Origin of the sequence: Paracandidimonas lactea, from assembly GCF_021653995.1 — a bacterium.
Taxonomy (GTDB): Bacteria; Pseudomonadota; Gammaproteobacteria; order Burkholderiales; family Burkholderiaceae_B; genus Allopusillimonas; species Allopusillimonas lactea.
In genome coordinates this window covers 1-57,000 of sequence record NZ_JAJJOZ010000011.1, presented here as the reverse complement: position 1 = coordinate 57,000, position 57,000 = coordinate 1, and the positions used below count along the sequence as shown (strand labels likewise).

Sequence of the window (57,000 nt, the reverse complement as noted above, 5' to 3'; positions counted from 1 at the left end):
GAAAACATCGCCAATGCCCCGCGCGAACGCGGGCTGGCCGTAAATAAAAACCGGCACATCCGCCCCCAGCGGGCGCGCCAGGCGCATCAGCGCCTGGCGGTCCAGCCCTGTGTTCCAGAGGCGGTTCAGCGCGATCAGTGTGGTGGCAGCATCGCTGGAACCGCCACCTAGGCCGCCGCCGGTAGGGATGCGCTTCTCGTAACTGATCTGCGCACCCTGGCGCGTGCCGGTGGCCTGCTGCAAAACACGAGCCGCCTTGACCACCAGGTCGTCGTCGGCAGCCAAGCCTTCAACACCCGCCCCCTCACGCTCGATTCGCCCGTCGGTGCGCGTATCGAAACTGAAGGTATCGTAAAGACCAATGAATCGAAAGGCGGTTTCCAGCAGGTGATAGCCGTCGGGACGCCGGCCCGTAACGTGCAGGAACAGATTGATCTTGGCCGGCGCCGGCACATCATGCAATGCCATGCGCGGCGCTCAACTGTCGATGACCAGCCGCGCGCTGATGCGGCGGTTGGCGTCGTCTCTATCTAGCTGAACCAGGCCGGGCCCCTTGCCATCGTAACGCGACAAGCGCACCCGCCAGCCATCCTCGGTAAACGAGCCTGGCTGGCCGCCGGCGTCTCGCTTGAGGCTGTTGACTACGCCGTCGCCCGTACGGCCGCGCAGCCAATCGCGCAGGCCTGAAACCGGCAGCGGGCTGCCCAGCACCTGCTCGACCAGCGCGTCGGCATTGGCGGCTTCTTCGACACTGCCATCGCTGCGCGTGACCCGCGCCAACCCGGCGGTCACCTCGACCCGCGCCAAGGTGCTACCGACCGGATTAGCCAGGTCCAGCACCAGGCGGCGGCCGTTATCCAGCCATGCAAACCCGCCCTGGAGCGCATCGCGTTGCCCATTGGCATAGCTGACGTTGATGGCGAAGCGGCCCGTGCGCTCAAAAACGGCCTGCTGGGTAGCAGCACCGGACTCGCTGATGGGCGGCGGCGTGGCACAACCCGCCAGCGCAAGCGCGGCCAAACCCGCCGCAGACCAGGCGCGCAGCTTGGCCAGCGATATGTGAGTCATTTCAGCTCGACCCCCAGACGCTGCAGCGTCTTGACCAGAATTTCATTGTCGGGATCCTGCTTGCTGCCCTCGCGCCAAACCTTGAAGGCCTCGTCGCGGCGGCCGCTGACCCACAGCACTTCGCCCAGATGCGCAGCCACTTCGGCCGAGGGCATTTGGTCGTAAGAACGCTGGAGGTATTCGATGGCTGCCTCGTAGTCGCTGGTGCGGTAGAGATACCAGCCCACGCTGTCCAGGATGTATGGGTTGTTGGGATCGAGATCGAGCGCGCGCTCGAGCAGATCTTGTGCCTCGGAGAGGTTGCGATTCTGATCGGCGTAGGTATAGCCCAGAGAGTTGTAGGCATTAGCGTTGTTCGGGTCCAGCTCAATGACACGCCGCATCAGCCGCTCAAAATCCTGCATACGGCCCTGCCGCTCATACTGCATGGCAAGATCGTATTTGATCTGCGTGGAGTCAGGGATATCCTTATCGGCCTTCTCGAGGATCTGCAAGGCGCGGTCGGACCGCCCCGAGTCGCGATAAATCGATGCCAGCGTCAGCGCGATCACCGACCGCTCATGCGTATCGGCCGGGCGCAGGCGGTTGATCGTGGCCTGCGCGCGCTTCAAGTCGCCCTGCCGCGCCTGCAGCACCGCCTTGTGCACCTGCGCCTGGAACTTGAGCGACGGGTCGTCGATGCGATCGAGTTCGCGGATCGCTTCATCGATCCTGCCCTGCTTTTCGGCGATCTGCACCAGCAGCAGGCGGGCATCCGACGCATCGGCGGCCGCACTGGTGGATTCGTCGTTCACCGTCTGCAAACGCTGCCGCTGCACAGAAATATATTGGTTCAACAGCACCTTGGCTTGATCGTAGCGCTCGGCGCGCATATTCACTTCAGCCTCGGTGTAAAGCAGGTCGAAGTCTTCCGGCGCGGCGCGGCGCATCTCGCCCACCTGTTTCAGCGCCTGGTCAAACTGGCGCTGCTCAACCAAACGGTTCACATACATCAGCTGAAGCTTGCGACTGTCAGGGTGTTGCTGAAGAAACGCATGCGTCTCTTTGAGCGCTTGGTCGGCATCGACCTTGGTGCCATATTCGAGCACGCGCTGCGCTGCCGCTTCCAGATCGGGGGCCAAAGCCAGCGCAGCTTGCGCCTCTTCGAGTGCGCGGTAGGGGTCGGAAGCCGCCCAAGCCGCATCAGAAAGAGCCAGATGCGCAATAGGCAGCTGCCGCACTTCGGGGTGCAATGCCTTGTCGAGCACTTCGAGCGCCAGGCCTTTGTCGGGCATCTTACCCACAATGGCGGCAGCCTGCGCGATCGCTTGTTCCTTGTCGTCGGCCTTTTCGATACGCGTCCAGAGCGCGCCAGCCAGGCCCTGGGTTTCACCGCTGCTCGCGGCCAGTGCCAAGGATGACGCCACCGCTTCGGGGTCTTTGGGCGCCAGCAGGGCCCAGGTTCGCGCAGCCTCGAGCGAGCGGGCCATATTGCGGTCTGCCATGGCAAACTGGAAGGCGCGCTTAGCCAGGCGCGGATCAGATGTTTCCTGCGCCAGGCGGAGCATGGTTTCACTGGCTTGGTCGTAGAAGCCGCGCTGGGCCGCAATCTCGGCACTGAGCAACTGATACAGCAGTTCGGGCGTCAGCGAAACGTCGGGCAGCTCACCCGCGCGCAGGCGGATCTTCTCGGTAGGCTCCCCCTGCTTGATTTCCGGCGCCGACTGCGCAAATACCGGCCAGCCGGAAAACATGGATACGCATAGCGCGAATACCAGACGGGTTGAACATTTCATGCGGGAGAACCGTGATTACCGTGCCCATAACAGGCCCCAGGTGGCAAAATTAGCAGTAAAACAATTCGCAGCAAAACAAGCTGAGATTTAATGATCTTATCACCCCCACATGCCTGAACTGCCAGAAGTCGAAACCACGCGTCGCGGATTAGCGACGATTATGCCAGGCCGCATCCTGCGGCAATTCATCGTATACGAGCCGCGCCTGCGCTGGCCCGTTCCGCCTGATCTGCCCACCCGCATAAATGGCCGGCAAGTGCTGGATTGCGCCCGCCGCGGCAAGTACCTGCTCATCAACTTCCCCAATGGCACGCAGATTGTGCACCTGGGCATGTCGGGTTCGCTGCGCGCCACGCCGCCCGATGCCCCGCTGCTCAAGCATGACCATGCCGTCTGGGTGTTTGACGACGCCAGCTTCCGTCTGCACGATCCGCGCCGTTTTGGCGCCATATTATGGCACGATGCGGCCGACGGCCCGATAGAGGTGCATCCTCTACTTGCCCGGCTGGGGCTGGAGCCTTTCGACCCCACGTTTACTGCGGAGTATTTGCACGCCCGCCTGCGCGGCCGGCGCCAACCCATCAAGCAAGCGCTGCTGGCGGGCGATGTGGTGGTGGGTGCGGGCAACATCTACGCATCAGAGGCATTGTTTCGCGCACGCATCAACCCCAAGACGGCCGCAGGCCGCCTATCGCTGGCACGGTGCTCGGCACTGGCCACCGCCATCCGCACCACGCTCCTGCAGGCCCTGGAAGCGGGTGGAAGCACGCTGCGCGATTATGTAAACGCCACGGGCGAGCCGGGCGCCTACTTTGCGCTGCATGCCGCCGTCTACGAGAAGGCGGGCCAACCCTGTCCACTCTGTGCCACGCCGATACGGCGCATCGTCCAGGGGCAGCGGGCTACCTACTACTGCCCGCAGTGCCAGCGGCGGTGAGCAGCAATACCAAGCTGCCACAGTCACCTCAGTTACCGCACGGCTGTGCACCTTGCCTGCGGCACGGCGCGCCGAAAATGCAGAAAGCCACCCAGAAGGGTGGCTTTCTTTTGTTCTGTACAGCCCGGCGAACCGGGCCGTCGGATGCATAGGCGAGCTATGCGTACCGATTAGAACTGGTGACGCAGACCGACGCCGACAACCGTCGACTTCAGGTCGTCTTCGAACAGAACGTGCTTGGCATACGAACCGATCGCGTACACGTTGGTGCGCTTGGACAGGTTGTAGGTGTAGCCCAGGCTGTAAACGTGCTGCTTGTCAAGGTCAGCGTCGTTAGGCGCATCCTTGGGATCAGCCATCTGCCAGGAAGCCAGGACCTTGCCGTTGCCGACAGGAGCCGACAGACCGACCAGGTAGGAATTGACCTTCAGGCCTTCAGCACCAACGAACGTGCCGGTGGAGAAGTCAGGACCGAAGTCGCTGCCCTGCATCCAGCCGTCTTTGGTTTGACCGAAAGCAGCCGAAACCTTGACCACTTCGAAGTCATAGGCGCCGCCCAGAGCCCATGCCTTGATCTTGGTGTCGTCAGCGCTGTTCTTGATCTGATCATACGTCAGCGCAACGCCGATCGGGCCGTTTGCGTAGCGCAGACCGGTGGTCACGCCCTTGCCGTTGTTGTCGGGATCGGAAACGCCGTCAACCTTGGTCTTCCAATCTTGGTCGCCATTGACGTTGAACGAGTAGCCGACGCCAAACTGGAAGCCAGAGAAGTTGGGGGTCTGGTACATGACCATGTTGTCCCAACGCATCGTGTTCGTCGAGCTGAACGACGTACCGACGTTGGCTTGGCCGAAGCCGCCGCTGAACGGATCAACGATGCCAGGCAGGTACTTGGAACCGATGTTGGTTTGACGGCCCAGGTCCAGACGGCCCCAGGAGTCGCCCTGCAGACCGAGGGTAGCTTGACGGCCGAACAGACGACCACCTTGTGCGCTACGGCCAGTGCCGAGGCTGAAACCGCTTTCCAGTTGGAACACGGCTTGCAGGCCTTCACCCAGATCTTCGGTGCCCTTCAGGCCCCAGCGGTTGCCGGACTGAACGCCGTTGATCATGCCGGTCTTCTTGGCTTCGTAGTCAACGCCATCAACGGTGCCGTCAACTTTCTGGTAGCCGATACCACCGTCCAGGATACCGTACAGGGTAACCGACGTTTCTGCTTGAGCAACACCAGCAAAGCCGGCGATAAGAGCAGCAGCGAGCAGAGTCTTTTTCATGTAAGAAATCTCCGTAGATTTGAGTAACCAGAGCAGCGACTACCTATCCGTGCTGCTGCCCTTTCTAACTCCGCGATGGGAAGTTGGTGCTATTGCATCAAAATTCGGGCCCCATGGCTATTGCTCAGCAGGTAAAAAGCTCCTTTTTGATGCTGTCCGTTGGTAAAAAACGACAAAACGGGCTGATTCGCAACAGTTTATAAGGGATTACCCGGGTTTCAATTGTCGTGAGAACACGACAATTTCCTCGCCGCCTCATTCTCAAGCTTCGTTTTAAGTAACGACGACAATCCCTTGTTTTTATTGAAGGTTTATAGGTGCGCGAGAATCGCCTCAAAACCCAAATAATCAATAATTTAGCGCGTCTCGCCCGCGTCTGGAGACGCGCCGGGCCGGTAGCCAGCGGATGCCAGGTGGGCCCGCCGGCCACAATTGGCAGCGCCCTTCAGCTCGTCGACGCGGGCACCTGCCGCAGATGGTTATCCCAGGCGGTATCGTCCCAGGCACGCACCGGATGTATAGGCGCGGCCACCTCTTGCCATTGGGCTAACCGCCCCTGACCACTGCTAAGCAGAAACCCCTGCGGCCCCGCGGGAGCCACGCCACAGCCGTCGAACAGCGACTGTGCGCCGATGCATCGGCCCGTATCAATGTCCCAGACAGCCACAATACCGCCCACCGGACTGGACGTTGCAATATGCCTACCGGAAGCATCGCTGGCCACGGACCCTACATAATTGCTCAGACGGTGCTGCACGTCGCCAGGCCCCTCAAACAGTACTGGCGCAGTACCTGGTCGATGACGCCCCACGAGCGGAGGCCGCTCGTGCGCCGGGCCGGTATGCTGGCAGCCGAACCAGACGGCGCCCGAACCATCCAACGCCAGATGCCGAATCGAAAGGCGGTTCAAGGCAGGATCCAGTTCATGCAACTCAAGCAACTTGCCGGTATGCAGATCGACATAGGCCAGGGACGGCCGCATATTGCCCGCATTCAGGGGAAGTTTGCCGTAATCGGGGTGCGTGAGAATGCCGCCGTTGGCTACACACAGCGTATGCCCGTCGGGCATCAGGATAACTTCGTGCGGACCCACGCCGCCAGAAGCATACTCGCCCACGCGGCGGTAGCCTCCGTTAGTGCTGGCATCGTATATCCCCAGCACGCCACGGCCGGCCTCATAATCATTCTCGGTCGAGACCATCCGCGTGCCATCCGGAGAGAATACGCCGTGACCAAAGAAATGGCGGCCTGGCGCGGGGCGCAGCGTTACCGGGGCGGCCTCCCTCCGATATGAAAACGCCACAGCATAAAAGCCGGGCTGGCGGCCAAAGGCCACGGCGCGGCCACGCGGCGCGTCAATGGCAAAGCTGTGACCCCGCGCAGGCAGCGGCAAGGCCATCCGCTCACAACCTTGCGCATCGAACACAGCAACTTGATATCTGCCTGCCTGCTTGCGTGCCGCCATATATATAGATGTGTTGGCCAGCGGCAATTCATCTATGGCGAAAGAATGCGCTCCTTCCTCACCGGAGGTGCCGCCCGCCACCCACGTCGACGTGCGCGACGCCGGGCCGCAGCTCATGCTCGCCGTCTTTGCTGTCGAGGCGTCGGCCCCCGCGGCGAGCAGTATCGCTGCCGGCGCGCCATACACGCGCCCTGCAAAGGCAGCGCAGGCGCTCGACGCGGCCGAAGCTGCAAACAGGCCCAGAAAGCGCCTGCGGTCAGTCGCCATCGAGCGCATTAAAGCCTACCGTTGCGCCAAATACGGACGCCATATCTTGGTCAATAATGGATTTTGCGTTCTTCAGCTGCAGCGCCGCGATCCGCAACAACTGCGGCGCATCGTCGCCATCACGCGCAGAATTACCCAGCGCATCCGCCGCACGGCCCAGTTCGTTGGCGATCAGGCTGCCGATCCAGGCCTCGCGAGGCGCATAGTCAAAGCGCCCTGCGGCGTGAAACGCGGCAAGCCCCCGCGCGGAGGCGGCCATGGCCTGCGTGGAATGGCCGCTGCGCCAGAACGGCAGCCTGCGCGCATTGATCGCATCACCCGCCTTGCCCAAGGCGGGCGCCAGCTCGACATCGTGCACGAACTGGATGCCCGTAGACAATGCCTTGATGGCTTCGGCAGCCACTTCCGCCGTTGTGCGGTACAGGGGGTTGCCACGGGACGGCCGCGCAAAACGCACGGCGTATGGCCCTCCCACACGCCATGCCGCCGCCAGTTCGCTGCCCAGGCGAACCAGATTGGCGGCAATAGCCTCTGCGTAATGGCAATCGCGACCGAATGCGGCCCACGCCTGCGCATCCGCCGCCAAGAGGCCATGTTCGCGATACAACAGATACTCCAATGCGGGCAGGCCCTGTATAGCCACGCTCTGGCTTGCTATCCCCTCACCCTCTTGCACTGGCGGCTCCTGCGCAAGCAGGCGCTGCAGCTGCCGCGTCATCATGCCACGCGGATCCGGCCAGAAGAAAATGCGCTCGAAGCGGTTGTCCTCCACCAGCGGGCCAAAGCGCAAAAACTGAATACGCGACCACGCCTGCGCCAGCAACAGAAACTGCGCGTCGACGACGGTTTCGGAGCCTGGCATCCGCGCAGGCGCACCGGTCGGCATCTTAATGCCAGCGTGCGCCGCCGAGGAAATTTCCACGCGGGCTGAATGAGCGACCGATGCCAAGGCCGCCATATCGGCACGCGCTTCCGAGGGGCCGCCAAGCAAGGTCGATGCTGGCGCGCGGGCGGTTCCGTCGCAGTAGGCACCGAGCACGGATTGCAGACCGACGGCGGCCTCGCTGAAACGCTGCATAGAGGGTGCGATATACCCGGCAACCAGATTTTCGCCCAGCGCATCGGGCAGCGTACCGGCCGCTGCAGCGCACGGGATAGCTGCGGCGAATACCGCTGCAGCAAATACACGTGCCGCAGGCCGCCATCGCCCGCGCCTCAACCCCATCGCATGCTTGACTGTATGCACGCCGACTGTATGCATGTCGGCTGTATGCGTGCCTACTGCTTGTATGTCGCCTAGCTGCGCGCTGGCCTCATTGCAGATCGTAACGCCCACATATTTCATCACAATGACTCCAGAAACCGGATCAGATCCTGCCGCTGCGCGGGCGTCATCTCGACGACACGCTCGCGCGCGGCCGAGGCTTCGCCGCCATGCCAGAGTATGGCTTCCAGCAGGGTGCGCGCACGCCCATCGTGCAGCCAGGTGGCATTTGGGTTGACGGTGCGCGTAAGGCCTATGCCCCATAGCGGCGGCGTGCGCCATTCCGAGCCGGACGCACTGCCTTCAGTCACATGATCGGCCAAGCCTGGGCCCATATCGTGCAGCAGCATATCGGTATACGGCCAGATCAACTGGAAGCGATGCTCGGGTCGTTCCGCGTCGCGCCGGGTAACGTACTTGGGCACATGGCAGGCGATGCAGTTGGCCTGGTAGAACAACTGTTTGCCAGCCAACACCCGCGCATCATCGACATCGCGGCGCTGTGGCAGCGCCAGGTTCAGCGAATACGTTGTGACGAAATCCATCAACCGCCGGGGCACTTCGTGCTCGCCCAGATACGGCTGGACGCCATGCGGCATACCGGCACAGGCGATTTGCGCGGGCGTGCAATCGCCCTTGTGATCCGGGTGCAGCGGTGTCGAGAGCCCCATGTCGCCCGAAAACGCTTTGGCCGACTGGTGCTCGACCGTGGCCTGGCCCGCTTTCCAATTGAAGCGCCCCAGCACCCGCGTGCCGCCGGCCTTGTCTTCGAGCCAGTTGGGCCTGCCAGAGACCCCGTCGCCCGGATCTCGGGTGGCATTGGCCAGGATGTCGCCTTCGTGGATGGCTTCAAGCAGGCCGAGGCCGAGCATAGGTGGCGCCAACCGCGGAGAAAACCGGGTATCGGGATGCAATGGGCCATATCCCAGATTTGCCACCGTATAGGTAGGCGCCATCAGAGTGGCCGTTTCCCCGCCATTGAGCTCGACTCGCATCGCCTGGTAGCTGATCTCCACCTGGCCTTCAGCCTGTATGCCGGGCACCGCAAAAGGCTGCAACTGATGCCCATAGACGGGATCCGCCCTTGCGTCGCCCACGCCCAGGCCTTGTGCGATGCGCTGGCGCGCTTGCGCTGAATCGGCCGGCAGTGCGAGCCGCAGCAGCAGCGCCACAGCGTCGGCGCGCTCATTGGGATCAAAGCCCGGCACGGTGCCGCGCCCGTCTTTGACATGACAGGCCTGGCAAGAGCGAGCATTGAACAACGGGCCCAAGCCGTCGGACGCCTGTGTAGATGAGGGCGACGATACCCAGTCTTTGCGAAATAGCCCGTTGCCCACCATGAAATCCTGTCGGCCCTGAAACGACAGATTGGCGGCGGGATGCGAGTAAATATCGCGGTTGACAAGCTTGCTGACCGTGCCAGCACCGCCCTGCATGACCTCGAAGGGTTCCGCGCTGGAAAAATCAGTGCTTGCACGTGTGACGGCCTGCACGCGGGCACGTTCGGCGGCGGAAAGATCACTGCGCCAGGCCAGCGTTTGCGCGGGCCTTGACACCTCTGGCCCAGCGCCCGCCACTGCCGGCAACCCGCCTATGGCGAAGATGCCCAGCATCGCTTGCAGCCCCAAGCTCAATGCCCTGCCAGCCCGTATGGGCTGCCCTATTGCCGCCTTACTTGAATACAGCATTGGGCGCGTCCAGGCTGTCAGAGCCTTCGAGCTGAATGGCGCCCAGTTCGAGCGCCGCAATCACGCGCTCAATGCTGCGCGTTTGCACGATAAGGGCATCGCTGGCCGCCTGCACAATGGCGTTACCTTCTTTATTGCCCTGCGCAATCATTTGATCATAGGTTTCTATCTGCTCGGCCCGTGACTTGATGGCTTGCATGGCCTTGAGTGTGTCGGCCAGGCGGGCGCGCATTTCGCGGTCCAGCTCGGGGCTGACGGCGCTGACCAACTGCGACAGGCTGGCGCCCTTTACCGTCGAACCATCCAGGCGCTTGTACTCGCCCAGGTAGACATTCATCATGCCCACTTGGTTGTAGTAATGGGAATTGTGCGTGTTGTCTGAAAAGCAGTCATGCTCTTCTTCGGGGTCGTGCAGCATCAGGCCCAGCTTGATGCGCTCGCCCGCCAGTTCGCCGTACGACAAGCTGCCCAGGCCGGTCAGCATTGCAATCAGGCCTTGCCGCGCATCTTGCGTCACCGCCTGGCTGGCCGCCCCACCCTCTTTCCAGTGGTCCGCCATCTCACGCAGATCATCGACCAGCAACTGGGTAGCCACCTTAAGGTATTGCACGCGCCGATCACAATTGCCGCCGGTGCACTGGCGCAGATCGAAATCGGTATGCGGGCGATTGCCCGCGTGCCGTTCTTGGGGTGTGCCGATGCGGCCTTCGGGTGCCGGGCCGGTGCCGTTCAGGTCCTGCCCCCAGAGCAGAAACTCAATGGCGTGATAGCCCGTGGCGACATTAGCCTCGTTGCCATCGGCCTCGTGCAGCGCCTCGCGCAGCAGCGCTGGCGTGATGTCGCGGGCGTCGACTGGCTTGCCGCCGATGCTGAGCCGCGGGTTGGCAATGACATTGACGACGTAATAAGCATTGGCATCGGATTCGGTGCCATAAGAAGCGTCGACATAATCGATCATGCCTTCATCCAACGGCCAGGCGTTGACGCGGCCTTCCCAATCATCAACGATAGGGTTGCCGAAACGGAATGCCTCGGTTTGCTGATACACCTGGCGGGCCGCGAACCAGGCCTGCCGGGCGGCAGCCAACGTGGCCGCGGATGGCTGTGCAATAAGCGCGTCGATGGACTTTTGCATCGCGCGCGCCGACGTGAGCGAGTCTTCATATTTGGCGGCGGCGAGGTTGGCATAGCCAGCGACGACTGCGTCAGGCGTGACAACGGGCGACGCAGCCGCCACCCCTGTCAAAGCGGCCACAATGGTTGCGCATAGGCCACGTGCAAAATATTTACGCATAAGGAAGCCCCTTTTTTGGAGACAATATTCAGTCAATATTCAGGAATCGAAGTGTAAACGATTTTTATTTGCATGATAATCACCAAGCGCCGGGCATGACGTTTGCTTATCCGCCTGCATCGACAGGAGGCAGCGGCAATGGCATCTATCAGCAAGCGCGCGCTGTGGAAAGGGGCGATTTCATTCGGCCTCGTCCATATTCCGATCGCTCTGCATCCAGCCACCGAAAACCAGCGGATTGACTTCGATTGGCTGGATCGCCGGACGATGGAGCCGGTGGGCTACAAGCGCATCAATAAAGCAAGCGGCAAAGAAATCAGCCGCGACGATATCGTCAAAGGCATCGAATACGAAAATGGCGAATATGTGATTCTGTCGCAGGACGAAATCGCAGCGGCCTACCCGAAAACCACCCAAACCGTGGAAATCGAGACCTTCGTGCCGATCGGCGAAATACCATTCGTCTATTTGGATCGCCCTTACTATGTTTCACCCACCGGCAGGGGCGCAAAGGTATATGCCTTGCTGCGAGAAGTACTCCGGAGTACAGGCAAAGTCGGCATCGCGAAAGTCGTCATCCAGACAAAACAACATCTGGCGCTGCTGATGCCCTGCGGCCCCGCCCTGATACTGAACTTGCTGCGCTGGGGCGATGAAGTGCGCACATGGGAAGGCCTGGGGCTGCCTGCCGAAGGCAGTAAATCGACGGGCCTGACCGCCAAGGAAATGGCCATGGGCGAACAACTCATTAAAGACATGAGCGGCAAATGGGATCCGAATGCTTTCACCGACTCGTTCAAGGAGCAGGTGCTGCAACTCGTAAAACATAAGGTCGAAGCCGGCGAGACCCACTTAGTCGCGGAGCCTGAAACCCCCGAGCCCGCAAAAGGCGCGAAAATCCTTGATCTGACAGAAATGCTGCAGCGCAGCCTGGGCAAACGCGCGTCATCCGGCGATGACGCAGGCGGAGCGAAACGCCGTACGGCGCCAGAAAAGAATACAAAAGCCTACGCTCAGAAATCAGCAAGCTCCTCGACGCGGGGGCAAAAAAAAGCAAGCAAGACGGCCGCCTCGACAGCCGCCACGAAGACCAAAGCCAAGGTGAAAGAAGGTGCAGCACGCCGCAAAGCGGCGACCCGCAGCAGCCGAGCTGCCTGATAGATCACCAACGCGGCATGACTGCATGACATAGGGTGCAAGCGATGGCGAAAACAGATCTGCTCAAGGGATACCTATCCAAGCGTAATTTTGATGTGACGCCGGAACCGCGCTCAGGCGGACGCCAGAATGCGCGGGCACCCGTATTCGTGATTCAGAAGCATTGGGCCACGCGGCTGCATTACGACTTTCGCCTGGAGTTGGACGGCGTCCTGAAGAGCTGGGCCGTTCCCAAAGGCCCCAGTCTGGATCCCGCCGACAAACGGATGGCCGTGCATGTCGAGGACCATCCGCTGGCTTATGCTGATTTTGAAGGCGATATCCCGAAAGGCCAGTACGGTGCGGGCAACATCATCATCTGGGATCGCGGCACATGGAAATGCGAAGACGATCCAAGCGATGGCTATCGCAAAGGCAAACTCGTTTTTACGTTGCATGGACACAAGCTGCACGGAAAATGGATGCTCGTGCGCATTCAGGCCACCAATAACAACGACAATAAGGATACGTGGCTGCTGATCAAAGACTGCGACGATTTCGCCCGGCCAGCGCTCGCGTTCAGCGTTGTCGACGAAATGCCCGGCAGCGTTGCCGGGCTGTCTTTGCCTTCAGGCAGCAATATACGTTCGGCAATGCGGGATGATCCATTTCAGGATGGCCGCCTCCCTGGCATTGAGGCGGCCCCGCGCGCGCGCCTGCCCGATTCGCTGTCCCCCCAACTCGCCACACTGGCCAAGTCACCGCCCCGCGCAGCCGACGCATGGATCTATGAGCTGAAGTTTGACGGTTACCGCATGCTCACCCGCATCGAACATCATGCGCCTCGCCTCTGGACCCGCAATGGCCACGATTGGACGAAAAGACTGCCGCAGTTAGCCCACACACTGACCGATATGAAATTACCCGATGGATGGTACGACGGTGAAATCGTCGTGCCTGACCAGCAGGGTTTGCCAGATTTTCAGGCGCTGCAGAACGCCTTTGAGCGCGGCCGCACCAGCAGCGTGGTGTATTACCTTTTTGATCTGCCGTACGCGGCGGGGCGCGACCTTCGCACCCTGCCCTTGCTTGCACGCCGGGCGTTTCTGGCAGCCATACTGGATAACACCGGCGCGTCCCATGACACCGTCAGGCTCAGTGCCGCATTCGATCTGGATGCCCACGACGTGTATAGCTCGGCATGCAAAATGGGGCTGGAAGGAATTATCGGAAAAAAGAAACACAGCCCTTACGCCACGCGCCGCAGCACCGATTGGGTCAAGTTAAAATGCGGGTTGCGACAAGAATTCGTTATTGGCGGCTATACCGACCCAAAAGGTGCGCGCACAGGCATAGGCGCTTTACTACTGGGCATTCACGACGACACCGGCCAATTGCGCTACGCTGGCAATGTAGGCACCGGCTTCGACACCAAAACCCTGGACGACTTGCAGCGCCGCTTTCAGGGCCTGCGCAGTGACCAGCGCCCATTTGCCGGCCCAACCGGCCTGGACCGCAGCGCGCATTGGGTGCAACCTTCGCTGCTCGCCGAGGTTTCCTTTGCGCAATGGACCCGGGATAACCACGTACGACAGGCTGTTTTTCATGGCCTTCGCTGGGATAAGCCAGCGCAGGCCATTACAAAGGAGACAGCGATGGTTTTGCCGTCAAAAACATCGAACGCAGGCCATCAATCCGCGCATTCGTCGCACCGCCTACCCGACAACCTCACGATTACCCATCCGGAACGGATCGTCGACAAGCTAAGCCAAACCACAAAGATCGCGGTTATCCGCTATTACGCGCTGGTAGCACCCTTGATGTTGGAGCATCTGCGAGGGCGGCCGGTTTCTATGGTGCGAGCCCCCGAGGGCGTGGATGGAGAGATTTTTTTTCAGAAGCACATGGATGCAGAGACGATACCCGGCGTTCGGGCATTGCCAGAACGGCTTGATCCGGGCCATGAACCCCTGCTCGAAGTGTCGACGGCGCAAGGCCTGCTGTCCGCCGCACAAATGAATGTGTTGGAATTTCATACCTGGAACGCCGTAAAAACCGCGATACAACGCCCCGACCGTATGACCTTTGATCTGGACCCCGGCAAAGGCGTGGAATGGACGGCGATGCAGGAGGCCGCATTGGTATTGCGCGCATTCCTGCTCGAGCTGGAACTCACCTCCTTTATCAAGACCAGCGGCGGCAAGGGTGTGCATGTGGTCGTGCCCTTGCAACGACGGCATGACTGGGACAGCGTGAAGGATTTTTCGCAGGCGATTGTCAAGCACTTGGCCAGTACGCTGCCTGCCCGATTCTCGGCGAAAAGCGGCCCACGTAATCGGATAGGCAAGATATTTATCGATTACCTACGCAATGGCTTTGGCGCCACAACGGTAGCAGCATGGTCGCTGCGCGCCCGCCCTGGGTTAGGCATATCCGTGCCTATCGCGTGGTCCGAGGTAGAACAGCTGCACAGCGCCGCGCAGTGGCATATCGGCAATATCCAGGAGCGGCTGTCGCACGGAAATACACCATGGGAAGGCTACGCCAGCGCCGCACAAACTCTGACACGGGCGATGAGGATACTAGGCCGGGCGCCAACGGCGAGATAAACCGCGCCGCCTATTGCGCCCCGTTAGCGCTATAGCGATAAAAAGCGTTTTTCGCCACTTGCGCCACCGAAAGGTACACCATTACCAATACCCAGGGCGCAATAACTCAGAGATCGCACGGCCCCTACTCTTAAGCGTCAAGACGGCCAGCAGCGTACTCACGCGCTTGCAAGAGGCCCAAACCCTGTGGCGCAAATCCAAGCAGATTGTCGAAAGGTTCGACACCAAGGAGATGAATGCAAAAAACCCGCAGAACGTTAATGTTCATGCGGGCTTCAGGTACTTTATCAGTCGTTATGAAACGCCCTGATTTTATGTCTTGGTGCCGACGACGAGACTCGAACTCGTACAGCTTTCGCCACTACCCCCTCAAGATAGCGTGTCTACCAATTCCACCACGTCGGCAAGAAAGACGGCTATTCTAGCACAAAAATTGTGCAAGATGCGAGCCTATTTTGCTGGCGCGGACTGGGACGTGGACGCTTCGGGCTTGGCGGCGTCGGCCTTGTCAGTGGTGGTTGCCGGCGCGGGTTGCTGCGCGGGGCTTGCGGATTGCGGCACGGAGGGTACGGCAGGCACAGCGGCGCCCTGGCCGGCACCCGGCGCGGCAGGAACAGCGCCGCCTGAAGCAGGAACTGCACCCTGATAGTTTTGCATTACGCCTTCCTGGACCTGGCTACGCTCAACCGGACGATGCCCCACCCAAGCCAAGCCGGCCGTGGATGCAAAGAACACGATGGCAGCCCACTTGGTGGTACGCGACAGGAAGTTGGCCGCCCCGCTTGCGCCGAACAGGCTGCCCGCGGAGCCACCACCGAAGGACGACCCCATATCGGCGCCTTTACCCTGCTGCAGCAAGACGAGCACGATGATGCTCAGCGACGAAATGACCTGGACCGCCAAAAGAACGGATGACAACCATTGCATGAAAGAACTCCGAGGCCTACGCGGCCGCTATACGTAAAAAGTCTTGAGCCTTGAGGGCGGCGCCCCCAACCAGCGCGCCATCGATGTCGGGCATGGCGAACAGGCGGGCGGCGTTGTCGGGCTTGACACTGCCGCCATAAAGGATGCGAACCTGCCCGGCGCCGATGCCATCGAGCCGTTTGCGGATGAACGCATGCACTTCCTGAGCCTGCTCGGGTGTGGCGCTCAGGCCAGTGCCGATGGCCCATACGGGCTCGTAGGCAAACACCATGCGATTGACCTGTTGGGCGCCCAGTGCGAGCACGGGCGCCAACTGGCGGGCGATGATGTCGCGCGTTTGGCCGGCTTGTTGCTCGGCCTGGGTTTCGCCAATGCAGACCACCGGGGTGATACCTGCCGCGAGCGCCGCTGCAGCCTTGTCGGCGACGAGCTTGTCGGTTTCGCCGTGCATGGTGCGACGTTCGGAATGACCGGCGAGCGCCCAGCCGCAGGCAAAATCGGCAAGCATGCCGGGCGCGACTTCGCCCGTGTAAGCGCCCTGCGCATGGGCACTGACATCTTGCGCGCCCCATGAAACAGCACTGCCCTGCAGCGCGGCCTGAGCCTGCGCAAGGTAGGGAAACGGCACGCAGACGGCAAGTTCGCAACTGGCGGCCGATGCGGCGCCAGCCAACAGGCCTTCGAGCAATATTGCATTGGCCGCCAGGGAGCCATGCATTTTCCAGTTGCCCATGACCAAGCGTTTACGACTGTGCGGGTTGTCCATCAGGTATCCATCAAAGCCGGAATCAAAAATCGGGTTAACCCGGCATTGTAGCGTGTTCGCGGCCCGTCCGCACAAAAACGGGCCGCTCCCGACGGGATCAGAGCGTGAGGATGATTTTTCCGATCTGCTCGCCAGCGTCCATCATGGCGTGGGCATCGCTCGCCTGCGCCAGCGGAAAGGTGGCATGCACAATGGGCTTGATGCGCCCCGCTTCGAGCAGAGGCCACACCTTGGTCTGAAGCGCCTGTGCAATCAGGCCCTTGAAGGCCACCGGACGCGGACGCAGCGTGGAGCCGGTTACCGTCAGCCGACGCCGCATCACGTGGTTCAAGTCGATAGTGGCTTTGGCACCGCCCAGCAGGGCGATGATGACAATACGGCCGTCATCGGCCAGGCAGGTGAGGTCGCGGTTGATATAGTCGCCCGCCACCATATCGAGAATCACATCGACCCCGCGGCCGTCCGTGGCATTCTTGATTTCCGTGACGAAATCCTGCGTGCGGTAATTGATCCCCTTGGCCGCACCCAAGCGTTGTATGGCCTCGACGCGCTCATCGCTGCCCGCAGTTGCATAGACTGTATTGCCCATTGCAACAGCAAGCTGGATGGCGGTGGTGCCAATACCGCTGGCGCCACCATGCACCAACAGCGATTCGCCTTTAGCCAATTGGCCGCGATCGAACACATTGCTCCATACGGTAAAGTAGGTTTCAGGCAAGCCCGCCGCTTCAACCATCGACAAGCCTTTGGGCACGCGCAGGCATTGAGGCGCGGGCGCCACGCAGTATTCGGCGTACCCACCGCCGGCCAGCAGCGCGCAAACCTGGTCGCCCACTGCCAACCCCGTATCGCCTACGTCGCCGCCAACGATCTCGCCCGACACTTCAAGGCCAGGCAAATCCGACGCCCCCGGCGGCGGCGGGTAGTTCCCCTTGCGCTGAAAGACGTCGGGGCGGTTGATGCCTGCCGCCGCAACCTTGATCAGCACCTCGCCCGCCTTGGGTTCGGGCATTGGCCGCTCGGTCAGCTTCAATACCTCGGGGCCTCCGGGGGTCGAAATTTCAATGGCTTTCATATGTCATCCTCTTGTCTGGATCAGGGCCGTTGCAAAAAAGCTTATTATCGCCCGCCCACGCTGCGCCCGCATGCGCTACACTCACGTCCTTCTGTGAGCTGCGGAATTCGGGCTAAAATCCCCATTCTCGGCCAGCGGCGCCCAGTCGCCGGCCAGGCTCAACAGCGGAAGCGTGCCAGAGTGGTTGAATGGACTGGTCTTGAAAACCAGCGACGGGGCAACCCGTCCGTGAGTTCGAATCTCACCGCTTCCGCCATCGCCTTTTCCCCTGGCCGGCACCCCGGCAATCGCAGTGCCATCGCGCCACTGCCCGGATGATGAAATTGGTAGACATACCGGACTTAAAATCCGGAGCCGCAAGGCGTGCGGGTTCGATTCCCGCTCCGGGCACCACCTCCTTCACGCAGACGCAGTCGATTTGGGCGCACGGGCGCCAGCGGCCGTGACGATGACCAAGCCAGCCATGATGAAGGCCACCCCCGCCAATTCGGCCACGGACGCGCGTTCGCCCAGGATCAGCCAGGCAAAAACCACGGTCAGCACGGGTACGCCCAGGCTGGACATGCCGGCCACTGTGGCGCTGACGCGCTGGACCACCGATAACCACAGCCACCAGCCCAGGGCCGAGGCCAGAACGCCCATGTAGAGCAGGCCCACGACAAGGTCGCCGTTCCAAACGATGGCCTGCTGCGGAAAAAGCTGAGTAAGAGGCCAGGTGAGCACGACGCCAAGCAGCATCTGCCACACCGCAACGTTCATGACTTCGGCTTTATGCCGGGCAAACAGGATTTTGGACAGGACTGCGCCCAGGCCCCACGACGCCCCGCCCGCCAGGGCTATCAGTGACCCTGCTATCGAGCCAAGGCCTTTCCAGGGTGCGATAATGGCGACCAGCCCGATTGCCGCGCTGGCGAAACCAACCATGTGTCGGCGCGAAGGGCGTTCGCCCAGCAGCCACCAGGCAAAAATCACGACCCAGAATGGCATGGTGTAGGCCAGCATCACGACATGGCCAGCGCCGCCGGTGATCAGTGCCAACTGGCACAGACACTGAAAGGCCGTAGTCTGAAAAACAGCGATCCCCAGCGTGAGGCCCAATGGCGGCAGCGCAAGCCGGCGGCGGGTGGCCAGCATGACTGCCAGCAACACCACAAAGGCAATGACATAGCGCGCCATGACCAAATCGAAGGGGCCGATCAGTGTCGCCAGGGATTTCATGGCGATCCAGCTGAACGCCCACAAGACGACCGTCAATACCATGAGCGACAAAGCGCCGCGTTCAGCCTGGCCCGCGTTCAACATGATCTCCGAAAACATATAAAAGCCAGGCGAAGAGCGGCACTCTTGCCTGGCTTGCATGGCGGCCGGATCGAGTCACCCCTGCCTCGGCCACGTTGCCGCAAAGATGCATGATACTCTGGACCTGCGCCCGGAGGCACAGGCCCGGCCATCTCAGCGCGCTTGCGACAACTGATCGAGAATAGCGGGGTTCTCGAGCGTGGATACGTCCTGGGTGACTACCTCGCCCTTAGCTACCACGCGCAGCAAACGACGCATGATTTTTCCAGAACGGGTCTTGGGCAGGTTATCCCCGAAACGAATCTCGCGCGGTTTGGCAATGGGCCCGATTTCCTTTGCCACCCAGTTACGCAATTCGGCCGCGATCCGCGCTGCCTCATCGCCCTCGGGTAGTGTGCAGGTAAGCACCACAAAGGCTACCACCGCCTCGCCCGTCGTGTCGTCAGGCCGGCCAACCACGGCGGCCTCGGCTACCAACTGGTGTGCTACCAGCGCCGACTCGACTTCCATTGTGCCCAGACGGTGGCCCGAGACATTCAACACGTCGTCGATCCGGCCCATGATCCAGAAGTAGCCATCGCTGTCGCGCTGAGCCCCATCGCCTGCGAGATAGTAGCCCTTGAGCTCGGGCGGAAAATAGCTTTTCTTGAAGCGCTCGGGGTCTCCCCAAATAGTGCGGATCATGCCCGGCCAGGGCTGCTTCATGACCAGAAAGCCCCCTTTACCCTGCTCGACGTCTTCGCCGGCCTCATCCACAACGGCCGCCTCGATGCCGGGCAATGGCAAGGTGCAGGACCCCGGCTTGAGCGGGGTAACACCCGGCAGCGGGGTAATCATGTGGGCGCCTGTTTCGGTCTGCCACCACGTGTCCAGCACCGGGCAGCGCTCTTTGCCGACATTGGTGTAATACCACATCCATGCCTCGGGATTGATGGGTTCGCCCACCGATCCGATGATGCGCAGCGAAGTGAGGTTGTACTCGCGCGGGTGGTACGCTGGCGAGGCCTCGGCGGCCTTGGTAAGAGAGCGTATAGCAGTGGGCGCAGTGTAGAACACCGTGACCTTGTGGCGCTCGATCATTTCCCAGAACCGCCCCACATCGGGATAGGTGGGCACGCCCTCAAACACGACTTGCGTGAGCCCTGCCGCCAGCGGGCCGTAGGTAACATAGGTGTGGCCGGTAACCCAGCCCACGTCGGCCGTGCACCAGAACACATCGCTATCTTTGGCGTCGAACGTCCATTGCATGGTGAGCAGCGCCCACAACAAAAAGCCACCCGACGCATGCTGCACGCCTTTTGGCTTACCCGTGGAGCCCGAGGTATACAGAATGAACAGCGGGTGCTCGGCATTGAGCGGCACCGCGGGGCACTCCGGCGGCTGGCCGGCGCTTACCTCATGCATCCAACGGTCGCGCCCTTCATGCCAGGCGACATTGCCGCCGGTGCGTCGATAGACGATGACGTTGCGCACCGCCTCACAACCGCCCATTGCGAGCGCTTCGTCCACCGCGCTCTTAAGCGGAATTTCCTTGCCGCCGCGGCGCTGCGCGTCGGCCGTAATAACCAGCGAAGCGCCAACGTCCACCGCGCGCTCGTGCAGGCTTTTGGACGAAAACCCGCCGAACACCACAGAATGGATGATGCCCAGCCGCGCGCAGGCCTGCATGGCCACAACGACCTCGATCGACATCGGCATGTAGATAATGGCGCGATCGCCTGTTTTATACCCCAAGGCCTTGATGCCGTTGGCGAACTCGCACACACGCGCGTACAAGTCTTTGTATGTGATGGTGGTAACCTGGCCGTCGTCAGCCTCGAAGATGAGCGCGGTTTTATTGGCCACCGGCGTGCCCAGATGACGGTCCAGGCAATTCGCGGAAACATTCAGCTCGCCATCACCGAACCAGCGATAGAAAGGAGCATTGCTACTGTCAATCACCTGCCTGAAGGGCTTGGTCCAGACCAGATTTTCGCGCGCAAGCTTTCCCCAGAAAGCTTCGGGATCCGCTTGAGCAGACGCGCACATGGCCAGATAATTGTCCATGCCGGAAATGGCCGCGTCTTTGACCAGGTTTGGGAACGGCGGAAACACGCGGTTTTCGGTGAGGACGGATTCAATTTCCGTAGACATTTGATTGGCTCCTGTATTGAATTAATTTTTTCGGCACGAATTTTGCAGAACGGCACTGTGCTATGACCCACCCTAGCGCGCGACCCTTACGTCAGACTGACAGCAGGCGGAACGGTATCTGGTGATCGACACTCCCCCGTGCGTCGCAATATGGGCTCACACCATTGATGAGTTGATAGTAGCTCGCACGGCGGCATCACGCACACGGACGCCACGGGCGAAATCCACACGCCACAACAGCAGCAGCCCGCCTACAAAGAAAAGCCCCGTAGACAGCAGCGCCGCCCGATGATTGCCGCCGCTAAGCCAGGTAACCAAGCCATAGCAAAGCGGCCCAACCACTGCCGCCAACTGGACCGCGAATGTCCACAGCGAATAGAACTCGGCCAGACGCCCCGCCGGTGCCATGGCGCCTACCATCGCCCGACCTGCGCTCTGGCTAGTACCCATGCACAAGCCCGCCACCGTGGCAGCCGCCCAGAACAGCGGTGGGCGCACTGCCGCGTAGGCCAGCACAATCATCACCATCCAGCCCAGCAACGTGAGCGAGAGCGCAGTCTTGTGGCCAATCTTGTCTTGCAGATAGCCAAACAGAAACGCACCCAGGGCTGCGGCGATATTGACCGTGAACACCAGCGTCATGGTCTGGGCCATCGAAAACCCCATGGCCTGCGTGGCGTAGACGGAGGAAAGCGTGATAACAACGGAAATACCTGCCTGATAACAGGAGATGCAGCACAACAGCAGGCGAAAATCACGAAAATTGCGCGACGTATCACGCCACGCGGCAGCGAGGCGGCGCAACAGCGGCTCGGTGGCCTGCTGGCTCGCTGGCGTGCGCTCGCGCAAGAAGAAAAAAGATGGCAGCGCCGCCACTGCGAAGATCGATGCGGTAAGCAGCATAACGTGCGGCACATACTGGCTGGCGTGTTGACCTGCATTGCTGGCGTGCAGGACCAACGCCAACGATACCCCCAGCGAGAGCATGCCGCCGCAATAGCCGAAACTCCAGCCCCATCCCGACACCCGCCCCAGCGCCTCTGGACGCGCGATCTCGGGTAGAAAGGCTGCGACGACGGATTCTCCGACGCAATAGCAATAATTGGACAGCCCGATAACCACTAAGCCCCACATGATGTTGCCGGGACCGGTAAATGCGAGCAGCGCTGTCGCGAGAACACAGCCTACCGTGCTGGTGTAGAGAAGCCGACGCTTTCCGGCGCGGGCGTCTGCCCGGGCGCCAAGCGTGGGCATGGTAAGCATGACCGCCAGGTAGGAGAGCGATAGCGCAGCGGTGAACGCCAGCGTACCCCAGTCTTTGCCTTCGGCCACTACGCCAACAAAATAGGCGCTGAATACAGCGGTCAGGACGACGGTGGTATAGCCCGAGTTGGCGAAGTCGTACATCGCCCAACTCCAGGCTTCCCGACGTGTGACGCCGGGATTCAGCGCATTACGGAACATAGGTGCGGCAACCGGACGCGCTATAGGCCAAGTGCGGCGATACCCGCCTTGGCGATCTCGACGTCTTCAGATGATTTGACGCCAGATACGCCCACAGCGCCAATAACACGCCCTTGCGCAACTACCGGCACCCCGCCTTCAAGCATACCGTCCAGGCCAGGTGCGGACAGAAAAGCAATGCGGCCTTGATTGATGACGTCTTCATAACCCTTTGATTCACGACAGCCAAGAGCGGCCGTACGGGCCTTGGCTGGCGAAATCTGGGCGGAGATGGGTGCCGCGCCATCCAGGCGTGCCATGCCCAATAAATGGCCGCCGTCGTCCACAACACTGATGGTTACCGCCCAGTTGTTGGCTGCCGCGTGCTTCTCGGCGGCATTGAGAATGGCTTTTACCTCGGTAAGGGTCAAGACGGGTTTGGTATTCATTCAGAATCCTATCAGTTGTTACGATGCTGGCGGTACCGCCAACGCTCAGAGACCAGGCCGGAGTGGCCGCGGGTTTATAAGGCTAGCCCGGCGCGCGCGCCACGTAAAGCGCTGGGTCATAACGGAAAATACCTATTTCCGAAACTGCGTATCCCACATTTGGATAGATTGACATAAATGTAAAAAACCAGAAAAAGCCTTTACCCCCCCATGACGTTTCGTTAAACTTGCCCAATTCCGAAATTTTAATTTGCGTAAAGCTCGACCAGATAGCACGGTTTTGCACATTGATGGCTCATTGTTATCGTCAATTGACGGCAACTTCGGGCATCTCCACAGGGCAGCTTTACGCAAGCTGAAACGTCAAGACCATGCCGCCACAACAGCTCAGCCGCCTATCTCCGTCAAATATCCCATTGAATCTGTGGCGTTTTGCCAAAATCCTGGTGGTCGTTTCTTCTGTCGCGCTTGCCGGGTGCGCCGCAAACAACTCCGCCCAGCACGCCGACGCCTCCGCCGCCAGCTCGATCAATCGTCAGCTTCGCAATAGTTACCTCTCCCGTACGCAGTCCGATCCGCTGGGCTCATACCTGGCCACGCGCGAGCGCAGCGACTACCCCATTTCGCACGCCCAGGCCTCCAGCCCCACCATGGTCGCCACTGCGCTCAGCCTTATAGGCACCAAGTACCGTTTTGGCGGCGACGAACCCGAATCGGGTTTCGACTGCAGCGGCCTGGTGGTCTACGCGGCAGAACAATCACTAGGCCTGAAACTGCCCCGGCGCTCTAGGGATCTCGCTCACGCCGGCAAGGCGGTCGAGCACGATGAGCTCAAGCGAGGCGACCTGGTGTTTTTCAATACGCGCGGCCATCGGTTTTCGCACGTAGGCATCTACCTAGGCAATCGCAAGTTCGTGCATGCTCCTCGTTCAGGCGCCGTGGTACGCGTCGAAAACATGGACATTACCTATTGGGCAAAGCGCTATAACGGCGCACGCCGCTTGGCCGCGGCATCCAATACTTTGGCGGTAGACACCGCCATCGACACTGCCAGCACTACCGACGCTGGCACTGACATTGTCAAGACGACGACGGCCAAGGCAAGCAGCAAGCCGGCAGCCAAGGCTCCCAAGAAGGCCACGACACGCACCAAGACGACAGTCAAGGCGAAGGCGGTTTCCACGTCCAAGCCAGCTCCATCGCCCGCCAAGAAGGCCACAACCAAGACGACAGCAAAGAAGACACCCGCCAAATCCACCGCCAAAGTAGTGATGCGTTAAGCCTTCAACACGCAGCAAAAACGCAGCAAAAGGCGCCATCAAATGATGGCGCCTTTTGCTTTGCCGATCTGTTTTATTTTTGTTGTGGCCGTTGCGTAACCGTACGCGAGGCTGCCGCGTCGGCGGCCAGGAACCTGGCGCGCTTAATCTAGTTGCGCAGCCGCACGCGGGGCTGCCCCTTGCGCGCTTCGGATTGTGCTTGAATACGGGACACTTGCGCATTGACCGAAACTTGGCAGCTTTCACAGTAACCGCACTGGTTGAGCGCCTGCTTCATGCTGCAAACCGAGCGGCGGCACGCCAGCACCCGTATGCCTGCACGCTGCGCCGCTGCGCGAAAGGTTTTCATGACGTTGTGGCCGAGAAAATCTGTAAGCAGGATGAGCAGCTCTGTACCCGAGGGGAGCTGAAGGGTTTTTTTCTGGTGTGAAGGATCGCGGCCACTGATGTGATGACGGATGGCAATGTTGTGTACCCTGAGTAGCTCTGGGATATTGCCTAGCCGATCGGCCCCGACAACCACTGCGCTGACAAGTTGAGACATGAGAAGGCTCCGGAATAGGAAAGTTCGGTAACGATAATCATTCCTATTTCCATTGTCAACAGAACCGCAATGTAAAAATTTATCAGCGCAACCTTATTTGGCAACTAATGCCAGCACCGGCTCCGTCCGTTGCGCTGAATCGATGGCCTCTTGCACAACCTCCCGGGTAAGTTCAGGAGCAAGCATCTCGAGCAGGACATAGACGTAGTCGCGCAGGAACACACCTGCCTTGACAGCGACGCGGGTGGTGTGTGTACCGAAAAGGTGCCCCGCCGGAAGGCCGATCAGGCCCTTGTCGCGGCGCGGATCATAGGCCATGCCGGCGATAATGCCTATGCCCAGGCCCACATCCACGTAGGTCTTGATCACGTCGGCGTCGATCGCCTCGAGCACGATATCGGGCTCGATATCATGGGCGGCGAAGGCCTGGTCAATGGCATTGCGGCCCGAAAAGGCGTGGTCGTACGTGACGATGGGGTATGCGGCAATCTGATCCAGCGTCACATTGCGGGCTTGCGTGGAAGTAAGCTCGGCCAGCGGATGATCGGGCCGCACCACAATGACATGCTCCCACGAATAGACCGGGAGCGCGGCCAGGCCCGGCGTATTGGCCAGGGTTTCGGTGGCGATGGCGACATCAGCCTGCTCGTGCAGCACCATCTTTGCCAGGTGAGGCGGGTTGCCCTCGGCCAGCGATACCCGCACCTTGGGAAACTGCTTGCGGAACTCGGGGATGACACGGGGCAAGATGTATCGCGCCTGGGCGTGTGTGCAACCGATCACGAGGCCGCCTTCGTCTCGTCTTGCGAACTCGTCGCTGACTTTTTTGAGATTGTCGACTTCACGCATGATGCGGTCGATAACCTGTGCGACCGCGTGTCCGGGCTTGGTAAGGCCTTTGATACGCTTGCCGTGGCGCTCGAAAATCTTGATGCCCAGCTCATCTTCGAATTCGATGATGGCTTTGGAAACCCCTGGCTGAGAGGTATAAAGCGCGCGCGCAGCCTCGGTGAGGTTGAAGTTGCGCCGGATAGTTTCACGGACGAACCGGAACTGCTGGAGATTCATGGAAACAGGCCTGTAAAAGAGGGCCCGTTATTACCCATTTATATATGGTTTGTGTGGCCCAGGGGATAGGCCATTATATGGAATATAGAAATGGTTTTATATAATTATTTGCTATTAGTTTAGTTGGCACGCCGCATTTGGACTGCGCAACCTGTTCCGACCATGAGGCCAGTGGAGCCGTGAGAGCAATGAGGGCCGCGGGGCGGGTAGAAAACGTAGGAGACGTGGGAAACGTAGGAGACGTGGGAAACGTGGGAAACGTGGGAAACGTGGGAAACGTGGGAAACGTGGGAAACGTAGGAAACGTAGGAAACGCAGGAAACGTGGGAAACGCAGGAAACGTGGGAAACGTGGGAAACGTAGGAAACGCAGGAGACGTAGGAAACGCAGGAGACGTGGGAGACGTGGGAGACGTGGGAGACGTGGGAGACCAGGGAGACTTGAGCGCCGTGGGCGCTATGGGGGCCTTGGAGGCTCTGAAGGCTGTCGTGCTGGTTGTACCCGTTGGGTGTGAGGGGCCGCAGGGAGAGATCAAGGCTGCCGCGTGGCCGTCCGGCCGCCTCAAGGAGACCGGACGGGTTGTATACGGCTACTTCATTGAGATGGTCGTGTTGACCCCTTGCGCGTGGGCGGACCAACGCGCAGTGACGGTTTTGGTTTGCGTCCAGAACATAACTGCCTGTTTACCGTTGGGGCCGAGATCGCCAAGCTTGGACGCGCGGGACCCGGTAAAGCTGAACCAGGCAACCGGTACCGGAATGGGGATATTGATACCGATCTGGCCCACGTCGATATTGTGCTGGAAGTAACGCGCAGCACCGCCATCCTGTGTAAAGATGGAAACGCCGTTACCGTTGGGGTTTTGGTTGATAAATTCCACCGCCTCTTCGAGCGTATCCACACACACCACACACAGCACAGGGCCGAATACCTCTTGGTGATAGATTGCCATCTCGGGTTTGACACCACTAAATACGGTCGGCCCGACAAAATTGCCTTTTTCGTAGCCTTTCACCTGGATGTTTCGGCCGTCCAGCAGCAGCTCCGCGCCTTCGTCCAGACCCTTTTGGATGAGGCCCTCCACGCGAGCGCGGGCAGCGGACGACACCAGCGGACCTAGGTCGGCTTCGCGGTCGGAACCGATATTGACCTTGAGCTTTTTGGCCCGCTCAACGAAGTCCGGCAGCCATTCTTTGGCCTCGCCAACAATCACAGCCACGGAAATCGCCATACAGCGCTGGCCGGCGGCGCCGAATGCCGCGCCCACCAGTTGATTGAGGGCCACTTCGCGGTCGGCATCCGGCAAGATGACGCAATGGTTCTTGGCACCCATCATGGCCTGGCAGCGCTTGCCGTGCTCAGAGGCGCGGCGATAGATCTGCGTGCCCACATGCGTGGAGCCAATGAAGGAAATAGCCTTGATGTCGGGATGCTCACAGATGGCGTTTGCAATATCCGGGCCGCCATGTACAACGTTGAGTACGCCAGGCGGCAAGCCGGCTTCGAGCGCCAACTGGGCCAACATGAGCGACGAGCTGGGATCTTGCTCAGAAGGCTTGAGGATAAAGGTGTTGCCTGCCGAAATGGCCATGGGGAACATGAAGCACGGCAGCATGATAGGGAAATTGAACGCCGTAATGCCGGCGCACACCCCCAGGGGCTGGATCAGGGTGTAGACGTCGATGCCTGTGGCGGCATTCTCGGCATACTCGCCCAGCTGCAGTGAAGCCATGGCGCAGGCATGCTCGATGACTTCGAGGCCGCGCCCTACTTCGCCCTCGGCATCGGGCAGGGTTTTGCCGTGCTCCAGGGAAATGGATTTGGCCAGCGCACCGACGTTGTCGCGCACCAGCTTCTGCAGGTTGAGCATCACACGGGTACGGGTCGCCTGGCTGGTATTGCGCCAGGTCTGGTAGGCTTCCCGTGCATTGGCCACGGCCATGTCCAGCTCTTCCTTGGTTGCAAAGGGCACCTGGGCGACAACCTCCTGGGTGGCCGGGTTGAGGACGTCACGCCATTCGGTGGTTTTGGACTGCACCAGCTTGCCGCCAATCAGCAAGGGGATACGGGGTACTGCACTCATTGATGTCTCCTGGTAGGCCTGACGTAATGCAGGTTATGCAATAAAACGGGTATTGGGGCGCCGCCCCCACACCGCGTGCCTTGGCGTCATGACTTCTTGACCAACGGGCACGTGGATTCGGAGAGCGGCTGGAAAGCATCCGCAGCAGGGATGGTGGCGACGAGTTTGGCGATGTCCCATTCACCCTTGGACTCTTCGGGACGCTTGACTTCATATAGATACATGTCGTGGATAACGCGGCCGTCTGGGCGGATCGAGGCATTGCGCATGACCGGATCGTCAATGGGGATCTCGCGCATTTTTTCCGCCACGACGCTGCCTTGCGTCGACCCCGACGCGGCTACCGCTTTCAGGTAATGCAGTACGCTGGAATACACGCCCGCGTGCGTCATGGTAGGTTTTAGGCCATTGAACGCCTTGGCAAATTGATCGGACCATGCACGAGTTTTGTCGTCGAAATCCCAATAGAAGCCATCTACGTACGTCAGCCCCTGAGCGTTCTGCAAACCGAGCGCACGCAGGTCGGACAAGAAAATCAGCAGCGACGCAAGCCGCTGGCCGCCAGCAACGATACCGAACTCGCGTGCCTGCTTGATAGCATTGACAACATCTGCGCCGCTGTTGGCCATGGCTACAACCTGGGCGCGGGAGCTCTGTGCCTGCAGCAGGTAAGAGGCAAAGTCGGGCACATTGAGCGGATGGCGCACCGAGCCCACTACCGTCCCGCCCAGCTTCTTGACCATGTCCGCGGCCCCTTTCTCGAGAGAATGGCCGAAGGCGTAATCGACGGTAATGAAGTACCAGGACTTGCCGCCCTTGTCATACATGGCTTTCACCCCACCTACCGACTGTGAATAGACGTCGAACATCCAGTGAAAGCCTACGGGTGAGCAGTTGTCGTTCGTGAGGCCGGTTGTGGCCGGACCGGAAAACAGCGCAACCCTGTCCTTTTCTTTGGCTATGCCCTGGACTGCCAGCGCCACAGCGGAGTTGGTGAGATCCGCCACTGCGGTGACACCTTCGCGATCGAACCATTCGCGGGCCTTGGATGCGCCGACGTCGGCTTTGTTTTGGTTATCGGCCGAAACAAGGTCGATTTTCATGCCCTTGCAATCAGCCTTGAGGCAGTCTTCAATGGCCAGGCGCGCCGCCGCCACCGACCCAGGCCCTCCCATGGCGGCGTAGGTACCGGACATATCGGTGAGAATGCCGATTTTGACCGGCGGCTTGTCTGCCGCGTGCGCCGCCAGGCCCGTAGACAACAGGCCAGCGAGCAGTGACAACGTGAAGGTTTTTTTCATGGGTGTCTCCGATGTAGTTCTCGTTCTGTATAAAACCACCTACAACATCTAAAGCATCGCCCTGCCGACCCAGTGTAGTTGTGTAAAAAACATATTTCTACCAAAATATTTGCACATTCAATGCCAACTTTTGCACATCATGCTGGACTGGGACGGACTACGTTACTTTCTTGAGGTCGCGCGCACGCAGCGCGTCAGCGCGGCTGCCACTCGGCTGGGCGTTCGGCACACCACGGTGTCGCGGCGCATCCAGGCACTGGAACGCGAGTTGGACACCGTCCTCTTCAGCAAGTCCAAGGTCACGGGCTTTACCCTCACCGAAGACGGTTCTCGTCTATTCGCCTATGCGGAGCAGATTGAAGGCACGCTGTTCAGCGCGCGCGAGGCGATTTCGGGGCAGTCCGAAACCTTGTCGGGCCATTTGCGCGTTGGTTCGACCGAAGGCTTCGGCAGTTATGTGCTGTCGCCATTGATGATCGCGTTCCAGCAGCGCTACCCCGCCATTACGCTCGATATCCTGCCGGTGCCCCGTTTCATCAGCCTGTCCAAGCGCGAAGCGGACATTGCCATTGCGCTCGAACGCCCGCAACGCGGCCCATACTTATGCACCAAACTGCACGATTACGCCCTCAAGCTATATGGTCGCGCGGATTACCTGGCGGCATCGGCACCAATACGCAACAAGGCCGATCTGGCGCATCACGCTTTCATCGGCTATGTGGAAGAACTCATGTTCAGCGACCGGCTGCGCTATCTGGACGACATCATTCCCGATTCACACGTCACCTTTCGCAGCACCAGCGTGATCGCCCAGTACCATGCGGTGCTTCAGGGCCAGTCGCTGGCCATCCTACCCTGCTTTATGGCAGAACAAGACGACAGGCTGCGGGTGGTGTTGCCCGACGATATCGATGTGTCGCGCAGCTTCTGGATGTATTGCCATGAGGATTTGCGCCAGAGTGCCCGCGTGATGGCGTTGTGGGATTACCTGAAGCGTGCCGTCCAGCTGAACGCGCCGCTGCTCATGGGCAAATCGGGAACACTGCGGCATCTGCCCTGAATAAAGCGCAGAAACGACGGGCCGAAGATCGCGCGGATGAGCGCTGCGCGGCCGGCATCCGTCGTCACTGCGCCCATATCCACCGAGGCCGTACCGTGTTTCCGAGTGGCCTTTCCACGGCCCCGTGCCGCGCCCGGCGAACGTTTACTGCTTACAATATAGAACAGTGCACGCCCGGGAACAATTCTCCACAACTATTGCCCCCGGGCTGGCCCGCAAATCAACCGCGCCAGCGCCGCCTTTTTGGATTGCCCGCACCATGAATGCCCTTGAATTGCTTCAGCACAGCCCTGTCATGCCAGTCATCGTCATCAAAGAGATCGACTCTGCCGTCGACCTCGCACGCGCGCTGGTGGCCGGCGGCATACGCAGTCTCGAAATTACGCTGCGCTCGGATGCGGCGTTGGACGCCATCCGCATGATCGCCGATGCGGTGCCTGATGCGCTGGTGGGCGTCGGCACAGTGCGCAGCCCGGGCCAGCTTGATGACGCGCTGCGTGCCGGCGCCAAGTTCGGTGTCAGCCCTGGCCTGACACCCGAGCTCGCTCGCGCCGCTGCGCAGGTCGACATCCCCTTCCTGCCGGGGGTGGCCACACCCTCCGAGGCCATGTACGCAGCTGAACACGGCTTTACCGAACTCAAGCTGTTTCCTGCCGAGGCGGTGGGCGGCATTGGCCTGCTCAAGGCACTGTATGGCCCCCTGCCCGAGCTTTCTTTCTGCCCCACCGGCGGGATCAACGCCGTCAACGCGGCCCAGTACATGGCGCTACCCAATGTGAAATGCGTGGGCGGATCGTGGATCATCCCCGACAGCGCGGTCACCGGGCGCCAATGGGATACCATCACCGCCCTGGCCAGGCAGGCCTGCGCCCTATCGGCCCGTCAATAAGCACCCAACCTGTACATGCCCGTCAGCAGCCCACGGCCTATCCCCATACTGATGTATCACCAGATCGCGCGGCCGTCTCCGCGCGGCACCCCGTATCGCAGCCTGTCGGTCGCGCCGGGTACTTTCGCACGTCATATGCGCTGGCTCAAGGCACTGGGCTACCGTGGGCTCTCCATGCGCGATCTCGCCCCCTACCTGGCGGGCGAGCGCACAGGCAAGGTGTTTGGCCTGACGTTCGACGATGGCTTTCGCAATGTGCATCGTCATGCCTTGCCGGTGCTGCAATCACTCGGCTTTACGGCCACCAACTATTTCGTGGCGGGGCATCTTGGGGGCCACAACTTCTGGGACGCCTCGGAAGGCGTACCAAGCGCCCCGCTCATGGACGCCCAGGAACTGCGAGACTGGGTGGCGGCGGGCAATGAGGCGGGCTCACACACAATTGACCACGTCGATCTGCCCGCGCTTCCGCCCGACGAAGCCGTGACGCAGCTCAGCCGATCCCGCACCATGCTAGCGGCGTTGTCCGGCGCCCCCTGCGAAGCATTTTGCTACCCCTACGGCCATTACGACGCAAACCATGTGCATCTGGTACGCAAAGCCGGATACACCAGCGCTACCACCACCGATCGTGGCCGGGCACAGCCAGGTGCCAGCCTGTTCGAGCTGCCTCGAGTGCCCGTGCTGCGCACCACCAGCTTCCTACTGCTCCTACAAAAACTGACAACAAACTATGAAGATAAACGGGGCGCCGGCCACACACGTTGAACGGCCAAGGGTTGCGTTCATTAGCCGCAATTTTGGCAGCCGGTTTGGCGGCGCCGAGGCCTATGCGGAAAACCTGCTCACCGAGCTTGCCACCACGCATGATGTGCATGTATTTTGCCAGCAATGGGCCAGCGCACTGAACCTGCCGCACACCGTTGCGCCTCGTATCCAAGGCCTGCCGCGATGGCTCAATTTGCTGCACTTTACACTCAAATGCTGGCGTCTTACGCGCAACTTTGATGTGGTGCATACGCATGAAAATAGCTGGCTGGGCAATGTGCATGGCGTGCATGTAATGCCCGTGCGGTATGCGCGCCTTCACCATCGGTGCGGGTGGCGCCGATGGCTGGGCACATGGACCAGCCCAAGGTGGCTCGCTTACCTGGCCATGGAAGCCGGCCGCTATCGGCACCGACCCGGCCATCGGCTGGTGGCCGTGTCACCGCTGATCGCGGCGCAAATCAAAACGGCGTACCCGCATGCCACGCCCCCCGAGATCATCCCGCCCGCTGTACGGTTGCCGGTGCTTTGTGCCCGCGACGATGCGCGCCGGTTGGCGCGCGAACAGTTGAACTTGCCAGCCGATGGCCCGCTGGCCATCCTGATTGCCAATGACCCCATGCGCAAGGGGTTTGGCGCGCTGCTGCGCGCCCTGCCCTTGGCCACTACGAGTCTGGGTGTGATCGTGGTTGGCGGCGAGCCGCAGGTAGCGCCGCGCATCCGTGCGCTGGCCGAACAGGCCGGCATGGGGAATCGGGTACATGTGTGGCCCGCGCAGCGCGATGTGGCGCCATTCTATGCGGCTGCGGATCTCTGCGTGTTTCCCACTACGGGGGATGCCTTCGGCATGGTGCCGCTGGAAGCCATGTCGTATGGCCTGCCGGTGATCTTGAGCGGCAAGCGCTATTGCGGCTTTGCGGAATTCATACAAGACGGCGAGGATGCGCTGGTCTTGGACGACCCCGACAATGCCGCAGACATTGCCGCGGCGATCGACAGGCTATTGTCCGACCCTACCCTATACACGCAACTGGCCAAGGCCGGCCTGGCCCTGGCGGGTCACATGAGTTGGCCGCAGGCAGCCGCGCGCTACGCGGCGCTCTATCACGAGGTGGTCAACGAGACGCAGCCTGCGCGGCAGAGTTACGCCAAGGGATAAGCCGCCAGAGGCGGTTTGCCTTCCAGCGCCAGCAGCAGGTTGTCGACCGCCATGCGTGCCATGGCGGCACGCGTTTCGTGCGTGGCCGAACCGGCGTGCGGCAGCGCCATCACTTTGGGGTGATCGCGTAGCGGCGAATCCAGCGGCAAAGGCTCAACATTAAACACATCCAGGCCTGCGCCGCGCAAGCGGTCGCGGTCCAGCGCATCCAGCAATGCATCTTCGTCCACGATAGGGCCGCGGGCGCCATTGATCAGGATGGCCTCGGGCTTCATCAGCGCCAACTCTTTCGCACCGATCAGGCCGCGTGTCTGATCGGTGAGCGGCAACAGCACGACCACAAAATCGGATTCGCGCAGAACCTCTTCGAAGCCGGCCGCGCGCGCCCTGCCGTCGGGCAGGCCGCTGTCGACCAGACGACGCGAATGATAGAGAACGGGCATGTCGAAGCCCAGCGCAGCGCGGCGCGCAAGCGCCTGACCGATGCGCCCATATCCCAGGATACCCACCGTCTTGCCATAGACATCCCAGCCAAACATGTCATCACCGAGGTTTTTCTTCCAGCGGCCCTGCTGCACATAACGGCCTAGTTCGACGATACGCCGGCTGGTGCCCAGTATCATTGCAAACAGCAGGTCGGCCACAGTTTCGGTGAGCACGCCCGGGGTATGGCACAAGGTGATGCCGCGTCGGGCGAGCGATTCGAGCGGGAACTGGTCGACACCGACCGATATCGTGGAGATGGCTTTCAGCTTTGGCGCGCGATCAAGCAGTATGTCGTCGATCCGGTAGCTTGAACCGATCAGGCCGTCCGCGGTCGCCAGCGCATCGTGAAACGCGCCAAGCTGCGCAGGATCGCGAGGATCCGCCTGGATGACGTCAGCGACAGCCTGTAAGCGTGCGAGCTGCGCTGGCGGCAATGCCCTGTACACCAATACCTGCTTGCGTTCCATGGCAAACCTTTTCAAGAAAGGCCGGCGGGCGGCACAGCCACCGGCGTGGGATTGTGTCGGACCGGCGTGCCGTTTACCAGCCGGCCGCGTCGAGCTCCTGGCGCGTAGGCAGGCCTTCGGTATCGCCAAGCACCTGGACCGCACGCGCACCTATCCACGCACCACGCGCAACGGCCCTGCGCAACGGCTGGCCCTCGAGCAGCGCGCTGATGACGCCGGCGGCAAAGCCGTCGCCCGCGCCCACGGTATCGACGACGTGCTCGACGGGAACGCCAGGTACGTAGCCCTGCTCATCACCATTGTCATAGTACGCACCTTCGGCGCCCAGCTTGATGACAACCAAGCTCGAGCCCTGCGCTCTGTAGAAGCGTGCGATGTCCTCTGGTGTATCGAGCCCAGTAAGCAGCCGGCCTTCTGCAAGACCCGGAAATATCCAATCGGCCATGCCTGCCAGGGCATTGATGCCCGCCCGCATCGCCGCTTCGGAAGCCCAGAGCGTAGGGCGCAGATTAGGATCGAACGAAATGGTTTTGCCAGCTTCGCGCATTAGCGCCATGCTGCGGCGAGAGGTTTCATAACAATTGGGCGCCACGGCGGCAAAAACACCTGTGGCATGCAAATGGCGGGCCGCGCACAGCCAGCCCGCATCGATATCACCAGGCTGCATGGTGCTGGCGGCCGAACCTTTGCGGTGATATTCAATCGGAGGGTCGCTGCCATCGATAACGCGCCCTTTGAACAGGAAACCCGTGCGCTGCGACGCGTCGCAGACGACGTGCGTGCAGTCTATGCCTTCACCACGCATGGCGGTCAACAAATAGCGAGCCATGGAATCATTACCCAACCGGCTGGCCCACCCCACGCGCAAGCCCAGACGGGACAGGCCGATGGCCACATTGGTTTCTGCGCCCGCCGTGCGCTTGTGGAACATCTGTGCATCTTCGATTGGGCCGGGCCGGTCCGCCACCAGCAGCATCATCGCTTCGCCGAAGGTGACCACATCAATTGCGTTATTCATTGCGTGCGTGGAATGAGTAAGGAAGATTAATGATTCAGGATCTGGCCAAGGAAGTTGCGGGTTTTCTCGTGCTGCGGATCACCGAAGAAACGGTCCGGCGGCGCCTGCTCGACGATCTTGCCATCGGCCATGAAGATAACGCGATCTGCAACGCTGCGCGCAAAACCCATTTCATGCGTCACACACAGCATCGTCATGCCGTCGTCGGCCAAGCCTATCATGGTATCTAACACTTCCTTGACCATTTCCGGATCGAGCGCCGACGTGGGCTCGTCGAACAGCATGATCTTGGGCGTCATGCACAGCGCACGTGCGATGGCCACGCGCTGCTGCTGCCCGCCCGAGAGCTGGCTGGGATACTTCAGTGCCTGGTCGCCAATGCGCACGCGGGTGAGGTATCTCATCGCCATGGCCTCCGCATCGGCTTTTGATACACCCCGCGAACGCATGGGCGCCAGCATGCAATTCTGCAACACCGTCATGTGCGGAAACAGATTGAACTGCTGGAACACCATGCCGACTTCTTGCCGCACTGCATCGATATTGCGAGTATTGGCCGTAAGATCGATACCATTTACGACAATGCTGCCCTGCTGGACGCGCTCCAGGCCGTTGATGCAGCGTATCAGCGTCGACTTGCCTGAACCCGACGGCCCGCAAATGACAATGCGCTCGCCGGCCCCCACGCTCAGATCGATGTCGGTCAGGACATGGAATTGGTCATACCATTTGTTCAGGCCCTTGATGCCGATGATCGGATCACCGGCGCCGGGCTGGGCTGTTTGTGTGTCGGTCATACGTGTTCCAGCCTGGGCATTACGACTTCTTCAGGTCCGGCAGCGGCGTACCCAGCCATTTTTCGTATAGCTTGTTGAGGGTGCCATCCTGGATGTTCTTGTCGACCAGCTCGTTAACCGCCTTAAGCGTGTTGGGCTCATTGGGACGCAATGCAACTGCCATTTCTTGCTGGCGCAGCACAAACTTATTCTCGAAGCGGTCGGGCGCGCGCTTGGCGATCTGCGCGGCGACGGTAGTGGAGCAGCCGATTGCATCGACTTGGCCTGCCAGCAGCGCCTGCATGGCCGATGCGTCATCGTCGAAGCGGCGGATGTTGGCATCCTTGGGAGCGATCTCTGTCACGGTGATATCTTGCGTGCTCGCGCGGGCCACGCCAATACGCAGGCCCGAGAGATCCTCAGGCTTGACAATCTTGGTGTCCTTGGGGCCGAACATCACGATCTGCGCTGCGGAATACGGATGGGAAAATTGCACTTGTTTGGCGCGCTCGGGCGTGATGGCCAGCGAGGCAATCAGCATATCCACTTTGCCGGTAAGCAGGAAAGGGATGCGGTTGGGGCCAGTCACGGGGACAATGTTGAGCTTGACGCCCAAATCTTTGGCCAAGGTGCGCGCCACGTCCGCATCATACCCATCAGGCTTGTTTTCACCATTGAGGATGCCGTACGGCGGAAAATCGACCAGCATGCCGATGGTAAGCACACCCTTTTCTTTGACCGTGTCCAGGGTTTCGGCAGCGACAGGGGACGCGCCAATGGCCAGCGCAGCGCTCATGAGCAGCGACCCGGCAACAAAATTTCGGATTTTCAGTGTTGAAAACATAGTCTGTTGTCTCCGTAGACATGAAAAACCGGAACACGCCATTGGCGTATCCCGGAGCAAAAGCCTCAGCGCGCGCGGGACACCGCCAACCGGCGCTCGAGATGGCCGGCATAAAGGGACAGCGGCCAGCACAGCACAAAATAGATTGCAGCTACTACCGTGAACACTAGCATGGGCTGGAAGGTGGCGTTATTGATGATTTGCCCAGCGCGCGTCAATTCGGTAAAGCCAATGATGGCGGCAAGCGACGTGCCCTTGACGATCTGCACCATATAGCCCACTGTGGGCGGCACAGCGATCTTGAGCGCCTGCGGCAGCACTACGTCACGCATTTTGTCGCGGTATGACAGCCCCAGCGCATCGGCGGCTTCCCATTGCCCGCGCGGTATGGCCTGTATGCAGCCACGCCATATTTCGCCCAAGAAGGACCCGCTGTTGAGCGTGAGCGCAACCGCCGCCGCCACCCACGGGTTGATTTCAAAACCCAGCACCGGTGCACCAAAAAACACCAGAAACAACTGAAGCAGCAGCGGCGTCCCGCGGAATATCTGGATAAAACCCGTGGACAGGGCCAGCGCCGCACGGTTTTCAGCTGTGCGCCCCAGCGCAACGAGCAGGCCGACAATGCCGCCGCCGATGAAGGCGATGACCGAAAGCAGGACGGTCCACTGGGCCGCTTCGAGAATGAACCAGAAGTCGGTATAACCAAAGGTGCGCATTATCGACGGTCCGGGTAGTTGAGGGTGCGCTGGAACACAAGGCGGAACATGTAGGAAAACGCCAGTGTCAGCGCCAGGTAGATGCCTGTGACGACGATGTAGATCTCAAAGCTGCGGAATGTCTGGGACTGCAGATTGGCGGCTACCGAAGTGAGATCATCGGCCGAAATGACGGATACGACGCTAGACGCCAGCATGAGCAGGATGAACTGGCTGGTAAGCGCCGGGTAGATGGCCCGCAGCGCCGGCTTGAGAATCACAAAACGGAAAATCTCGACGCGTGACAGGTTAAGCGCCAGACCGGCCTCAATCTGCCCTTTGGGTATGGACTCAATGCCGGCGCGCACGATCTCTGTGGCGTAGGCGCCAAGGTTGAAAACCATGGCCACCAGCGCCGCCATATAGGGCGACCAGCGCACACCCACAGCCGGAAGAGCGAAAAAGAAAAAGAAAAGCTGGACCAGAAACGGCGTATTGCGGATGATCTCGATATAGACGTTGATCAGCCAGCGCAGCGGCCCGGGGCCGGAAGTCTTGCCCCATGCGCACCCCACAGCCACAAGCAGCCCCAGCGCCATGGCAAGGAATGAAAGCTGGATGGTCATCCAGGTGCCATGGAGCAGCAGCGGCCAGGCGTCGAAGACGGGGCCAAACTGAAAGTCGTAGTTCACGTTTGCTGGTATCCGGCTGAATCGGCACAAGCGCCGCGCGTGAATCAAGAATACCTTGTATCGGTCGCTTGCGCCTTTGAAACCGGTTTCAGGTTTAGATAATAAAGCAAAAATTCTAGCATTTATTTTTGCCGGGTAGTCGAGCCGCGTACCATCAGCGTACCTGGCAATCGTATTGCTCGCGCGGGGCCCGACAGGCCGCCTATGCGTTGCAGCAAGCATTCAGCCGCACGTTCGCCGATGCGATCGGTAGGCTGTGCGATGGTTGTAATGCCGGGCCCGATATAGGGTGCCCATCGGGCGTCGTCTATGCCGACCAAGCCTACCTGCGCACCCAGCCGCCAGCCAAGTTTTTCAATCGCAGCAATGACGCGCAACGTGATGACCACATTGGCGGCCAGGACCGCTGGCATGCGATTCTTGCCCGCGCGGCGCCGCAGCGCGCGCAGCGCGGCCACCAGACCTGGATCGTCATCATCCGGGCTTTCGTAGCGTGATCCGCGCAGCACATCGGCTTGCTCGTGCACCAGTGTTTCAAATACCTGCGAGCGCTCCAGGCGGGAACTGACCGCACCCAAAGGTTCGGTAACCAGCAACAGATCGTGGTAGCCCGACTCTCGCAGATGCCGCACGCCTTCGCCGACCGCCTGCGCGTTATCGAGCGAGATGAAGTCAATATTCAGGCCCGGATGCATGCGATCGACCAGTACCATTGGCCGGCCGTGGGTGGCAGCCTCTAGCAATGAGCCCGTGTCATGCCCCATCGTATTGAGAATAAAGCCCTCGACCTTGTAGGACGACAGCGCACGCAGCCCAGCGCTCTCGCGCTCGCTTTCGTTGCCCAGGTTGAACAGCATGACCAGGTAGCCGGCCTGCCGACAAGCGAGTTCGGCGCCGCGCAGCACCGCGACCGAGTATGGATTGGCGATGTCAGCCACCACCAGACCGATCAGCCGGGAGCGGCCGCGTTTGAGTGCCTGCGCCATCGGGCTGGGCACGTAACCGAGCTCTTCGATCGCCGCCTCGACGCGGCGGGCGATCTCTGCCGACAGCAAGGTATCGCGATGGTTCAGGAACCGCGACACGGTCGCCTTCGATACGCCCGCATAACGCGCCACATCGGCAATGGTGTAGCGGCTGGTCGTTTTGTTCATGGCTTTTGTATGTTGTATGTGCTGATGCGCGGGCGGCCCGAATGGCCGTGATGACAGTAATTGTAACGGGCACGGTGTTTGCAGCGGCGTGCCGCCTGTACTTTTGCATGGCACCCTCACTACAATCGAGGCAAGTGGGTACGCACGGCAGCGCCCCACACCCTGTGCAGGCAAGGAAACCATGGCAACGACACCTGCGTTCGACATCGTGTTTTTCGGCGGTACGGGTGATCTAGCCTTGCGCAAGCTGATCCCGTCGCTCTACCACGCGCACTTATCAGGCGCGCTGCATCCGGATGGCCGCATCTTCGCGCTGGGCCGCACGCGGCTGGAGCGAGAGGGTTATCTGGCCATGCTGCAAGAGCGGGTTGCGCCTCGCCTGGGCGACAGCTACGACCCGGCCGTGTGGGCGGCATTTATAGAACGCGTACAGTTTCTAGTGGTCGATGCCGCCAATGCCGCCGATTATGCCGGATTGGCTCAAGCAGTGGGCGCAGCCTCGGGACGCGTGCTGGTATCGTACCTTGCCACGGCGCCGCATCTGTTCATCCCCATCTGCCAGCATCTGGCGCACGCCGGGCTGAACCACGCCGACGCTCGCGTGGTGCTCGAAAAGCCGCTGGGGCACGATCTGGAGTCATCCAACGCCATCAATGACGCCGTAGGCCGGTGCTTCGATGAGCGTCAGATTTACCGCATCGACCATTACCTGGGCAAGGAATCGGTGCAAAACCTGCTGGCCATACGCTTCGGCAATACGCTGTTTGAGCCGCTATGGCGGCGGGAGTGGATAGACAATATTCAGATCACCATTGCGGAAGAACTGGGCGTGGAACAGCGCGGCCAGTTTTATGAACGCACCGGGGCGCTGCGCGACATGCTGCAAAGCCATTTGCTGCAACTCCTGTGCATGGTGGCGATGGAGCCGCCTTCAAGCCTGACCGAAGACGCCGTGCGCGATGAAAAGCTCAAAGTGCTCAAGTCGCTCAAGCCCTTCACCACAGAAGATGTGCTGACCTACACCGTGCGCGGGCAATACCGCAGTGGCGCGATCAGTGGCAAACCTGTGCCCGGCTATCGAGAAGAACCCGACGTCGATCCTGGCAGCACCACCGAAACCTTTGTGGCACTGCAGGCGGAAGTGTCCAGTTGGCGCTGGTCGGGCGTGCCGTTCTTCTTGCGCACTGGCAAGCGGATGCAGGAACGCGTGGCGGAGATCGTCATCAATTTCCGCAAAGTACCGCACGCCTTGTTTTCTATGCCCTACGGCGTGGCCTCCGCCAATCGGCTGGTTATCCGGCTGCAGCCGCGCGAGAGTGTACGGCTGTACTTCCTGGCCAAGCGCCCCGGCGAGGCCATGGACCTGCAGTCCACGTATCTCAACCTTGATTTCAGCACCATGTTCCAGGCCCGCCGCACCGACGCATATGAGCGCCTGCTGCTTGATGTCATCCACGGCCGGTTGGCACTGTTCATGCGCCGCGACGAGCAGGCCCAGGCCTGGAGCTGGGTGGAGCCGATACTGGCATGCTGGGGCCGGCATGTCATCACGCCCAAAATGTATACAGCAGGCAGTTGGGGCCCCGCCGCCAGCGGCGGCCTGCTCTCACGCGCCGGCGCGGTATGGCATGAAGAAATGTAAGGAGACCGACGATGACCGGCGCCTCGCCTTCCCCGCAGATTATCTGGCATGAGTTCGATACACAATCGGACTGCGCCCGAGCCTTGGCCGGCATGGTTGCCGATACCCTGACGAGTGCCATTTCCGCCAGGGGCCGCGCCGGGCTGGCTGTCTCGGGCGGGCGGTCTCCGGTTGGCGCATTTGACGAACTGTCCCAAACTCCGCTGCCTTGGCACGCCGTGCAGATCACACTGGTGGACGACCGCTTCGTACCGCCCACCCACCCCGACAGCAATGAACGGCTGGCACGCTCATATTTGTTGCGCGGTCACGCCGCCTACGCCCGTTTCACGGGGTTGGTATCCAACCCCGCGGACATCGATGCCTGCGTTGCCCATGCCAACCAGCTCGACAGCCCGCTATCCGTGGTCATGCTGGGCATGGGCGAGGACGGGCACACCGCTTCGTTGTTTCCGGGCGCGGCGCAGCTGCGGGCCGGGCTGAACCCGGCAAATCCTTGCCGTTATCTACGGGTAACACCACCTGCCGCCCCCCATGACCGGATCAGCATGACACTGGCCGCGATCCTGTCCGCCGGGCGCATTGTGCTGCTGATTTCGGGCAGTCACAAGCGCGCCGTGCTTGAACGCGCGCAGCGCGCCCCCGACCCGGCGCTGCCGGTCAGCTATGTCGTTGCGCATACAGGAGTTCCCATCGATGTCTACTGGCACCCATGACCCGGCTCCGACCGGTGCAGCTACCCAAAACGCGGCCCGTCCCACCGGACGGACCGGTCCGCTCCAACTGATTGCCGACATTGGCGGTACCCATGCGCGCTTCGCGCTATGCACGGGCGTCAATGACATCCATGCCGTGCAGGTAATGGAAAGCCGAGCGCATCCAACGCTGGAGGCGGCCATTCGGCAATACCTGTCGGATGCGGGCAATCCCAGCGTCCAGCGCGCAGCCATCGGCATTGCCAATCCGGTCCTGGACGATCACGTCAAAATGACCAACGGCCCCTGGGCCTTTTCGATCGAACAGATGCGTATGGCGCTCGGGCTGGCCCAATTGCATGTACTCAATGATTTCGCGGCGCTTGCGATGGCTTTGCCGTATCTGCCTGCCGATGAGCTAGAGCAGGTCGGCGGTGGCCCCGGTGCGCGCGGTGCGCCTTTGGGCCTGCTGGGCCCGGGCACTGGCCTAGGCGTTTCGGCCCTGATCCCTATGCCGCGCGGCAACTGGCTGCCGTTGGCGACTGAAGGCGGCCATGCTCGCTTTGCACCGGCTGATGACACCGAGGAGATGATCTGGCGCCACGCTGTCGAGCGCTTTGGCGGACATGTCTCGCAGGAACGCCTAATATCCGGGTCCGGCCTGCGCTTCATTTATGAATGCCTGTGCGAGGACCACGGCGCGGTGCGCCAACCGTACACCCCTAGCCAGATCAGCGAGCACGCCATTGCAGGCGGCGCCCCTATCTGCCGCCAGGCTCTGGACACCTTTTGCGCCATGCTGGGATCGGCTGCGAGCGACCTTGCCGTGACGCTGGGCGCACGAGGCGGGGTTTACATCGGCGGGGGAATCATCAAGAAACTAGGCAGCTATTTCGCCGCCTCGCCATTTCGCGCTCGCTTTGAAGACAAAGGCCGTTTTCGCCATTACGTGGCCGCGATACCTGTATATGTGATCCGCAGCCAGCAGCCGGCGCTGACGGGCGCCGCCGCCTGGCTGGGCCAGCACAGCAGCTAGCGCACGCCGGCTGCCTGCTCGCCGTCATGCCGCCATAAGCCACGGCGATCAGAAATCAACGTGGTTGCCGCCCTTGAGCTTGAGCATGGCGCGCGCGTCGTCAGGCGATGCAACCTCAAGGTTCAGGGCTTCGAGAATGGTGCGTATGCGACTGACCTGTTCGGCATTGGACGATGCGAGCTGCCCCGGGCCTATCCATAGCGAATCTTCAAGGCCGACGCGGACGTTGGAACCCATGGCCGCCCCCATGGTGGCCAGAGGTATCTGGTTGCGCCCCGCCCCAAGTATGGACCACTGGTAATTGTCGCCAAACAGCCGGTCGGCTGTCCGGCGCATATGCATCAGGTCTTCGGGGTTGGGGCCAATGCCGCCCAGGATGCCGAATACCGATTGAATGAAAGGCGGGCTTTGCACCAGGCCACGATCCATGAAGTGCGCCAGGTTGTACAAGTGGCTGATGTCGTAGCACTCGAACTCGAAGCGCGTACCGTTCTCGCTGCCCTTGCGCAGAATCGTTTCAATATCTTTGTAGGTATTCTTGAAGATAAGGTCGCGGCTGTTCTCCAGATGCTGGCGCTCCCATTCATGCTCGAAGGTCTTGAAGCGGTCTAGCATGGGAAACAGACCGAAGTTCATCGAGCCCATATTGAGCGAGGCCACTTCGGGCTTGAATGTCATGGCCGGACGCATGCGTTCTTCGACCGTCATGTGGGGGCTGCCACCAGTGGTAATGTTGATGACGGCATTGGTGGCCGCCTTGATCTTCTTGAGGAAAGGCCGGAAGTACTCCGGGTCCTGCGTCGGCCGGCCGTCCTTGGGGTCGCGTGCATGCAGGTGCAGGATGGCCGCACCGGCCTGCGCTGCCGCAATGGCCGCATCGGCGATTTCGTCTGCCGTCACCGGCAGGTGCGGCGACATGCTGGGCGTATGAATGGCGCCGGTAACGGCGCAAGTAATGATGACTTTCTTTTTGCTGGCCATGATGATCTACGATGCTCCTCTATGCTGTGTTGAAACCGTGCTCGCGTATATGCTTGCCTTATGACCGGCATGCCTGCAGCACGGCATTGTTTGCTTGCGTATCGCGTTGTATCGCGTATGTAAAGCGCCGCCGCCTGTGGCATGCGTAATTATGTTTCGTCCTGCTCGCGCTTGTGCAGCATAAGCGCCATCAACCGTTCGTCGCGCCACAGGCGGCGCTGCAGCAACTGGTCTTGCGGCAGCAGCGCACGCCGCTGCGCCTCGAGCTCGTCCAGCAAGGCTTCGGGCCAGGCCGCGGTATCTGTCTGTTGTCGGGCAATGGATGTGTACATACCGCCATAGCGCAGGCAATAGTCCCGTATGCCGTCGGGGGCATTCAGGTCTATGGTCTCGAACGGGCCCATGAATGACCAACGCAGGCCCAGCCCGTCCTTGACTGTAACGTCCAGGTCCTCGGCACTTACATAGCCCTGCTCCACCAGCCTGAAGGCTTCGCGCAACAAAGCCCCCTGCAGGCGGTTCAACACAAAACCCTCCAGCTCTTTATTGATGGTCACCGGTTTCTGTCCGACTTCTGTCATGAGCGTGCGGGCTGCAGCCATGGCTGCATCACTGGTCCAAGGCGTACCGCACAGTTCCACCACCGGCACCAGATACGGCGGGTTGACGGGATGTGCAACCAGGCAGCGTGCGCGGCCCGCCAGGCCCTCAGTGAACACCGAGGCCGCGATGCTGGAGGTGGAGCTGGCCAGCACGGTATCCGGGCCGGCCAGCGCATCCATGCGCGCGAAAATGTCACGTTTGACGTCAACACGCTCAGGCAAGTTTTCCTGCACATATCGCGCCCCCATCAGCGCCTGCTCCAAGCTTTGCGCCGAGGTGATACGCGCGGCAACAGCCGCAGCATCATCCAGCAGACCCTTCTGTTGCAAGGTTGCGGCCAGTTCAGCAATCATCGTCTGTGCGCGCGCCAACGCCGCCGCATCGCCATCCCAAAGACTGACCTCACAGCCGCCGCGCGCGAAAACAATCGCCCATGCCTGGCCGATCAGCCCAGCCCCTACTACAGCCACTTTCATATTAACCCCCGTGTTGTCGCTGGACTGCGCCCGGCGCGCCGTCATATGGCCGGCCGTGGCGCCGCCTCGTTGATGCGATTCAGACCAATTGCTGTGTGTGGCCATCGACCACGAGCGCCTGGCCGCTCACATTACCCGCTGCAGGGCTGGCGGCAAACAGCGCCATGTTGGCGATGTCACGCGCAGTTACCATGCGGCCCAATGCGGCCTGATTTTCATACTGCGCGGCAACTTCCTCGACCGGCTTGCCCAGCGTTTGCGCCTTGGCAGCGATCACGGCGCGGATGCGCGGCCCCTCGACAGCGCCGGGTAAAATGGCGTTCACGCGTATGCCGTGACGGCCCAGCTCAATGGCGAGCGTCTTGGTAAAGCCGACGACAGCCCATTTGGATGCGGAATACGCCGACCGGCCCGCAAAGCCCAGATGCCCCGCCGCCGATGAAAGGTTGATGATCACACCGGCGGCCGACGCCTTGAGCATTGGGATCGCCAACCGCGCACACAGAAACTGCCCAGTAATGTTGACCGCCAGTGTGCGGTCCCAATCGGCGCGGCTCAATGTTTCTACATAACCCGTGGGGCCCGCGATGCCGGCATTGTTGATCAGCACATCAAGCCCCCCTAGCGTTTGCGCCACTTGCGCGAACAGGGCGGCCACGCTGTCCTCATCGGACACATCGGCCACTTGCGTGGCAACGCCCGGCAGCGCCTGGCGCACCGCCGCCAGCGCTGCCTCGTCCACGTCGCAAACAAACACGTGCGCGCCTTCGGCAACGAATACGCGCGCCATTTCCAGGCCCAGGCCGCTCGCACCCGCTGTGATGAGCACCTTACTGCCTTTCATACTGATGTTTTCAAACATTGTGTTCCTCTATGCAAAGTGTGACGCATTGATGAATGTGCATACCCCTACGCGAGGGCGTGTACGCGGCTCACGCCGACACTCACGGCGGTAGCCGCCCCCTCGATCAGACCCATAATTTTTCCCGCCGGAAATCCAGATCAACCAGCAGCGGCCGCGCTTCGCCGTGATGTGTAATGCGGCCGCGATCCAGCACCAACGCAGTGTCCGAGAGCGCCAACGCCAAGTCCAGGTTGTGATCGACGATCAGGATGGTGAGCCTGTTCTTCAGCTGCAATATGGCATTGAAAACCTCCTCGGTCATGGCGGGCGACAGGCCTTCGAACGGCTCGTCCAGCAGCAGCACTTCGACATGGCCGGCCAACGCACGCGCAATGGCCACCATCTGCTGCTCGCCGCCCGACAGCAGCGTGGCATCAATGTGGTAACGCTCCTCCAGGCGCGGGAACACCCGGAAGATTTCCTCGTCGCTCCAGCCACCTCGCCCTTGGCGCTTGAGTCGGCCCAGCATCAGGTTGTCGCGCACAGTGAGGCCGGGAAACAATCGCCGCCCCTGCGGCACGAAGGCAATCCCCAGGCGGGCCATGGCCTCGGGGATAGGCGCGCGCGTGCGCATGCCGCCGATCTCGATCTCGCCGGCCCCCAAGCGCGCCAGGCCCAGCAGACTCTTGAGCAGCGTGGACTTGCCAGCCCCGTTGCGGCCCAGTACCGCGATGATCTCGCCTTGGTGCGCCTTGAAGGAAATGTCTGCCAGGATGTGGCTTTTGCCATAGAAGGCATCGAGCCCGCTTACCGCCAGCGTTACCGCTTCACCATGACGGCTTTCGGGAACACTGGCGGCCAGTGCTTCGCTGCCCGAGCCGATATAGATCTCGTGTACGCGGGCATCGGCGCGGACGGTTTGCGCATCGCCCTCCACCAGCACGCTGCCTTGGTTCATCACCGTGATCGTGTCGGCCATAGCAAAGACGCGGTCCACGTCATGCTCGACCAGCAGCACGCCAATGCGGTCCCCCAGGCGCCGGATCAGTGTTCCGATGCGGTCGCGCTCGGCCGCCGCCAGCCCCGCCAGCGGCTCGTCCAGCAACAGGATGCGGGGCGCGGCGCCCAAGGCCAGCCCCATGTCCACGACACGCTGTCCGCCATATGACAAATCTTCGGCAATGGCCCCCTCCATTCCCTGCACCCCCAGATACTTCACCAACTCGTCAGTCTGCGACTGCGTAGCGGTCAGGCCGTCCAGACGTTTCCAGATGGAGAAGCGGTGCGGATCGCGGCTGAGCACCGACAAGCACAGGTTCTCGCGTACCGAGAGACCCTTGAAAAGATTGGTGATCTGGAACGAGCGCGCCAAGCCGCTGGCGCAGATCTCATCGGGCCCCTTTTTGTCGAGCACCGTACCGTCGAGCTTCAGGTGGCCGCGATCGGCGGGGAACATGCCGGATATCAGATTGAACAGTGATGTCTTGCCCGCGCCATTAGGGCCGATCAGCGCGTGCACCCCTTTGCCCCGTACGTTCAGACTAACGTCCCGCACAGCGGCGATACCGCCGAACGACTTGCCCACTTGCTCGCAACGCAGCGTGGCTGGCTGCTGCGCCGCCAGGAACGACGGGAAGAACGAAGGGTCTGTGGCCGTAACGCGCTGGGCCATCGCCGCGCCCGTCTGCTTCTCGGGCACAATCATGCGGTACAGCCTTCGGGCCAGGCCATTCAGGCCTGATGGCGTCACCAGAATAAAGAAAATGAACACCAGGCCAAAATACAGCAGCCAGTCCGACGTGAACATGGACAAGTATTCACGGAACAATATGTAGAACAAAGCCCCCCAGATCGGCCCCGAGAAACTGCGCATGCCGCCGATCAGTGCAATAGCCAGCAGCTCGCCGGAAAACGCAAGCGACATGGCCTCGGCCGAAGCGATGCGATGACTGAGCACCGACAATGCGCCCGCCAGGCCGGTGATGGATGCCGAGACCACGAATGCCAGCAGTTTGTAGGCATCAACATTGAAACCGATGAAGCGCGTGCGCAACTCGTTTTCGCGAATGGCTGTGAGCACGGCCCCGAAGGGAGACAGCGTCAGACGCAGCAGCGCAGCCACCACGGCAAAGGCGATGACGGAGACGAATACGTAGAAGGCCAGTGAGTCGTTCAGGTCTACACCCAGCACAGTATTGCGCTCAATACCACCCAATCCGTTCTCGCCACCGGTCAGCGCCGTCCAGCGATAGGCCACGGCAAAGCACAAGGCGCCGAATGCCAGCGTGAGCAGTGAAAAGTAAACACCGCGCCTGCGCAGAATCAATAGGCCAATCGCCAACGACACTACCGCGACAAGTAAAATCGCGAGTACCAATGGCAGCAGCGTGCCGCCGGGAAACACGCGCAGTTGCAGGACACCCATCGCGTAGGCGCCGATGCCGAACCACGCGCCATGCCCGAAGGAAACCAGGCCGGTATAGCCCAGCAGGATATTCAAGGCCAGCGCGGCAATGGCCAGCACAATGCACTCAACCGCGGTGCTGTAGGTAAGGCCACCCAAACCCAGCAGGACAGGCAGCACAACCAGGCCCAGGGCGACAGGCGCGAGTACCCTTAGTTCTTGTTTGAACATCTGTATTACTCCAGGCGCTCTATGCGTTCACCCAGCAAACCGCGCGGGCGCATAATCAAAATGATGAGCATCAATAAATAGAGCGACGCTTCGGACGCGGGCGGATAGAAATAGGAAGTCAGCCCACGGATCACCCCTACAAGTACGGCAGCGAGCACAACACCCCAGAAACTGCCCAGCCCGCCGATGACCACCACGACAAACGCCGCCGTCAGTATTTCCTGGCCCATGGCGGGCTGTACACCGGTAATCGGCGCCAGCAACACGCCGGCAAGGCCGGCCAAGCCTATGCCTATCCCACACACGGCGGTCATAATGGGATTGAGGGAAATGCCCAAGGCTCGCACCATATCCGGATCATTGATGCCGGCTTTGACAATCTTGCCGAATGCTGTCCGGTTCAGCAGGTACCAGGTGCCGGTGATAGCGGCCAACGCAACGACAAGCATGCCGATGCGATAGGTGGGATAAAAGAAGCTGCCCATCACCACCATCCCGTGCGCAAACTTGGGCACCGAAAACGGCAAGGGCGACGAACCGAAGATCATCCTCAGCGCCTGCTCGATCACCATGGAGAGCGCAAAAGTGAACAATAGGCTTAGGGTAGGATCGGCACGGTAGAAGCGGCGAAAGAACAGCCGCTCGATCATCATCCCGATGGCAGCCACCACCAGCGGCGATGCAATGAACGCCACGCCATAGCCCAGGTGTTCGCTGAGCGAAACGATGAGATAGGCGCCGATGGCGTAGAACGCACCGTGCGCCAGATTGACGATGCCGCCCAGGCTGAAAATGATCGACAGCCCCAGCGCAATCAGCAGATAGTACGAACCCAGAAGCAGGCCGTTGACGACCTGCTGGACAATGAAGATCAATTCAGTCGCCAAGACTGTTGCTCCGGCATGAGGGTTGAGCCCGGCGCGGCCAGCGCGCCACAGCGTACTGCCGCCCGCCGCGGCGCATACCGCGGCAGGCGGGCGTCATGCAAACTTGCATGCGTTCTCTTCCTGGCTTGGCGCCAGCACTTCCAGGTTCTCGGACGCACCCGGCACCGGCGCACTGGTTTCCATGAAATCATTGGAGCCCTTGCCCTTCTGGTCTTTGGCCGGGCGCACGGTGTACATCTCATACACCAGTTGATGATCCCATGGCCGGAAATACCCTTCGCGCTCCCGCAATACATCGAATTTCTTGCCACTTTCCAGATACGCAATCAACTTTTCAGTGTCATCGGACTTGATGTCGTTCATGGCTTGCGCCAGCATCCTGATCGCCAAGTAATCGTTGACGGCCTGGTTCTCGGGCAGCTTACCGAAGCGCTTCTGGAAACGCGCCACGAAATCCCGCGCCGACTTCGCCTGCAACTGGTGTGTCCAGATAATGGGCCAGACGCCGCTAAAGCCCTCCTTGCCCGCGCCCCAGATGCTGGTCATGTTCATGTCGGCGCCCGCGAACGGCACATCGATACCAAACTCGTTGTACTGTTTGGTAAAGTTGGTAGTCTGGTTGCCGGCCAGATTGCTGACCACCAAATCGGGCTTCTGCTGGCGGATCTTCAGCAGCGAAGCGCTGAACTCTGTGGCGTCGGTAGGCAGGTTGTCGTTCGAAATAAACACCGCGCCGTTATCGTCCATGAACTTCTTGGTGCGCTTGAACAGATCGTGCCCGAACGCGTAATCGGCGGTGAACGCCATCCACCGCTTGCCCTTGACCATGCCGTCGCGCAGCAAGGCCTGCCCCACGGTACGCACGTACATGGTGTTGCAGGCTTCCAGGTGGAACATATAACGGCTGCAGTTGGCGCCGCGCAGTTCGTCAGAATTGCAGCCCGTCTGCATGAAAAGCTTTTTGCCGCGCTGGGCAACCTGCGAAATCGCCAACCCCGAGGCGGAACTGATTTCGCCAACCAGCGAATGCACACCGTCGCGCTCTATCATGCGCTGCGCCTTCGTGGATGCCGTCTGCGGGTTCACACTGTCTTCGGACAGCAGTTCAAACTTGCGGCCCAGCGCACCGCCTGCCGCGTTCACCTCTTCGACGGCCAGCGTAGCACCCAGCACCGCGTACTCGCCCATGGGGCCCAGGAAGCCGGTGCGTGGAGTAAGGTGGCCAATACGGATTGGCCCAGAACCCTGCGCGCGCACGAGCCCAGGCATGGCCAGCCCGGCGGCAAGCGCCGCCGATCCCTGGAGCAGCATGCGCCGCCGCGCGGATGGCGTATCGTTATTGCGGTTGTTCATTGGTTTGTCTCCTCCTGCGTGTCACGACATTTATGGGTACGCGGCGCCGGGGTTTCCACCCAGCGTGTGCCGCGTGAAGCGTGTTGCTGCTTCGGGATGAATCCTCGTTATACTATTAAACTGTGATCACAGATCACAGCTAGTGGTTTCCCTAGCATGCAACTCAAAAGGAGGTTCACCCGCCAACATGAACACTCTGTTCAATCCGCCACCGAAGCGGGAAACGCTGGGCGCCAATGTGCTTTCGCAAATCAAGGAGCTGCTGCTCACCGGCCAGGTTGAGCCTGGCGAACAATTGTCGCTGCGCTCCACCGCCGAAGCGCTAGGCGTCAGCATGATGCCCGTACGCGAAGCGGTCTATCAGCTTGTTGCGGACCAGGCGCTCGAGGTTGCGCCCAATCGCTCCGTACGCGTGCCGGTGATGACGGCTGCCCAGTTTCACGAGATCACGCAAATCCGCCTGCAAGTCGAGGGTTATGCCGTGGAGCAGGCCACACAGCATGTAACACCGGCGCTGGTGGGCGCGCTGCGCCATATCAATGCAGAACTTTCCGCCAGGATGGACGAAGGGGGCGGCAGCTTGGCCCAGGCTATTTTGCTGAACAAATCGCTGCATTTTTCCCTCTACGAAGCGGCGGGCATGCCCATGCTGGTGAAAATCATCGAATCGCTATGGCTTAGAATAGGGCCGGTGCTCAACTATGACTTGCGCGCCGGCTCCGAGCGCACGCGCAACAAAACGGCCGTCGTTCACCACACACACCTGATCGATGCGCTGGAAGCGGGCAACGCCGCAGGCGCGGCCAAGGCCTTGCGGCAAGATATCGACAGCGCATATCAGCACATCGTTGCCAAACACTACGCCACGCCATGAACCCAGACGCAGCCTTCATCCGCGCCCTGCCCAAGGCCGAATTACATCTGCACATCGAGGGCACGCTGGAGCCAGAATTGATGTTTGCGCTGGCGCGCCGCAATGGCCTTGCCTTGCCGTACGCAGACGTGGATGCGCTGCGCAAAGCCTACCAGTTCGACAGCCTGCAATCGTTTCTTGACTTGTACTATGCAGGGGCCAATGTGCTGCGCACCGAGCAGGATTTCTACGACATGACGGCCGCCTACCTGGCGCGTGCGCGCCACGACGGTGTGGCGCATGCCGAAATCATGTTCGATCCGCAAACGCATACCGCGCGCGGCGTGGCAATGGCGACGGTATTCGCCGGTATTGCCGGCGCGATGCGCGACGCTCGGGCGGCTGGCGGGCCTGGCGGGTACCTGCTGCTCAGCTTTCTGCGCCATCTTTCCGAAGACGACGCGCAACGCACGCTGGACGACGCGCTCCGCCTGCGTGAGCAGTACGCCGATCTGTGGATAGGCGTAGGGCTGGATTCATCGGAACGCGGCAACCCGCCGGCAAAGTTCGCCCGTGTTTTCGCGCGCGCGCGACAATTGGGTTTCAGGCTGGTGGCGCATGCAGGCGAGGAAGGCCCGGCCGACTATGTGCGCAGCGCACTCGATGACCTGCGCGTGTCACGCATCGACCACGGCGTACGCAGCGAAGAAGACGCCAGCCTGGTGCAACGCCTGATCCGCGAACAGGTGCCGCTCACTGTGTGCCCGCTATCAAATCTCAAGTTATGCGTGGTGGACGATCTGCGCCAGCACAATCTTGCGCGGCTGCTGCGTCAGGGTGTGCGGGTGACGGTAAATTCGGATGACCCGGCCTATTTCGGCGGCTATGTGGCCGATAACTACCTGGCCTGTGCGCAAGCGCTGGGGCTGACGCGCGGTGAAATCGTTGCGCTGGCGCGTAACAGCATTACAGCGTCATTTCTGCCTGATTCTGACAAGCAGCTCTTGCTTGAGCGGATCGCCAACGTGGCCGGCTAAACTTGACGCCGACGCCGGCCGCAACCATGCTGGCGCTCACAAAAGCAAAGGCCCGCCGGCCACACGCGCGGGTGACAGGGCACCTCTGGCGGCGACGGACGCGCAAATGAAAACTGCCCGCGCCCGCTGGCCGACATATTGTCGACAGCGCGTTGCACGGGCAGTCAGGACTAAAACGCCGCCTGGCGAGGCGGCGCCGTCATCGTGCGCGGTTTAGAGCGGCTGGATGGACTTAGCCTGGGGGCCTTTTTGGCCTTCGGCCGACACGAAGGAAACGCGCTGGTTTTCTTCGAGGGACTTGAAGCCCGAGCCGAGAATGTCGCTATGATGGGCGAACAGATCTTTGCCGCCGTTATCAGGCTTGATGAAGCCATAGCCTTTTTCGTTGTTGAACCATTTTACAATGCCGGTTTCTGTTTGCATGTTGCAATCCTTGAAATAGCGCGGGCAACCCGCCCGCCTGGTAAAGACTGTCAAGGTAGAGATTGTTGCAAAAAAGCACACAGAACACTGCCTGGCACCGCATTTGTACTAATCAACAAACCTGAAAATCCTGTGCGGGATGGTATAGCCGACGCTCGCTGTCGTCAATCTTTATTACAGTGTTTTTCTTAAAAAAATCATTACTTTATGAAACCGATCAATTCCGCGCATTTTGCCGATGAAGGCAATAGGCCAAAAGACGGAGAAAAAGGCGGTGCCAGGCCCAAAAATACTGGGCCCGAAACGGACGCGAATCCGGTCACCCAGCCCCCTGCGACGCGCCGCCGAGGACGGATTGCAGCCTTTTCCACGAAGCAAGCAACACCCTCTCCGGCAAGCCGCGACACACAGCTGGCTGAGCCGGCTGCGGAAGGGCTGATGCCCCTGCCTCGCGCTTTCTATGACCGCGACACCGTTTTGGTAGCGCACGAGCTGCTCGGCAAGCTGCTGGTGCATCGGGTGATGGGCATCGCTCGCATCGGCAGGATCGTGGAAGTCGAGGCGTATCTGGGGCCGCATGACTTGGCCGCCCATACATCCAAAGGGCTCACCCCCCGCACCCGCGCGATGTTCGGCCCGCCCGGGCATATTTATGTTTACCTTATCTACGGCATGCACCATTGCATGAATGTGGTCACCGAGCCCGACGGCATCGGTGCGGCGGTGCTGCTGCGGGCCCTGGAGCCGGTTGCCAACCTCAATGCCAATACACGCGGGCCCGGCAGGCTTTGCAAGGCACTAGGCATAGACCGTTCTCACTACGGTGCAGATCTGCTGAGCGACGATCTATTTATCGCCAACGATCCGTATCCCCATCCCGCCCGCCAAATTATCGCCAAACCAAGAATTGGTGTAGACTACGCGGGTTCGTGGGCGGAGAAACCTTTGCGGTTCTATATCGAGGGCAATCCGTTCATATCGAAAAAATAAAATTTTCGAGGTGAACATGACACAGCAAAAAAACCGTGTTATAGTTACGCCTCTTTTGCAGCGGCTGTAGCTCAGTTGGATAGAGTACTTGGCTACGAACCAAGGGGTCGTGGGTTCGAATCCTGCCAGCCGCGCCAGTATTATCAAGGGGTTACGTGATTTTTCACGTAACCCCTTCTGGTTTTTGGGCGCTTCCGCATTATCCCTGAAGTGGGTAAACAGCGCACTATTTTCAATAGCAAAAACGTCCCTATCTGAAGTCTCCGGCATCAAAGGGTTGGGCACTCATCAAACCCGGTTAATGACAGCAGCGATCACCGCAGCCTCATGTTCTCCTACTCCACCTTGCCGATATCCCGCACCGCTTGGCGCAGCACCGCGTCGTCGGCATCCCAGTACTTCTTGAACGCAGGGGCATCCATATAGGCCACTGGGCTGCCTGCCCCCAACACTTTTGCCTGCACCTGGGGATCCTTTGCCACACGCTCCGCGCTCTGGCGCAATGCGCTCACAACATCGGGCGGCGTGCGAGCGGGCGCAAAAATACCGGACCATTGCACAAACTTCACGTCATAGCCTTCATGCGACAGGCTAGGCACATCAGGCAAGGTTGAAAGCGGCTCGTCACCCCAATGAGCCAGCGCCCGTACCTTGCCCGCTTTGATGTGCTGCAGGATGCTGGAGGGCCCCGTAGAAATGGCCGCAACCTGCCCGCCCAGCAAAGCTGCGACAGCGGGGCCGGCGCCGGTATAGGGCACGTGCGTCATTTTCACCTTGGCATTTTTCTCCAGCATGGCCATAGGCACATGCATCGAGCCATACACGCCCGAACTGCCATAGTTGATCTTCCCCGGCTCCTTTCGAGCGGCCTCCACGAATTCCTTCACGGTCTTCCAGGGAGCATCGGCGCGCACGACCAACACGGTGGGGTCGGCGGTGATGCGGGCGATGGGCACGAAGTCGGTGGTGTCATAGGCGGATTTGCGGTCCAGGATTTTGTCGGCTTCGGGCAGTATGGAAATGGAAGACAACATCAGCATGATGGTGTAGCCATCGGGCTTGGCTTTGGCCGCCTCGCCCGCTCCGATCGCGCCGCCGGCACCTGCCTTGTTTTCGACGACGACCGGTTGACCCAGATCACGGCCCAGCGCGTCAGCGACAGGCCGGGCTACGGTGTCGGTGACGCCGCCTGGCGGAAAGGGCACGATCATAGTGATCGGCCGCTCAGGGTACTTGGCGGTGGCGGCCCCTGACAGCAGCAGGGCCGCACAGGCGGCAACAACTTGACTTCGCACAGAGCATTGCATGGGTTGTCTCCTCTTTATCGCTGTGTGTGTGCGTTTCTACTTTTTATGTATACATACAAAAATAACTAGACGAATCGGTTTTCGATGCTACCCACGCCGTCGATGTCGATACGCACCCGGTCACCAGGCTTGAGGTACTGCGGGGGGGTGAAACCCATACCCACGCCCGCCGGTGTACCCGTGGCGATGATGTCGCCAGGGTATAGCGTGATGCCGCGCGAACAGGTTTCAATGAGCGTTGGGATGTCGAAAATAAAGTCGCGGGTATAGGCATCTTGGCGCGGCTCGCCATTAACCCAGCAACGTACGCGCGTGTCGGTGGCATTGAGCGCATCGGCGGTCACGACCCAAGGCCCCATGGGGCAGAACGTGTCGAACGATTTACCCAGGTCCCATTGCTGGTGGCGCATCTGCACATCACGCGCCGTAACATCGTTGACGATGGTGTAGCCGAACACGTGGGCGAAGGCGTCGTCGCGGCGGATGTCACGGCCCTGCCGGCCAATCACCACGGCAAGCTCGGCCTCGTAGTCGACCTGCTCGGAAATACCGACTGGCAGCCGTACATCGTCAGCGGGGCCAACCACACACTCCGGCACCTTGGTGAAGACGATAGGCCAAGCCGCGGGATCGGCATTACTGGCCTTGAACACCGACCCCGATAGCTCTTTGGCGTGCGCATGGTAGTTACGCCCGACACAGAAAATATTGCGACGCGGGCGAGGAATGGGTGCGATCAGGGTGACATCGGCGAGTGCAATGCGCTCACTGCGCGCAATTGTTTGGATAACGGTGCCCTGCGCAGCAAGTTCAACTAGGCCGAGGACACCGTGCTCGGCAACATCAGCGGAAACGTCGAGGGCTTGAACCGATGCGCCATCATCGGACACAACGCCGACGTGACGTTGCTTCTGGTAAAGGTAGGTGGCGAGTCGCATGCGATATACCTGCTTCTTTCTGGAGGGTTGGACGATGGATCTGCACTGATTGGACCTGCACTGATCAGGCCCGGGGCCCTTGAGCAAGAAACATTGCCGTATATGATCAGGACAATACCAACTGGTATATTTATTACAAACGTTTCTCTTCCAGTTGGTACATATGGCCGAGTATAAGCGCGGTATATTTCCCTAGCAATACTGTTTTTTAGCATCTTCCAGAATTTTGGCGGTCTTCATCAGCTTTGAAATATTTTGACCAATTGGTACTGGTTGGGATACGCTACGGCCCATGTCACGACGCCTTGCAAATATGGATACTCCTCGTTTTCCCACCTCCCAACCTTTGCCATCGGTGCGTGCGCCCGGCGCGCAGGCGCTGGCGGCCTATTTGCTCGACGAAATGCGATCAGGCCGCATTGGACCAGGCGTCAAGCTGCCCGCCGAGCGCATTCTGAGCGAACAGTTCGGCACGTCGCGCGGCTCTGTACGGCGCGTGCTGGCAGAGTTCCGCCAGCGAGGCTGGATAAGACAGGTGGTCGGCAGCGGTACATTTGCCGCCATGGCAGCGGCCGATTCCGCCGCTGCAGAGGGCGGGGTAAGCACCAGCCCGGCAGAGCTGATGGAAGCGCGTCTGTTGATCGAACCTCTGATGCCCGCCCTGATTGCGCGTCATGCGACAGCGGCGGATTTCAACCGTATGAGGTTGTGCCTGGAAAATGCGGAGGCCGCCACCACGATCGAAGCTTTTGAATACTGGGATGGCGAACTGCACAAAACCTTTGCCCAGGCCACCCACAATCACTTCTTTCTGCAGATCCTGGAGTTGGGCAACCAAGTGCGCGAACAAGGCGAATGGGGCAGGCTTAAGCGCTTGTCCCTTACGCCGGAACGCCGGGCCGAATACGAAGCGCAGCACCGCGCAATTGTGGCGGCCCTTCAAGACCGGGACGCGGCCAAAGCATGCGGACTGTTGCGCACCCATCTGCGCCAGATACAGACAAACTTGTTCGAACCGCTGCAGCCCTGAGGCATGCGTATAAGCAGACGACGTTGACATCCTCCCCCCTAAAGAAAGGGGATTCCTACGGCGCTCACAGCGGCGCAAGGCTGCTGTGCGTCGCTTCGGTGGGTTCCTGCTTC

At 60.6% G+C, this 57,000-nt stretch carries 50 protein-coding genes and 4 tRNA genes (1 of these 54 only partly in view); 18 read left to right on the top strand and 36 right to left on the bottom strand.

The window, feature by feature from the left end; translation table 11 throughout:
- The 3 genes in view from ispE to LOL23_RS17095 are tightly spaced (at most 9 nt apart) and all read right to left on the bottom strand, a layout consistent with a single transcriptional unit that may run on beyond the window.
- Positions 1–468 carry the 5' portion of a 4-(cytidine 5'-diphospho)-2-C-methyl-D-erythritol kinase gene (gene ispE / locus LOL23_RS17105; protein ID WP_160979188.1) on the bottom strand. Its footprint begins 459 nt before the window's first position, so 468 of the gene's 927 nt are visible here — the first part of the coding sequence; the start codon lies at positions 466–468; the stop codon falls past the left edge of the window.
- Positions 469–477: 9 nt separating this feature from the next.
- Positions 478–1,068 (bottom strand): outer membrane lipoprotein LolB, encoded by a 591-nt coding sequence (locus LOL23_RS17100; protein ID WP_160979186.1) that lies wholly within the window; start codon positions 1,066–1,068, stop codon positions 478–480.
- On the bottom strand, positions 1,065–2,843 hold the full coding sequence (locus tag LOL23_RS17095) for a tetratricopeptide repeat protein (protein ID WP_160979184.1): 1,779 nt from the start codon (positions 2,841–2,843) through the stop codon (positions 1,065–1,067). Before LOL23_RS17095 ends, LOL23_RS17100 begins: the two co-directional genes overlap by 4 nt.
- A gap of 109 nt (positions 2,844–2,952) precedes the next feature.
- Here LOL23_RS17095 and mutM point away from each other — a divergent pair, with 109 nt between their 5' ends.
- Positions 2,953–3,780: a bifunctional DNA-formamidopyrimidine glycosylase/DNA-(apurinic or apyrimidinic site) lyase gene (mutM, locus tag LOL23_RS17090; RefSeq protein ID WP_160979182.1), complete on the top strand. Its 828-nt coding sequence runs from the start codon at positions 2,953–2,955 to the stop codon at positions 3,778–3,780.
- Between the two features lie 170 nt (positions 3,781–3,950).
- Here the strand turns inward: mutM and LOL23_RS17085 are convergent, their stop codons facing one another.
- The 5 genes from LOL23_RS17085 to LOL23_RS17065 form a co-directional block, all read right to left on the bottom strand.
- A complete protein-coding gene (locus LOL23_RS17085; protein WP_160979180.1) occupies positions 3,951–5,054 on the bottom strand; it encodes a porin in 1,104 nt (367 codons plus the stop codon).
- A 445-nt stretch (positions 5,055–5,499) separates the two neighbouring features.
- Positions 5,500–6,786 (bottom strand): DUF1513 domain-containing protein, encoded by a 1,287-nt coding sequence (locus LOL23_RS17080; RefSeq protein WP_237173965.1) that lies wholly within the window; start codon positions 6,784–6,786, stop codon positions 5,500–5,502.
- Positions 6,776–8,131 carry an imelysin family protein gene (locus tag LOL23_RS17075; protein ID WP_160979178.1) on the bottom strand — a complete coding sequence of 452 codons (1,356 nt, stop codon included), beginning with the start codon at positions 8,129–8,131 and terminating at the stop codon, positions 6,776–6,778. The genes LOL23_RS17080 and LOL23_RS17075 overlap by 11 nt, the downstream gene beginning before the upstream one ends.
- Positions 8,131–9,663, bottom strand: coding sequence for a di-heme oxidoreductase family protein (locus LOL23_RS17070; RefSeq protein ID WP_439652106.1), 1,533 nt, complete (start codon positions 9,661–9,663; stop codon positions 8,131–8,133). Before LOL23_RS17070 ends, LOL23_RS17075 begins: the two co-directional genes overlap by 1 nt.
- Before the next feature lie 58 nt (positions 9,664–9,721).
- Positions 9,722–11,032: an imelysin family protein gene (locus LOL23_RS17065; RefSeq protein WP_237173963.1), complete on the bottom strand. Its 1,311-nt coding sequence runs from the start codon at positions 11,030–11,032 to the stop codon at positions 9,722–9,724.
- Positions 11,033–11,170: 138 nt separating this feature from the next.
- Between LOL23_RS17065 and ku the strand changes: the two genes are divergently transcribed.
- Together ku and ligD are read left to right on the top strand one after the other, a co-directional pair.
- On the top strand, positions 11,171–12,190 hold the full coding sequence (ku, locus tag LOL23_RS17060) for a non-homologous end joining protein Ku (RefSeq protein ID WP_160979174.1): 1,020 nt from the start codon (positions 11,171–11,173) through the stop codon (positions 12,188–12,190).
- A 44-nt stretch (positions 12,191–12,234) separates the two neighbouring features.
- Positions 12,235–14,778: a DNA ligase D gene (gene ligD, locus LOL23_RS17055; protein ID WP_160979172.1), complete on the top strand. Its 2,544-nt coding sequence runs from the start codon at positions 12,235–12,237 to the stop codon at positions 14,776–14,778.
- A gap of 320 nt (positions 14,779–15,098) precedes the next feature.
- Here ligD and LOL23_RS17050 read toward each other — a convergent pair.
- From LOL23_RS17050 to LOL23_RS17035, 4 genes are all read right to left on the bottom strand, one after another.
- Positions 15,099–15,183: transfer RNA gene (locus tag LOL23_RS17050), tRNA-Leu, on the bottom strand.
- Positions 15,184–15,228: 45 nt separating this feature from the next.
- Positions 15,229–15,705, bottom strand: coding sequence for a preprotein translocase subunit SecG (gene secG, locus LOL23_RS17045; protein ID WP_160979170.1), 477 nt, complete (start codon positions 15,703–15,705; stop codon positions 15,229–15,231).
- 16 nt (positions 15,706–15,721) lie between these two features.
- A complete protein-coding gene (gene tpiA, locus LOL23_RS17040) occupies positions 15,722–16,471 on the bottom strand; it encodes a triose-phosphate isomerase (RefSeq protein ID WP_160979168.1) in 750 nt (249 codons plus the stop codon).
- Positions 16,472–16,568: 97 nt separating this feature from the next.
- On the bottom strand, positions 16,569–17,546 hold the full coding sequence (locus LOL23_RS17035) for an NAD(P)H-quinone oxidoreductase (RefSeq protein WP_160979166.1): 978 nt from the start codon (positions 17,544–17,546) through the stop codon (positions 16,569–16,571).
- Positions 17,547–17,712: 166 nt separating this feature from the next.
- Here LOL23_RS17035 and LOL23_RS17030 point away from each other — a divergent pair.
- Positions 17,713–17,802, top strand: a tRNA-Ser gene (locus LOL23_RS17030).
- A gap of 52 nt (positions 17,803–17,854) precedes the next feature.
- Positions 17,855–17,939: transfer RNA gene (locus tag LOL23_RS17025), tRNA-Leu, on the top strand.
- 6 nt (positions 17,940–17,945) lie between these two features.
- Here LOL23_RS17025 and LOL23_RS17020 read toward each other — a convergent pair.
- The 4 genes from LOL23_RS17020 to LOL23_RS17005 form a co-directional block, all read right to left on the bottom strand.
- The gene (locus LOL23_RS17020) at positions 17,946–18,848 is read right to left on the bottom strand and encodes a DMT family transporter (protein WP_237173962.1); all 903 of its coding nucleotides are present in this window, start codon (positions 18,846–18,848) and stop codon (positions 17,946–17,948) included.
- A 150-nt stretch (positions 18,849–18,998) separates the two neighbouring features.
- Complete coding sequence (gene acs / locus LOL23_RS17015) at positions 18,999–20,978, bottom strand: acetate--CoA ligase (RefSeq protein WP_160979164.1); 1,980 nt, start codon at positions 20,976–20,978, stop codon at positions 18,999–19,001.
- Positions 20,979–21,134: 156 nt separating this feature from the next.
- Positions 21,135–22,442 (bottom strand): MFS transporter, encoded by a 1,308-nt coding sequence (locus tag LOL23_RS17010; RefSeq protein WP_160979162.1) that lies wholly within the window; start codon positions 22,440–22,442, stop codon positions 21,135–21,137.
- A 20-nt stretch (positions 22,443–22,462) separates the two neighbouring features.
- The gene (locus LOL23_RS17005; RefSeq protein ID WP_160979160.1) at positions 22,463–22,870 is read right to left on the bottom strand and encodes a GlcG/HbpS family heme-binding protein; all 408 of its coding nucleotides are present in this window, start codon (positions 22,868–22,870) and stop codon (positions 22,463–22,465) included.
- A 371-nt stretch (positions 22,871–23,241) separates the two neighbouring features.
- Here LOL23_RS17005 and LOL23_RS17000 point away from each other — a divergent pair, with 371 nt between their 5' ends.
- Positions 23,242–24,150 (top strand): C40 family peptidase, encoded by a 909-nt coding sequence (locus LOL23_RS17000; RefSeq protein ID WP_160979158.1) that lies wholly within the window; start codon positions 23,242–23,244, stop codon positions 24,148–24,150.
- 148 nt (positions 24,151–24,298) lie between these two features.
- Here the strand turns inward: LOL23_RS17000 and LOL23_RS16995 are convergent, their stop codons facing one another.
- The 4 genes from LOL23_RS16995 to LOL23_RS16980 form a co-directional block, all read right to left on the bottom strand.
- Entirely contained in the window at positions 24,299–24,694 is a 396-nt protein-coding gene (locus LOL23_RS16995; RefSeq protein ID WP_160979156.1) for a DUF2325 domain-containing protein, read from the bottom strand.
- 93 nt (positions 24,695–24,787) lie between these two features.
- Positions 24,788–25,762 carry a CysB family HTH-type transcriptional regulator gene (locus tag LOL23_RS16990; RefSeq protein ID WP_160979154.1) on the bottom strand — a complete coding sequence of 325 codons (975 nt, stop codon included), beginning with the start codon at positions 25,760–25,762 and terminating at the stop codon, positions 24,788–24,790.
- A 589-nt stretch (positions 25,763–26,351) separates the two neighbouring features.
- Positions 26,352–27,845, bottom strand: a complete 1,494-nt coding sequence (locus tag LOL23_RS16985; protein WP_160979152.1) for a CoA-acylating methylmalonate-semialdehyde dehydrogenase — start codon at positions 27,843–27,845, stop codon at positions 26,352–26,354.
- An 86-nt stretch (positions 27,846–27,931) separates the two neighbouring features.
- The gene (locus LOL23_RS16980) at positions 27,932–29,146 is read right to left on the bottom strand and encodes an ABC transporter substrate-binding protein (protein WP_160979150.1); all 1,215 of its coding nucleotides are present in this window, start codon (positions 29,144–29,146) and stop codon (positions 27,932–27,934) included.
- A 139-nt stretch (positions 29,147–29,285) separates the two neighbouring features.
- Here LOL23_RS16980 and LOL23_RS16975 point away from each other — a divergent pair, with 139 nt between their 5' ends.
- The 4 genes from LOL23_RS16975 (at position 29,286) to LOL23_RS16960 (ending at position 33,022) form a co-directional block, all read left to right on the top strand.
- The gene (locus LOL23_RS16975) at positions 29,286–30,206 is read left to right on the top strand and encodes a LysR family transcriptional regulator (RefSeq protein ID WP_160979148.1); all 921 of its coding nucleotides are present in this window, start codon (positions 29,286–29,288) and stop codon (positions 30,204–30,206) included.
- Positions 30,207–30,465: 259 nt separating this feature from the next.
- Positions 30,466–31,095, top strand: coding sequence for a bifunctional 4-hydroxy-2-oxoglutarate aldolase/2-dehydro-3-deoxy-phosphogluconate aldolase (locus LOL23_RS16970; RefSeq protein WP_160979146.1), 630 nt, complete (start codon positions 30,466–30,468; stop codon positions 31,093–31,095).
- A 15-nt stretch (positions 31,096–31,110) separates the two neighbouring features.
- Entirely contained in the window at positions 31,111–31,863 is a 753-nt protein-coding gene (locus LOL23_RS16965) for a polysaccharide deacetylase family protein (RefSeq protein ID WP_237173961.1), read from the top strand.
- Positions 31,829–33,022 carry a glycosyltransferase family 4 protein gene (locus LOL23_RS16960; RefSeq protein ID WP_160979144.1) on the top strand — a complete coding sequence of 398 codons (1,194 nt, stop codon included), beginning with the start codon at positions 31,829–31,831 and terminating at the stop codon, positions 33,020–33,022. Before LOL23_RS16965 ends, LOL23_RS16960 begins: the two co-directional genes overlap by 35 nt.
- Here LOL23_RS16960 and LOL23_RS16955 read toward each other — a convergent pair.
- The 7 genes from LOL23_RS16955 to LOL23_RS16925 form a co-directional block, all read right to left on the bottom strand.
- A complete protein-coding gene (locus tag LOL23_RS16955; RefSeq protein ID WP_160979142.1) occupies positions 33,007–33,975 on the bottom strand; it encodes a 2-hydroxyacid dehydrogenase in 969 nt (322 codons plus the stop codon). The two genes, LOL23_RS16960 and LOL23_RS16955, sit on opposite strands and share 16 nt — an antisense overlap.
- Positions 33,976–34,048: 73 nt before the next feature.
- On the bottom strand, positions 34,049–34,993 hold the full coding sequence (locus LOL23_RS16950) for a sugar kinase (RefSeq protein ID WP_160979140.1): 945 nt from the start codon (positions 34,991–34,993) through the stop codon (positions 34,049–34,051).
- Between the two features lie 26 nt (positions 34,994–35,019).
- Positions 35,020–35,790, bottom strand: coding sequence for an amino acid ABC transporter ATP-binding protein (locus tag LOL23_RS16945; protein ID WP_160979138.1), 771 nt, complete (start codon positions 35,788–35,790; stop codon positions 35,020–35,022).
- A gap of 19 nt (positions 35,791–35,809) precedes the next feature.
- Entirely contained in the window at positions 35,810–36,613 is an 804-nt protein-coding gene (locus LOL23_RS16940; RefSeq protein WP_160979136.1) for a transporter substrate-binding domain-containing protein, read from the bottom strand.
- A 65-nt stretch (positions 36,614–36,678) separates the two neighbouring features.
- Positions 36,679–37,332 (bottom strand): amino acid ABC transporter permease, encoded by a 654-nt coding sequence (locus LOL23_RS16935; protein ID WP_160979134.1) that lies wholly within the window; start codon positions 37,330–37,332, stop codon positions 36,679–36,681.
- Complete coding sequence (locus LOL23_RS16930; RefSeq protein WP_160979132.1) at positions 37,332–38,003, bottom strand: amino acid ABC transporter permease; 672 nt, start codon at positions 38,001–38,003, stop codon at positions 37,332–37,334. The genes LOL23_RS16935 and LOL23_RS16930 overlap by 1 nt, the downstream gene beginning before the upstream one ends.
- Positions 38,004–38,125: 122 nt before the next feature.
- Complete coding sequence (locus tag LOL23_RS16925) at positions 38,126–39,157, bottom strand: LacI family DNA-binding transcriptional regulator (protein ID WP_237173960.1); 1,032 nt, start codon at positions 39,155–39,157, stop codon at positions 38,126–38,128.
- A 181-nt stretch (positions 39,158–39,338) separates the two neighbouring features.
- Here LOL23_RS16925 and zwf point away from each other — a divergent pair, with 181 nt between their 5' ends.
- Genes zwf through LOL23_RS16910 form a run of 3 tightly spaced genes read left to right on the top strand, consistent with a single transcriptional unit; the run spans position 39,339 to position 42,530 of the window.
- Positions 39,339–40,799 (top strand): glucose-6-phosphate dehydrogenase, encoded by a 1,461-nt coding sequence (gene zwf, locus LOL23_RS16920; RefSeq protein WP_160979128.1) that lies wholly within the window; start codon positions 39,339–39,341, stop codon positions 40,797–40,799.
- An 11-nt stretch (positions 40,800–40,810) separates the two neighbouring features.
- Positions 40,811–41,515 carry a 6-phosphogluconolactonase gene (gene pgl / locus LOL23_RS16915; RefSeq protein ID WP_202411695.1) on the top strand — a complete coding sequence of 235 codons (705 nt, stop codon included), beginning with the start codon at positions 40,811–40,813 and terminating at the stop codon, positions 41,513–41,515.
- Positions 41,496–42,530 (top strand): glucokinase, encoded by a 1,035-nt coding sequence (locus LOL23_RS16910; RefSeq protein ID WP_160979126.1) that lies wholly within the window; start codon positions 41,496–41,498, stop codon positions 42,528–42,530. The genes pgl and LOL23_RS16910 overlap by 20 nt, the downstream gene beginning before the upstream one ends.
- 48 nt (positions 42,531–42,578) lie before the next feature.
- Here the strand turns inward: LOL23_RS16910 and kce are convergent, their stop codons facing one another.
- The 6 genes from kce to LOL23_RS16880 all read right to left on the bottom strand — a co-directional run bounded on the left by kce (position 42,579) and on the right by LOL23_RS16880 (position 50,309).
- Positions 42,579–43,511: a 3,5-dioxohexanoate:acetyl-CoA acetone transferase gene (gene kce, locus LOL23_RS16905; RefSeq protein WP_160979124.1), complete on the bottom strand. Its 933-nt coding sequence runs from the start codon at positions 43,509–43,511 to the stop codon at positions 42,579–42,581.
- Between the two features lie 149 nt (positions 43,512–43,660).
- Entirely contained in the window at positions 43,661–44,590 is a 930-nt protein-coding gene (locus tag LOL23_RS16900; protein WP_160979352.1) for a 3-hydroxyacyl-CoA dehydrogenase, read from the bottom strand.
- A gap of 79 nt (positions 44,591–44,669) precedes the next feature.
- A complete protein-coding gene (locus LOL23_RS16895) occupies positions 44,670–45,452 on the bottom strand; it encodes an SDR family oxidoreductase (protein WP_160979122.1) in 783 nt (260 codons plus the stop codon).
- Between the two features lie 106 nt (positions 45,453–45,558).
- Positions 45,559–48,069, bottom strand: coding sequence for a branched-chain amino acid ABC transporter ATP-binding protein/permease (locus LOL23_RS16890; RefSeq protein ID WP_160979120.1), 2,511 nt, complete (start codon positions 48,067–48,069; stop codon positions 45,559–45,561).
- 5 nt (positions 48,070–48,074) lie between these two features.
- The gene (locus LOL23_RS16885; protein ID WP_160979118.1) at positions 48,075–48,956 is read right to left on the bottom strand and encodes a branched-chain amino acid ABC transporter permease; all 882 of its coding nucleotides are present in this window, start codon (positions 48,954–48,956) and stop codon (positions 48,075–48,077) included.
- Positions 48,957–49,049: 93 nt separating this feature from the next.
- On the bottom strand, positions 49,050–50,309 hold the full coding sequence (locus LOL23_RS16880; RefSeq protein WP_237173959.1) for an ABC transporter substrate-binding protein: 1,260 nt from the start codon (positions 50,307–50,309) through the stop codon (positions 49,050–49,052).
- 187 nt (positions 50,310–50,496) lie between these two features.
- Here LOL23_RS16880 and LOL23_RS16875 point away from each other — a divergent pair, with 187 nt between their 5' ends.
- Both LOL23_RS16875 and LOL23_RS16870 read left to right on the top strand, forming a co-directional pair.
- Positions 50,497–51,183: a GntR family transcriptional regulator gene (locus LOL23_RS16875; protein WP_160979114.1), complete on the top strand. Its 687-nt coding sequence runs from the start codon at positions 50,497–50,499 to the stop codon at positions 51,181–51,183.
- A complete protein-coding gene (locus LOL23_RS16870; protein ID WP_160979112.1) occupies positions 51,180–52,199 on the top strand; it encodes an adenosine deaminase in 1,020 nt (339 codons plus the stop codon). The genes LOL23_RS16875 and LOL23_RS16870 overlap by 4 nt, the downstream gene beginning before the upstream one ends.
- 213 nt (positions 52,200–52,412) lie before the next feature.
- On the opposite strand, the gene LOL23_RS16865 is transcribed toward LOL23_RS16870, so the two are convergent.
- Positions 52,413–52,622 (bottom strand): cold-shock protein, encoded by a 210-nt coding sequence (locus LOL23_RS16865; protein WP_160979110.1) that lies wholly within the window; start codon positions 52,620–52,622, stop codon positions 52,413–52,415.
- 207 nt (positions 52,623–52,829) lie between these two features.
- Here LOL23_RS16865 and LOL23_RS16860 point away from each other — a divergent pair, with 207 nt between their 5' ends.
- Both LOL23_RS16860 and LOL23_RS16855 read left to right on the top strand, forming a co-directional pair.
- A complete protein-coding gene (locus LOL23_RS16860) occupies positions 52,830–53,612 on the top strand; it encodes a DNA-3-methyladenine glycosylase (RefSeq protein WP_369414138.1) in 783 nt (260 codons plus the stop codon).
- 60 nt (positions 53,613–53,672) lie between these two features.
- Positions 53,673–53,749: transfer RNA gene (locus LOL23_RS16855), tRNA-Arg, on the top strand.
- A gap of 198 nt (positions 53,750–53,947) precedes the next feature.
- Here LOL23_RS16855 and LOL23_RS16850 read toward each other — a convergent pair.
- Positions 53,948–54,919 (bottom strand): Bug family tripartite tricarboxylate transporter substrate binding protein, encoded by a 972-nt coding sequence (locus LOL23_RS16850; protein ID WP_160979108.1) that lies wholly within the window; start codon positions 54,917–54,919, stop codon positions 53,948–53,950.
- Between the two features lie 65 nt (positions 54,920–54,984).
- Entirely contained in the window at positions 54,985–55,857 is an 873-nt protein-coding gene (locus tag LOL23_RS16845; RefSeq protein WP_160979106.1) for a fumarylacetoacetate hydrolase family protein, read from the bottom strand.
- Between the two features lie 313 nt (positions 55,858–56,170).
- Here LOL23_RS16845 and LOL23_RS16840 point away from each other — a divergent pair, with 313 nt between their 5' ends.
- Positions 56,171–56,887: a FadR/GntR family transcriptional regulator gene (locus LOL23_RS16840; protein WP_160979104.1), complete on the top strand. Its 717-nt coding sequence runs from the start codon at positions 56,171–56,173 to the stop codon at positions 56,885–56,887.
- Positions 56,888–57,000: the final 113 nt, after the last annotated feature.

What these genes read in the sequence shown, in the direction of transcription:
- LOL23_RS17100 (WP_160979186.1), bottom strand. Translation starts at nt 1,068, where the DNA reads ATGACTCACATATCGCTGGCCAAGCTGCGCGCCTGGTCTGCGGCGGGT.
- LOL23_RS17095 (WP_160979184.1), bottom strand. Translation starts at nt 2,843, where the DNA reads ATGAAATGTTCAACCCGTCTGGTATTCGCGCTATGCGTATCCATGTTT.
- mutM (WP_160979182.1), top strand. Translation starts at nt 2,953, where the DNA reads ATGCCTGAACTGCCAGAAGTCGAAACCACGCGTCGCGGATTAGCGACG.
- LOL23_RS17085 (WP_160979180.1), bottom strand. Translation starts at nt 5,054, where the DNA reads ATGAAAAAGACTCTGCTCGCTGCTGCTCTTATCGCCGGCTTTGCTGGT.
- LOL23_RS17080 (WP_237173965.1), bottom strand. Translation starts at nt 6,786, where the DNA reads ATGGCGACTGACCGCAGGCGCTTTCTGGGCCTGTTTGCAGCTTCGGCC.
- LOL23_RS17075 (WP_160979178.1), bottom strand. Translation starts at nt 8,131, where the DNA reads ATGAAATATGTGGGCGTTACGATCTGCAATGAGGCCAGCGCGCAGCTA.
- LOL23_RS17070 (WP_439652106.1), bottom strand. Translation starts at nt 9,663, where the DNA reads ATGCTGGGCATCTTCGCCATAGGCGGGTTGCCGGCAGTGGCGGGCGCT.
- LOL23_RS17065 (WP_237173963.1), bottom strand. Translation starts at nt 11,032, where the DNA reads ATGCGTAAATATTTTGCACGTGGCCTATGCGCAACCATTGTGGCCGCT.
- ku (WP_160979174.1), top strand. Translation starts at nt 11,171, where the DNA reads ATGGCATCTATCAGCAAGCGCGCGCTGTGGAAAGGGGCGATTTCATTC.
- ligD (WP_160979172.1), top strand. Translation starts at nt 12,235, where the DNA reads ATGGCGAAAACAGATCTGCTCAAGGGATACCTATCCAAGCGTAATTTT.
- secG (WP_160979170.1), bottom strand. Translation starts at nt 15,705, where the DNA reads ATGCAATGGTTGTCATCCGTTCTTTTGGCGGTCCAGGTCATTTCGTCG.
- tpiA (WP_160979168.1), bottom strand. Translation starts at nt 16,471, where the DNA reads ATGGACAACCCGCACAGTCGTAAACGCTTGGTCATGGGCAACTGGAAA.
- LOL23_RS17035 (WP_160979166.1), bottom strand. Translation starts at nt 17,546, where the DNA reads ATGAAAGCCATTGAAATTTCGACCCCCGGAGGCCCCGAGGTATTGAAG.
- LOL23_RS17020 (WP_237173962.1), bottom strand. Translation starts at nt 18,848, where the DNA reads ATGTTGAACGCGGGCCAGGCTGAACGCGGCGCTTTGTCGCTCATGGTA.
- acs (WP_160979164.1), bottom strand. Translation starts at nt 20,978, where the DNA reads ATGTCTACGGAAATTGAATCCGTCCTCACCGAAAACCGCGTGTTTCCG.
- LOL23_RS17010 (WP_160979162.1), bottom strand. Translation starts at nt 22,442, where the DNA reads ATGTTCCGTAATGCGCTGAATCCCGGCGTCACACGTCGGGAAGCCTGG.
- LOL23_RS17005 (WP_160979160.1), bottom strand. Translation starts at nt 22,870, where the DNA reads ATGAATACCAAACCCGTCTTGACCCTTACCGAGGTAAAAGCCATTCTC.
- LOL23_RS17000 (WP_160979158.1), top strand. Translation starts at nt 23,242, where the DNA reads ATGCCGCCACAACAGCTCAGCCGCCTATCTCCGTCAAATATCCCATTG.
- LOL23_RS16995 (WP_160979156.1), bottom strand. Translation starts at nt 24,694, where the DNA reads ATGTCTCAACTTGTCAGCGCAGTGGTTGTCGGGGCCGATCGGCTAGGC.
- LOL23_RS16990 (WP_160979154.1), bottom strand. Translation starts at nt 25,762, where the DNA reads ATGAATCTCCAGCAGTTCCGGTTCGTCCGTGAAACTATCCGGCGCAAC.
- LOL23_RS16985 (WP_160979152.1), bottom strand. Translation starts at nt 27,845, where the DNA reads ATGAGTGCAGTACCCCGTATCCCCTTGCTGATTGGCGGCAAGCTGGTG.
- LOL23_RS16980 (WP_160979150.1), bottom strand. Translation starts at nt 29,146, where the DNA reads ATGAAAAAAACCTTCACGTTGTCACTGCTCGCTGGCCTGTTGTCTACG.
- LOL23_RS16975 (WP_160979148.1), top strand. Translation starts at nt 29,286, where the DNA reads ATGCTGGACTGGGACGGACTACGTTACTTTCTTGAGGTCGCGCGCACG.
- LOL23_RS16970 (WP_160979146.1), top strand. Translation starts at nt 30,466, where the DNA reads ATGAATGCCCTTGAATTGCTTCAGCACAGCCCTGTCATGCCAGTCATC.
- LOL23_RS16965 (WP_237173961.1), top strand. Translation starts at nt 31,111, where the DNA reads ATGCCCGTCAGCAGCCCACGGCCTATCCCCATACTGATGTATCACCAG.
- LOL23_RS16960 (WP_160979144.1), top strand. Translation starts at nt 31,829, where the DNA reads ATGAAGATAAACGGGGCGCCGGCCACACACGTTGAACGGCCAAGGGTT.
- LOL23_RS16955 (WP_160979142.1), bottom strand. Translation starts at nt 33,975, where the DNA reads ATGGAACGCAAGCAGGTATTGGTGTACAGGGCATTGCCGCCAGCGCAG.
- LOL23_RS16950 (WP_160979140.1), bottom strand. Translation starts at nt 34,993, where the DNA reads ATGAATAACGCAATTGATGTGGTCACCTTCGGCGAAGCGATGATGCTG.
- LOL23_RS16945 (WP_160979138.1), bottom strand. Translation starts at nt 35,790, where the DNA reads ATGACCGACACACAAACAGCCCAGCCCGGCGCCGGTGATCCGATCATC.
- LOL23_RS16940 (WP_160979136.1), bottom strand. Translation starts at nt 36,613, where the DNA reads ATGTTTTCAACACTGAAAATCCGAAATTTTGTTGCCGGGTCGCTGCTC.
- LOL23_RS16935 (WP_160979134.1), bottom strand. Translation starts at nt 37,332, where the DNA reads ATGCGCACCTTTGGTTATACCGACTTCTGGTTCATTCTCGAAGCGGCC.
- LOL23_RS16925 (WP_237173960.1), bottom strand. Translation starts at nt 39,157, where the DNA reads ATGAACAAAACGACCAGCCGCTACACCATTGCCGATGTGGCGCGTTAT.
- zwf (WP_160979128.1), top strand. Translation starts at nt 39,339, where the DNA reads ATGGCAACGACACCTGCGTTCGACATCGTGTTTTTCGGCGGTACGGGT.
- pgl (WP_202411695.1), top strand. Translation starts at nt 40,811, where the DNA reads ATGACCGGCGCCTCGCCTTCCCCGCAGATTATCTGGCATGAGTTCGAT.
- LOL23_RS16910 (WP_160979126.1), top strand. Translation starts at nt 41,496, where the DNA reads ATGTCTACTGGCACCCATGACCCGGCTCCGACCGGTGCAGCTACCCAA.
- kce (WP_160979124.1), bottom strand. Translation starts at nt 43,511, where the DNA reads ATGGCCAGCAAAAAGAAAGTCATCATTACTTGCGCCGTTACCGGCGCC.
- LOL23_RS16900 (WP_160979352.1), bottom strand. Translation starts at nt 44,590, where the DNA reads ATGAAAGTGGCTGTAGTAGGGGCTGGGCTGATCGGCCAGGCATGGGCG.
- LOL23_RS16895 (WP_160979122.1), bottom strand. Translation starts at nt 45,452, where the DNA reads ATGTTTGAAAACATCAGTATGAAAGGCAGTAAGGTGCTCATCACAGCG.
- LOL23_RS16890 (WP_160979120.1), bottom strand. Translation starts at nt 48,069, where the DNA reads ATGTTCAAACAAGAACTAAGGGTACTCGCGCCTGTCGCCCTGGGCCTG.
- LOL23_RS16880 (WP_237173959.1), bottom strand. Translation starts at nt 50,309, where the DNA reads ATGAACAACCGCAATAACGATACGCCATCCGCGCGGCGGCGCATGCTG.
- LOL23_RS16875 (WP_160979114.1), top strand. Translation starts at nt 50,497, where the DNA reads ATGAACACTCTGTTCAATCCGCCACCGAAGCGGGAAACGCTGGGCGCC.
- LOL23_RS16870 (WP_160979112.1), top strand. Translation starts at nt 51,180, where the DNA reads ATGAACCCAGACGCAGCCTTCATCCGCGCCCTGCCCAAGGCCGAATTA.
- LOL23_RS16865 (WP_160979110.1), bottom strand. Translation starts at nt 52,622, where the DNA reads ATGCAAACAGAAACCGGCATTGTAAAATGGTTCAACAACGAAAAAGGC.
- LOL23_RS16860 (WP_369414138.1), top strand. Translation starts at nt 52,830, where the DNA reads ATGAAACCGATCAATTCCGCGCATTTTGCCGATGAAGGCAATAGGCCA.
- LOL23_RS16850 (WP_160979108.1), bottom strand. Translation starts at nt 54,919, where the DNA reads ATGCAATGCTCTGTGCGAAGTCAAGTTGTTGCCGCCTGTGCGGCCCTG.
- LOL23_RS16845 (WP_160979106.1), bottom strand. Translation starts at nt 55,857, where the DNA reads ATGCGACTCGCCACCTACCTTTACCAGAAGCAACGTCACGTCGGCGTT.
- LOL23_RS16840 (WP_160979104.1), top strand. Translation starts at nt 56,171, where the DNA reads ATGGATACTCCTCGTTTTCCCACCTCCCAACCTTTGCCATCGGTGCGT.